We start from the raw sequence: 54859 nt of genomic DNA, 5'->3' as shown, positions 1-54859 counted from the left end.
CCACGAATTCTCGGGCGGCCAGCGCCAGCGGATCGGCATTGCTCGCGCGCTGGCGCTCCGGCCAAGGCTGATCGTGGCCGACGAGCCGGTCTCGGCGCTCGACGTTTCGATCCAGGCCCAGATCGTCAATCTGCTGGCCGATCTGCGCGAGGAGTTCAACCTGACCTATGTATTCATCGCCCATGATCTATCCGTGGTGCGCCAGATTTCGACGCGCGTGGCCGTCATGTATCTGGGATCGGTCGTGGAGAGCGGGCCGACCGATCTGGTCTTTGCGGCGCCCAGGCACCACTACACCACGGCACTCCGTTCCGCGGTGCCGATACCCAGTATCGATAGGGCACGACGCGAGCGGCTTGTCCTGAAGGGTGACTTGCCGAGCCCGATGAACCCACCCTCCGGCTGCCGGTTTCACACCCGCTGCCCGGCTGCCACTTCCATGTGCCGCAACGAACGTCCGCTGCTGCAGAGCACGGGCGACGGTCGCCTGGTTGCTTGCCATCATCCGGGCGGCGGGTAAGGCGCGGGATTCTCGTTGGGGGAGGGGACAGGTCGTTGCGTGTGGCGGCGAAGTCGAAGCACAACGGTCAGGATTGCTCCCGTCCGCTCAAGCGGGCGCGGCTGTGCCGAGAGCTGCGGCCAGGACATCAGCGAGGCCACGGCCGGCGCTGCCGTCCTCGTCGAGGCGCGGATTGTAGATGGTGACCTCGATCCCGACCGCCTTGCCGCTCGCCAGGATGATGCGGAGTGCCGCCGACAGTTCGTCCCAAGACAGCCCGCCCGGTATGCGGAAATCGACCGCCGGCATGATCGCATCGTCGAGACAATCGGCGTCGAGATGGATGAAGAAGCCGTCGAGTTCCGCCCGCGTCAGGTGGCCAACGGCGGCCCGGGCGGCGGCTTCGACGCCCAGGCGGCGGATGGCGTGCAGATCGTAAGCCATGAGCTCTGCTGGCAAAGGCTGGCTGCCGTATTCGGCCTGGTCCTCGTGGTCGCGATACGCGAAGACGACAGTGTCCTCGGAACGAACCAACGGGCGGCGGCCCTCTAGGTCGGTCAGCAGCGTCGGCCCGTAGCCGGTGACGAAGGCCAGCTCCATCGACGCGCCTTCGCTGTTGGGCTCCGCTTCCGGCTGGAAGAAATCGGCGTGGCCGTCGATGAAGAACAGGCCATAGCGGCCGCGCCGGCGCAGCGCGAGCATCGGACCCAGCAGGATCGTACAGTCGCCGCCCAGCACCACCGGGAATTCGCGGGCGTGCAGCACCTCCTCCACGGCGTCGGCGAGCTTGGGCGACCACGCCGCGATCGCCTTGGCATTCAGCGTCAGGGTGGCAGGGTCGGGCTTCGGGTCTTTCGGCGGGACCGCCAGCCGCCCGGCGCGGCGCGCATCGATACGATCGGCGAGGCCCAGTTCCAGCAGCCGACCGGGCAAGGCTTCAACGCCGTCGGTCGCCAGACCCAGCGAGGACGGCGCTTCAAGGATGGCATAGCGGCGGGTCGGCATCGGGTGCTCCAGCTATCGCGAGTGAGAGCCAGCGTAACGCCAGCGTAGCTTCAGTACGTGGGCGAGACCGAGGAAATTTCAAGCCGCCGCCCAGCCGATGCCGTCGGGCGCGGCAACCGCAGCATCTCCGCATTGCTGCTGCGAAAATTGCTGCCCACGGCCACTCGTACCTCGCCGATTTTGCCGGCAAGGCCTATCTTCTGGTGAGCGACCCGAACCACGAAGGAGATCGACGATGAATGCAAAAGCTGCAGCGGCCGAAGCGTTCGTGCGCGAGCCGGCGGCCGGCTCGACGCTCAACGTTTTGGGTATCACCCATATCTACAAGGCCACCGGCGCCGAGACCGCCGGGTCCTTCTCGCTCTGGGAGTCCATGGTTCCGCCGGGCGCGGCAACGCCACCGCACATCCATGCCCGAGAGGATGAAGGCTTCTATGTGCTGAGCGGCGAACTCGTCATCGAATTCGAGGGCGAGTCCGCGCCCCGTCGCGTTGCGCCCGGCGGTTTCTTCTTCGGCGCACGCGGCCGGCGCCACGCCATCCGCAATGACGCCGACAAGCCAGCTCGCGTGCTCGTCTTCTGCGCGCCGAGTTGCGGCCTTGATCAGATGTTCGCGCAAATGGACGCCGCGACCGCCGCCGGCACGCCAGAGATGGCAAAGGTCGTGGCCATCGCCGCCAAATACGGCGTCACCATCGAGGCGCCGGCTGATCCGCCGCGCTGAGGTCAAACGGTCGACTGTCAGGCGGGAAACAGAAATGCGGCGGCGGGATCGAAAAAAATCTGTCTGCTCGAGGCGATGCCTTCCTTTGGTTGCGCCATGTCGGATGTCGGCCTGACGTCGATCTCCTGGCCGGCGGCCGTGCGCGCGATGACGCGCCGCCGCTCGCCGAAGAAGGCGGTGTCGATGAATTCGACCGCAAGCCCGGCCGTGGCCGCGCCGGGTCTCAGCCGAAACGCTTCCGGCCGCACCATCAGCCGGGTTTTCTGGCCTTGGCTGAACTCCTGATCGATCCTCACGCCGGAGACGACCGAGCCATCGGCGAGGCGGATCGTGGCGGCGCCGTCGACGGTTTCAAGATGCTCGGCCGGCAGGAAATTGGAATTTCCGATAAAACTGGCTACAAATTCGCTCGCAGGTCTCAGATAGAGGTCCTCACCGGTGCCGATCTGCTCGATGCGCCCGTCCCGAAACAGGGCGATGCGATCCGAAAGATGCAGGGCCTCGTCCTGATCGTGGGTGACGTAAAGGATCGTTACGCCGGTTTCGCGATGGATGCGTCGTATCTCGGCCTGGATCTCCTCGCGCAGCTTCTTGTCGAGCGCCGAAAGCGGCTCGTCCATCAGGAGGATCGGCGGATCGTAGGCCAGCGCCCTGGCAAGCGCCACGCGCTGCTGCTGTCCGCCGGAAAGCGCGCCAGGATATCGGCCGCCGAAACTCTCGAGCCGTACCAGCGACAGCATCTCGGCGACTTTTCGGTTCACCTCTGCGTCCGGACGGCGGCGCACGCGCAACGGAAAGGCAACGTTCTCGGCGACGGTGAGATGCTGGAACAGCGTGTAGCGCTGGAACACCATACCGATATTGCGCTTGTGCGACGGCACCGACAGCAGCGACCTGCCTTCGAGAAGAACGTCGCCGGATGTCGGGTGCTGAAAGCCGGCGATCGCATAAAGCGTCGTCGATTTGCCAGAACCGGAAGGGCCGAGAAAGGTCAGGAACTCGCCCTTGGGTATGTCGATGGTGACATCGTGTACGGCGACGAAGCTGCCGAACGCCTTGCGCAGGTCGCGAATGGAGAGGAACGGTTCGGTCATTTCGACAATTTCCGCCGAATGAGTGCGGTTACGATCATCAGGCTCAGCGTCAGAAGAACGAGAAGGCTGGAGGCCGCAGCGATGACCGGGCTGAGATCCTGGCGCAGGCTGCCCCAGATCTTGACCGGCAAGGTCTGCAAGGTGGGGCTTGCCATGAAGATTGCGACCACCACCTCGTCCCATGAGGCGAGGAAGGCAAAGATCGCCGCCGAAAAAATCCCGATCTTGATCGCCGGCAAGGTGACCCGGAGTTTTGCCTCGAAGGGGCTCGCGCCGCAGACGATCGCCGCATCCTCGATGGATTTGTCGAAACCTTCGAGTGCCGCAGTGATCGGAATGATGGCGAAGGGCAGTGCCAGGACCGTATGGGCGATGACGAAGCCTACCGTGGTGCCGCCGAGCCCGATCCGCAGGAAGAATGCATAGATGGCGATGGCGAAGACGACAACCGGCAGCACCATTGGCGTCAGCAGCAGGCCGCGAAGCGTATTGCGCCCGCGAAACTGTCCCCTGACCAGCGCGAAAGAAGCCAGCAGCCCGATGACGACGGCAAGAATCGCGGCCATGGTGGCAATGCGCGCGCTGGTCAGCGCCGCTTCGAGCCAGGCCGGATCGGCGAAGAGCTCCTCATACCATTTCAGCGTCCAGCTTGGTGGCGGAAAAGCCAGCCACCGCGACGACCCGAACGACAGAAGCACGATGAAAACCACCGGCAGCAGTAGAAACGCCGCGACCAGGCCGGTGAAACCCAGAAGTGCTGCACGCAGCCAGCCGAGCCGGTCGTAGTCGAGCAGCATCTCAGATGCCTCGTGTCATGCGCTTGGCGCCGACGAGACGCAGTTGCAGCGCGTAGAGCGCCATGGTGACCAAAAGCAGGATGAAAGCCGCCGCACTTCCGAGCCCCCAGTTGAGCAAGGACTGGATCATCTGGGCAATCATTGCGGCGAGCATCATGTTGGAGGTGCCGCCGAGCAGCGTCGGTGTCACGAAATAGCCGAGCGACATGACGAAAACCATCAGGCCGCCTGCAGCGATTCCGGGAAGCGACAAGGGCAGCAGAATGCGGCGGAAGGCGTCGAAGGGGCTCGCACCGCACAGAGCGGCGGCGCGCAGCGTCATCGGATCGATGGCGCGCAGCGTTCCGACCAGTGGCAGTATCATGAAGGGCAGCATGATGTAGACCATGCCGATGGTGACGCCGGTCAGGTTGTTGATCAGCGGCAGCGGCTCGCTGATCAGGCCGATATCCATCAGCGTCCGATTGATGACGCCGGTGCGTTGGAGCAGCACCATCCAGGCATAGGTGCGGGTGAGCAGATTGGTCCACATCGACAGGATGATGATGCCGAAGACGATCGAGCCGAGGGCAGGCGGCATGATCGCCAGCATCCAGGCGACCGGAAACGCCACGACCACGGTTACGGCGGTGACGACGGTGGCGACCAGAAAGGTGTTGAAGAAGACCCGCGCATAGGTGCCGTCGCCAAACAGGGTGGCGTAGTTCTGGAGGCCCGGCACCGGTTCGGTCACGCTGCGCAACAGCAGCGCAACCACCGGCACCACGAAGAACAGGGTGATGAGGGTCAGCGCCGGCAAGGCGCCGCCGATACCGTCGGGCCTTCGGAGGATTGGCTGTCGATGAAGCAAATTGCCCGACATGGCGATGATCCCGGCAGCTCAGGCGGGACGCCTAGCGACGCCCCGCCGGTTCATGGGTGAGGTCGGCTTCTATTTGGCCTGCCAGGCGTACCAGCGCTCGGCGATCTTGTCGCGGTTTTCAGCCCAGTAGTTCATGTCGAGGTTGATCTGCCCGTCGACATAGGCGTCCGGCAGCGACTTGACGACATCGGCCGGCATTTCGGCCTTGGCTGCCGTGTTGATGGGGGCGTAGCCGCTTGCTTCAGCAAACATCGCCTGGCTTTTCGCGCTTGTCGCAGCGGCCAGGAATTTCATGGCGCTCGCCTTGTTCTTCGACCCCTTGGGGATGACGAGCACGTCGGCGGCAGTCATGTTCTGTTTCCAGGATACGCCGACGTCGGCGCCGTCCTGCTCGAGGGCGAAGACACGCCCGTTCCAGAGCTGCCCGAACGCTGCTTCACCGGAAGCGATCAGCTGTTGCGACTGCGCGCCGCTGTCCCACCAGACGATTTCCGATTTGATCGTGTCGAGTTTCTTGAACGCCCGGTCGAGGTCGAGCGGATAGAGCTTGTCCGCCGGCACGCCGTCGGCCAGCAGCGCGATTTCGATGACGCCCGGCGCCGACCATTTGTAAAAAGTGCGCTTGCCGGGAAATTTCGTCAGGTCGAACATGTCGGCCCAGCCCGCCGGTTCGCCCGGCACCGCGCCTTTGTTCCAGGCTAGAACGAAGGAGTAGTAGAAGCTGCCGACCGCATGCTCGGTGGTGAAGCGAGGATCGAGATCGGCCTTCGCCACGACGTTGAAATCGATCGGCTCGAGCAGGCCGTCCTTGGCCGCTTTGATGGCGAAATCCATTTCGACATCGACGACGTCCCAGGCGACGCTGCCGCCTTCCACCATGGCCTTCAGCTTGCCGTAGTCGGTCGGGCCATCCTGCAGGACCTTGATGCCGGAACTGGCTTCGAACGGAGCAGCCCAGGATTTGGTCTGCGCCTCCTGGGTGGTTCCGCCCCAGCTGGTGAACACCATTTCATCGGCGTGTGCGGCAGTGGCTGCCAGGAGTGCGGCCAAAATGCCGGTCAAAATCAGTTTCATCTCATTCTCCTCTGTTGGTTGCTTTCTTGTTTTTGTGAAATTGCGCGTTGACGCTGCCTCATCGCATGACGAACGGATCCGGGATCGGCTCGTCGGATACGCGTATCCACACCGACTTCGAGCGCGTGTAGTCGCGGATGGCGTCGAGCCCGCCCTCGCGGCCGAACCCCGACTGACCATAGCCGCCGAACGGCACGAGCGGCGAAACGGCGCGGTATGTGTTGACCCAGACGATGCCGGCATGGATGTCGCGCGCCATGCGGTGCGCCTTGGCGAGATTGGTGGTGAACACGCCCGAAGCGAGGCCGAACGGCGTATCGTTGGCAAGCGCCAGGGCTTCGGCTTCCGTGTCGAAGGTGAGAACGCTGAGCACCGGACCGAACAATTCCTCGCGCACGCAGGGCAGCGCTGAATCCTCGGCATCGATGATGGTCGGTGCGTAGTAGAAGCCGTGCGGATGATTGTCGGGCCTTTTTCCGCCGGTGACCAACGTCCCGCCATTGGCAAGGCTTTCGGCAACGATCGTCTCGATCCATTCCCGTTGGCGTGGCGTTGCCAATGGCCCCATTTCGGTGGCTGGATCCTGCGGATCACCAATTTTGATGGCCTCGGCCTTGTGCTTCAGCCTGTCCAGGAACTCGGCCTTTATCGAACGCTCGACAAGCAGCCGGGAGCCGGCGACGCAGCTTTGTCCAGACGCTGCGAAAATCCCGGCCACCACCGCGTTGGCCGCGCTGTCCAAGTCGGCGTCGGCGAAAACGACAACCGGACTTTTCCCGCCCAGCTCCAGCGTCGTATAGGCGAGATTTTCCGCCGTGTTGCGGACGATAGCGCGAGCGGTCGAAGGTCCGCCGGTGAAGGCGACGCGTGAAACCAGCGGATGACTTGTCAGGCGCCGGCCGCAATCGTGTCCGAACCCGGTCAGTATGTTGACGCTTCCGGCGGGAAATCCGGCCTCATGAACGAGTTCGGCGAAGGCCAGCAGCGGCGCTGGACCGTCCTCCGAGGCTTTCAGGACGACCGTGCAGCCGGCGGCCAGCGCCGGGCCGAGCTTGACGGCCGAAAGGAAGAGCTGCGAATTCCACGGCACGACGGCAGCGACGACGCCGATCGGCTCGCGTCGGATGGTGACGTCCATATCGGCCTTGTCGATCGGCACATGCGAGCCTTCATGCTTGTCGGCAAGCCCGCCATAGTAGCGATAATAGTCGCCGACATAGGCGATCTGGGCGCGGGTCTCGCGGATGATCTTGCCGGTGTCGCGCGTTTCCAGTTCGGCCAGGCGGCCGGCATTGGCGACGACCAGGTCGCCGAGGCGCACCAGCAGCTTGCCGCGCGCCGTCGCCGTCAGCGAGGCCCACGCGGCCGAGTGCAGCGTCCGGTGCGCCGCCTCGACGGCGCGGTCGACATCGGCCTCGGTTGCGGCGGGCATCGTCGCCCAGGGCGCTCCGGTTGATGGCTCGATGCTTTCGAAGGTGGCTGTCGGCGTATCGAACGCCCCATCTATGAAGTTGCTGAAGGCCACAAGGGTCATTGCGGCCTCCCATGCCCGAAGGCCGGCATCACCTTGTCGACGAACAGCTGCAGCGACTTCTTCTTGCGCGCGTGCGGCAGACCGCTGTCGATCCAGATCGAGTACTGGTCATAGCCGAGCGCCTCATATGCCTTAAGCCGGTTGATCACCTCTTCGGCTTCGCCGATGACCAGGTTCTGTCGGATTTTGTCCGGCGCATATTGCGGCATGGCTGCGATCTCGTCGTCGGAGAGCGCTTCCAATATGCCTTGGCGAACCGGCTTCTTGTTCTGGAACCACGCGCCGAACTGGCAGTAGAACAGCGACAGGTCCCTCGTCAGTTGCTCCGCATCGGCGGCGTCTTCGGCAACGAATGTGTGCATCAGCAGCATGATCTCGGGGCGGGCCATGTCGGGATGCGCCGCGCACGCCGCGTTGAAGCGCTCCATCAGGCTGGTTACTTCGTCGTCGCCGGAGGCGAGCGGCGTCACCTGGACGTTGCAGCCGTTGGAGACGGCGAAGTCGTGCGAGTTCGGATCGCGCGCCGCCACCCAGATCGGCGGGTGCGGCTTTTGCACCGGCTTGGGCGACGAGGTGGTCGAGGGAAACGACCAGAATTCGCCGGACATCTCGAAATCGCCTTCCCAGAGGCCCTTGATGGCCGGGATGATCTCGCGCATGCGCTGGCCCGCGCCCCAGGCGTCGAGCCCAGGGAACAGGCGTTGGTACTCGTAACTGTAGGCGCCGCGGGCGATGCCGATGTCGAGCCGGCCGCCGGTGACGACATCGGTCATGGCTGCCTCGCCGGCGAGCTTGATCGGATGCCAGAACGGCGCGATGACGGTTCCTGTGCCGAGCCGGATGCGCTTCGTCCTGGCGCCGAGATAGGCGATGTTGATGAACGGGTTTGGCGAGATGGTGAACTCCATGCCGTGGTGTTCGCCGATCCAGGCCGTCTCGAAGCCTGCCGCCTCGGCCATCACGACCAGTTCCTCAAGCTCACCGATGAGGTCGGCATGCGGCTTTGCCGGGTCCGAGCGTTCCATATGGACGAAGAGCGAGAACTTCATATCTGTTGACCCGGACTGGAAGTGTTGATTGCTACCGGCTTGGCGAGCGGACGGACTTCACCTTCGACCTCGTTGCCGACATAGACTCCAAACGCATCCTCCCGACATTCGCGAACATAGCGGGCGAGCATCGAGCGCACGGCAGCGTCGGCGATGTTCAGTCCGGCAATCCTGTCGATGTCGACGAGCCGGACCTGGCGATCGCTGGAGTGGGGCGCGGCTACCGTGCCGCGGTAGTAGACATGCGTTCGCGATGGGCTTGCGGCGTCGTCCCAGACCGCAAACAGGAATCCGAGATGAGCCTCGATGGCTTTCGCAGCGAGGCGTCCCTTAAGGCTTCGCGTGTCGCCGGGTGCCCCGAGCCCTCGGCCCGCCGGCAGTTCGAAAAAGCCGTCGGCGGTTTCGAGGAACAGCACGCGGCCTTCATCTTCGAGGATGGCGCCGACCTGCATGTCGGGCGGCGCGGCCGCCAGTGCTTCCTGGCTGAGGCCGGGCGAGACGTAGGCGCCACGGCAATAGCCGAGGGGCTGCGATGAATTGTGGGAGAATTCGCGAACGCGGCCGATGAGGATCGAATGGTCGCCGGCATCGACCAATTGCTCCATGTCACAGTCGAACGTCGCCACCGATCCAGCGAGCAGCGGGCTGCCGGTCGGGCCGAAGCGCCACTCGACAGCCGAGAACTTGTCCTGCGATTTCGAAGCGAAGACGCCGGACGCGGCTCGCTGTTCCTCCGAGAGCACGTTGACGGCAAAGCATTTCGAGGTCGAAAACACCGGATGACCCAGCGCTTTCTTGGCGATGCAGACCAGCACAAGCGGCGGATCGAGCGAAACGGATGTAAACGAATTGGCGGTGAAGCCTCGAGGCTCTCCTTCCGGCCCGATCGCGGTGACGATTGTAACGCCGGTCAGGAAGGAACCGAGCGCCCGCCTGAATTCGCCCGCGTCGAAGGCTGTGTCCATTGCCGGTCGCGCCGATGTGCTTGCGCCGTCGTTGCTCTCGAGAAAATCGACAATGCGCCGTGTGACCACGTCAGGCGAGGCTACGGCCATCATATGTCGTTCGCCCTCCAGAACGACGCAGCGACCGCGCGGCGCGAGGCGTGCCATCGCCGCCGACATCGCAGGCGAGGAATTCCTGTCCTGCGAGCCGGTCATGAACAGGGCCGGCATTGCGAGACCGGAAAGACGATCGCCATGCGCCGCATCGGCATGGGCGAAAAGTCGATAGGTGCGCGCATAGCCCTCGGAGTTGACGCTTTGCAGTGCCACGCGCGTCATCCTTGCCGCCTCGGCCAGGCTGTCGGGGACCGGGTTGCCGAACCAGCGCGCGATCGTTGCGTCCGTCCCCGACGGGTTTTCCGCGCCATTCAGTTCGGCGGCGCGCTCGCGCACTGCCTGCGAAAGCTCCGCCGGGCGGCGAAAAACCGCATTGAGCGAGACGAGGCTACGAACCCGTTCGGGTGCATTGAGAGCGATTTCCTGCCCGACCAGCGCCCCCATTGAATGGCCAACGATCGAGACGGCATCCAGGCCAAGGTGATCGAGAAGCCGAATTGCCTGTCCGGCATAATCGGCAAGGCTGGCGTCCTCGGGCGGCAACGGCGACTGGCCGTGTCCCAGGATGTCGAACGCGATCACATCCCATCTGTTTTTCATCAGCCCGATCTGGGGTGCCCAGATCGCCGCGTTCATGCCGACACCGTGGATGAGAAGGACCGGCGCGCCGGATCCGGCACGGATGAAACCGGTGCCGTCAGGCGCCGTTCCGCGATGCCAGCCACGGTCCGTCAGCTCAGCCATGCAGGTCGCCGACCTCCTTGAGATCCTGGTAGCGGTCGCCGATGCGATGATGCGGTCGTCCGCCGATCGAGGCGCCAAGCGCCACCACCAACTCGTCCGGCGCCGGCGCGTCGCCGATCTGGAAGTGCACCGTCAGGTAGTGCGAACGTCGGCCTTCATCGTTCTTGTCCATGAGCGGGATCGTGATCGGCGTGTTCGGCCCGCCGCGCAGGTTGGTGAAGGCAAGATAGGTCTTGGCGCCGACGGCACGCCGATAGTGGTTGCCGAAATGCAGCGTGTGGATGAGCGCCGAGGCATGCTCGATCTCGCCTGATGTGCCGCAGATTGCGGCCTTGCCGTAGCCTTCGATCGCTTCGCCGGATCCGGCAACTGCGAGGATTTCATGGGTCAGCATCTCCCCCAGAACCGGCGCATAGGCGCGGATCTCGGGCGAAAGGTCCTCGGTGAAACCGCGCCCGGCCCAGGGGTTGTCGAGCACCGCCGCCACGCCGATCAGGCGCAGCGGCCGGGGGGCCGCCTTGCCGCCTTCGATTAGCGTGTTCTCGACATGGGTGACGATCTTTCGAATGGCCGGCTTCATCGAGTCCTCGGTGTCGGTCGGCTGAGGCATCCGGAAAAGTTCCGCTTTTGCCTAGCTGTCTTATGGTATACCATACTATTGAAGACCAAATCCCTTGTCAACGGATCGTCGAATCTGTTTCTTGCGGATGCTGGGAGTATATGAATTGGCCGACGACACACTGAGGATCGAACGATCCGCCAAGACGCTGAGAACGCTGGCGCTGGAGCGCATGCGCGACGCGATCATGGGGTTTCACTTCCAGCCTGGCGAACGGTTGGTCGAGCGGCCGCTTTGCGACCAACTCGGCGTCAGCCGCTCGGTAGTGCGCGAAGTTCTGCGGCAGTTGGAGACTGAGGGCCTGGTCCAAATGATTCCAGGTCACGGACCCGCGGTGGCCAGGCCTGATCTCAGCCGCACCGACGAGATTTATGAATTGCGCGCTCTGATGGAGGGCATCGCGGCGCGCGCCTGCGCGCTGACGGCGACTGAGGGCCAGATCGCCGCGCTTGAGCGCGCGTTCGATGTGCTGCTCAAGGCGTGGGCATCAGCCAATCCGATCGAGGTGATGCGGGCGACCACAAAATTCTACGAGGTGCTTTTCGATGCCGCCGACAAGCGCATCGCCTGGGAGATCGTCCAGGGTCTGAACGTCCGCATCAACCAGCTGCGTTCCATGACCATCGCTTCGGAGAATCGCCGCGATGCCGCAATTGCCGAAATGACCGACATTATGAACGCGATCAAGTCGCGCAACGGCGATGCCGCCGAAGCCGCGGCCCGGCGGCATGTGGAGCAGGCCTGGCGAATTGCGCAACAGAGTCTTCGCGATAGCTGAAGCAGAAATTTCGCATTACGGAATCGTCCGTCGCCCTCGCAGAGGGCAGTGCTTTCGTCACAATTTCAGGGGCAATATTGTACGGCTTGGTCGTTCTGGGCGCTGTCATGGCGCTGCGCGAACGGCGGCTGCAATGAGAAGGGATACACGATGAGCAAAGGGGCGCCGACATCGGCGGATGATTTTCTGACCGGGCTGAACGGGCAGCGCGTGCTGGTGACGGCAGGCGCCGGCGGCATCGGCCTGGCCATTGCAGAAACGCTGTCGCGGCTCGGCGCGCGCATCGTCGTTTGCGACGTCTCCGACGAGGCGCTGTCTGCTGCTCCGGACAGGATCGCCCTGGTCGCCGCGGTCAAGGCCGATGTCTCGCGCGACGACGACGTCGACCGGCTGTTCGAGACGGTGAAGGAAAAGCTCGGCGGCCTCGACGCGCTGATCAACAATGCCGGCATCGCCGGGCCGACCGGCGGCGTCGACGAAATCGATCCGGCGGAGTGGCGGCGCTGCATCGACATCTGCCTGACCGGCCAGTTCCTCTGCGCCAGGCGTGCCGTGCCGCTGATCAAGGCGGCGGGCGGCGGCTCGATCGTCTCGATGTCGTCCGCCGCCGGCCGCCATGGCTACGCTTTCCGCACCCCCTATTCGGCGGCCAAGTTCGGCGTCATCGGTTTCACGCAAAGCCTTGCCAAGGAACTCGGACCGCACGGCATCAGGGTCAACGCCATCCTGCCCGGCATCATCGAGGGACCACGCATCGACAAGGTTATCGCCGACCGGGCCAGACAGCTCGGTGTGTCGAACGAGGAGATGACGGAGCGCTATCTCCACAACATCTCGCTGCGCCGCATGACCAGCCCCTATGACGTCGCCGCGATGGTCGCTTTCTTGTTGTCCGATGCGGCGATCAACATCTCCGGCCAGTCGCTCGGCGTCGACGGTAATGTCGAAACCCTTTGAGGAGCCCGACCATGGTGAAAGTAGCGATTGTAGGCAGCGGGTTCATCGGGCGGGCCTGGGCGATCAGTTTTGCCCGCGCCGGCCACGATGTGCGGATGTGGGACCAGTCGCCGGCCGCGACCGAAGGTGCGCACGATTACATCGCCGGCGTGCTCGGCGACCTCGCCGCGAATGATCTGCTGCGGGGGCAGGCAATCGACGTCGTGCTTGGTCGCATTGCCGTCGTTGCGGAGCTCGAAGAAGCGCTGGCCGATGCGGTCCATATCCAGGAGAACACGCCCGAAAACCTCGAGGTGAAGCGCGAGGTTTTCTCGCAGATCGATGCAATGGCCGCTCCGCAAGCGGTGATCGCCAGTTCCACCTCAGCGTTGCTGCCGTCGAAATTCACCGACCATCTGCAAGGGCGGCACCGCTGCCTGGTCGTGCATCCGATCAATCCGCCCTACCTCATCCCGGCCGCGGAAGTCGTGCCGGCGCCATGGACGTCTTCCGAAACGGTCGAAAGGACCCGCGCCTTCCTCGTCGATGCGGGCCACGCGCCGCTGGTGATGAAGCACGAGCTCGACGGCTTCATCATGAACCGCCTGCAGGGCGCGCTGCTGGAGGAGGCTTTTCGACTTGTCGCCGACGGCTATGCCAGCGTCGAGGATGTCGATATCGGCATTCGCGACGGGCTGGCGCTGCGCTGGTCGTTCATGGGTCCGTTCGAAACGATCGACCTTAATGCGCCGGGCGGTGTACGCGACTATGTCGAGCGCTATCAATCGATCTATGCCAACATTTTTCCGCAGATGCTGCGCCGCGTCGACTGGGCCGGCGAAGTCATCGAGACGGTGGAGGCCGACCGCCGCAAGCGGCTGCCGCGGGAAGAACTCGGCGAACGGCAGGTTTGGCGCGACCGCCGGCTGATGGCGCTGGCCACGCACAAGAAAAAATCGGATCAGGAGTTTGGAAGATGACGGAAACAAGCCGCAAGCCCGCCCAGCAGACCAAAGGCAAGGTGATCATCACCTGTGCGGTGACCGGGGCGATCCACACACCGACCATGTCGCCCTATCTGCCGATCACGCCGGACCAGATCGCGTCCGAGGCGATCGCGGCGGCTGAGGCAGGCGCGGCGATCCTGCACCTGCATGCCCGCGACCCCGAGACCGGCAAGCCCGACCAGACGCCGGCGGCCTTCGCCCGCTTCCTGCCGCGCATCAAGCAGGCCACCAATGCCGCCATCAATATCACCACTGGCGGCAGTCCCTACATGAAGGTCGAGGAACGCGTGCGCCCGGCCGCCGAGTTCAAGCCTGAGGTCGCCTCGCTCAACATGGGCTCGATCAATTTCGGGCTCTATCACCTCGTCGACAAATACGAGACTTTCAAGTTTGACTGGGAAAGGCCGCATCTGGAAGCGACGCGTGACCTGGTCTTCCGCAACTCGTTCAAGGACATCGAATACATCCTTGCGACCTGCTACGACAACGGCACGCGCTTCGAGTTCGAGTGCTACGACATCGCCCATCTCTACAATCTCTCGCACTTCGCCGATCGCGGGCTGGTCAAGCCGCCGTTCTTCGTGCAGTCGGTGTTCGGTCTGCTTGGCGGCATCGGCACCCATCCCGAAGATGTCGCCCATATGAAGCGTACGGCCGACCGGCTGTTCGGCGACCAGTTCCGCTGGTCGGTGCTCGGTGCCGGCGCCAGCCAGTTGCGCATCGCCGCGCAATCGGCAGCGCTTGGCGGCAACATCCGCGTCGGGCTCGAAGACAGTCTTTGGGCCGGCAAGGGCAAGCTAGCCAAATCGAACGCGGAGCAGGTGGTGCTTGCCCGCAAGATCATCGAGGGGCTTGGCATGGAAGTGGCGACGCCCGACGAGGCGCGCGAGATCCTGTCACTGAAGGGCGGCGACAAGGTCGCGTTCTGAGGCGGCTCGCCTGTCGCCGCACGGTGCCAACAGAGGAGGACGGCATGAAGATCGAAGTCGTGGTGGTCGTTACCGGGCCTCCCCGGCGATGGCGTCCTGCGCGGCAGCCTGTTCGCGATAACCGGCCTTGGCATCAAGGGCGTGGCGGAACCACGCTTCGCCAGATGACGGCAGCTGCAAAAGAGGATAGAGGCGAATAAGGAAAACGAGCGCGCGCTCGATTTCAGATATGGACCCGATGCTTTTCGGCGATCTCGTCCATCGATGGTGGCCACCTCGTTTCATCGCTGGGAGTTTGTCCATGAATTTCGACATTCCCGCCCGCACCGAAGATTACCGCGTCCGCATTGCCGATTTCGTCGAGCGTGAGATCCTGCCGCTCGAGGCCGACAAGACGTCCTATGACGCACATGGAAATATCGCCTTGCCGCTGCTGGAGACGCTTCGCGCCAAGGCGCGTATGGCGGGCCTGTGGTGCCTGCAGCTCAAGCTGGAAACCGGCGGCGCCGGTCTCGGCAAGATGGATATTGCGGTTTGCTATGAGGAGATGAACCGGTCGATCTTCGGACCCGTGGTGTTCAATTCGGCAGCGCCCGATGATGGCAACATGATGGTGCTCGAGGCGCTCGGCACGCCGGCGCAGAAGGAAAAATGGCTGCAGCCGATCATCGAGGGCAAGGTGCGCTCGGCCTTTGCCATGACCGAACCGCATCCCGGCGGCGGCTCGGACCCTGCGATGATCATGACGCGTGCTGAACGGCGCGGCGACAAATATGTGGTGACCGGCCGCAAATGGTTCATCACCGGCGCCGAGGAGGCCAGCCATTTCATTCTGATCGCGCGAACCTCGGACGATCCGCGCCATGGTCTGTCGGCTCTGATGTTCCACAAGGACCAGCCGGGCTGGCGCATCATGCGCCGAATCGAGATCATGGGCCCGGAGGAGCATGGCGGGCATTGCGAGCTGGAATTCGAGGGGCTCGAAATCCCTGTCGAAGACATGCTGGTTGGCGAGGGCAGGGGCATGAAGGTGACGCAGGTGCGGCTCGGCCCGGCGCGGCTTACCCACTGCATGCGCTGGCTTGGATTGTCCAAGCGCTGCGTTGAGATCGCGCGCGCCTATGCTGCCGAGCGCCATGGTTTCGGCCAGCGCCTCGCCGACCGCGAAAGCGTCCAGCTGAAGCTCGGCGACCTCGCCATGCGCATCGAGATCGGCCGCATCCTGGTGATGAAGGCTGCGTGGGAGCTGGACCGCGGCGGCTTTGCCCGCAAAGAAGTATCGATGGCCAAGGTCCAGGTCGCCAATGTGCTGCATGACGCGGCCGATGTGGCGATCCAGATCAATGGCGCGCGAGGCTATTCGAAGGACACGGTGCTCGAATGGATCTACCGCTATGCGCGCCAGGCGCGGTTGGTCGACGGCGCCGATGAGGTCCACAAGATGGTGCTGAACCGTTTCCTCAACGACGAGGAGAGGGGCTTCTGGCGCTGGACCGTCGAAGGCGAGGCATAGCGGACGCGGGGTGGCATCTCAGGAGGAAAAGATGCCGTTGAATGCGGATTTCGATCCTGCTGCATTGAAGGGCTTTCTCGCGAACCGCTTCGGCGATGCCGCAATGACGCTCGAGCGGATCGGCGGCGGGCAGTCCAACCCCACCTACTTCGTCGACTATGGTGCGCATCGCATGGTGCTGCGCAAGAAACCGGCCGGGCCGATCCTGCGCGGGGCGCATGCCGTCGACCGCGAGTTCCGCGTGCTTGAAGCGCTCGCAGCGACCAACGTGCCGGTGCCGCGGCCGGTGCTCTTTCACGCCGGCGCCGAGCCGCTCGGCACGTCGTTCTACCTGATGGAGCGGCTGGATGGTCGCGTCTTCCACGACTGTTCGCTGCCGGGCCTTTCACCCGCGGAGCGACGCGCCATCTATTACGGCATGGCCGAAGCGATGGCCAAACTGCATGCTGTCCGTCCCGACGAGGTCGGTCTCGGCGACTACGGCCGGCCCGGCGACTATTTCGAGCGCCAGATCGGCCGCTGGACCCGGCAGCTCAGGGAATCGCCGAGTGACAGAATTCCGGCACTCGAAGCGGTCGCCGACTGGTTGCCGCAGCATCTGCCCACGGATGATGGACGCGTGTCGATCGCCCATGGCGACTTCCGCCTCGGAAATCTGCTGTTCCATCCCGGCAAGCCGGAGGTGATGGGCATTCTCGATTGGGAGCTGTCGACGATCGGCCATCCGCTCGCCGATCTCGGCTTTTGCTCGATGACCTGGCATTCGAACCCGGACGAATATGGCGGCATCCTCGGTCTTGATCATGCTGCACTCGGCATTCCGAGCCAGCGCGAATTCCTCGACCATTATTTCGCGCATGCCGTACCCACTGCGCCCCTGGAACGCTTCCACCTGGTTTTTTCGCTGTTCCGTTTCGCGGTAATCTTCGTTGGCATCGCCGACCGGGCGCGGGCAGGCAGCGCGGCGTCGGCCGATGCGGCCGGCAAGTGGCCGCTCGCCGGTCGCTTTGCCGCGCGTGCTCAAGAGATCATCCAAGGAGCGAGACCGTGGAGTGGCTCCTCCTGAGGGGAGCGTTCGCGCCTGGTCCTTTCCCTACCCCGCAGCGTCAGCAATCCAGTCCGAGAGGCTTTGCGAAAAACTTCGCGGCACGATGAGTTCGCACGCGGTCTCGCCGGTGCGCAGGAACAGCACGGGCACATGGTGCAAGGATGTCAGCACGGCGCGGCCCGGGGCGGCCGCCGGCGCGCGCCAGTCGACAGTGATGCATCTGGAGAGGACCGGCGCAACGTCGGCCCCAGCCATTCTGAAACGCACGCGACCCTCGTCGAGAGAAACCGAACAGCCGAGATCCGGATCGACGGCAAGCGAAGGTGCTTGCGCGCCGTTGTCGAGAGCCAGCCAGAGACGGCGAGGTGCGACGCGGATGACGAGGAGACCCTTGTGGCGAACCGTCTCTCCGACCGAGGCGGGAAGTTTCGTGCCGAGCGACGCCGAGAGGCTCTTTTCGAATTGCCTCAGCGTCCCGTCCCAGCCCTCAACCTGGATGAGCGGACAATCGGCCACAGACAGGCTGAACTCCTGCGAAGACATAGTGCTAGCCATGCAGTCGTTCCCCCTGCGGATCGAGGAATACCGGCGAAACGATTCGGGCACGGACCGTTTCGGCTTTCATCGGATAGACGGCCACGACCTCGCTTCCTTCGCTGGCGACATCGCCGGCAAGCAAGGCCAGCCCGACATAGTGGCCGCGTTCGGGGCTGAAGGTGACGGAGGTGACGCGCCCGCGCCCGTGGCCGTAAGGCTTCTCGCCCGGCAGGAACAGGATGGCGCCGCCGCGCAGGCGTTTTCCGGCCTCGATGCATTCCAGCCCGACCAGGCGCTGGCGGTCGGGCGCCTGGAAGGCGGGGCGCCGTCTTAGCACGTCGCCGACGAAGCCGGTACGCTTGCCCGCCATGCGGCCGAGGCCAAGGTCGTCGAGCGTCGTGCGCCCATCGATTTCAGGTCCGGCGACATGGCCCTTTTCGACGCGCAGCGCGCCGAGCGCCTCGACGCCGTAAGGTTTCAGGTCGAGCGTCCTGCCTGCTTTGAGCAGGCGGCTCCAAAGCTGTTCACCGGCAGTTGCGCCGACATAGATTTCGTAGGCGCGCTCGCCGGAATAACTGAGGCGCAGGATGCGGAGCGCACGGCCCCGCCATTCGCTTTCGAGCAATCCCATATGCGCAAGTGCCGCGTCGGAAACATCGAGAGCGGGAAACGCGGCACTCAGAATTGCGCGGCTTTTCGGTCCGGCAACCGACATCGCCGCCCATTCATCACTCACCGAGGTCACGGCTACGCGCAAACCCGGCCAGGCCGTATCGAGCAGGAATTCAAGACGCGACAGCACGTCGGCGGCCTTGGCGGTCGAGGTGGTCATGAAGAACCGGTTCTCGGCCAGCCGCGTCGTGGTGCCGTCGTCGAAGACGATGCCGTCGTCGCGCAGCATGACGCCGTAGCGCGCACGGCCAACCGGCAGTTTGGCAAAGCCGTTGGCGTAGATGCGATCGAGGAAAATCGCGGCATCCGGGCCCTGGACGTCGATCTTGCCGAGGGTGGAAATGTCCATGAGGCCTGCGGCCTGGCGCACACTCCGCATTTCGGCGACATAGGCTTCGTTCACGTCGAGCCCGGATTGCCTGTAGAAATAGGGCCGCATCCAGAGCCCGACCTCCAGCATCTCGGCGCCGTTCGCCATATGCCAGTCGTGCATCGGCGTGCGGCGGATCGGCTTGAAATGATGGCCGATGGCGCGTCCGGCAAGCGCACCGATGGCGACCGGCGTATAGGGCGGTCGAAAGGTCGTGGCGCCGGTCTCGGGGATGGTTGTGTTGCGCAGGGCCGCCATCGCGGCAAGCGCCGAAAAATTGCTGGTCTTGCCCTGGTCGGTGCCCATGCCAAGCGTGGTGTAGCGCTTCAGGTGCTCGACCGATTGATAGCCCTCGCGATGGGCGAGCTCGATATCCCCGGTCGTCACGTCCATCTGGAAATCGACGAAGGCCTTTCCACGTCCAGCGGCCAGGGCCTCGCGAAGCGGGGCCGCGGCGGTCTCGCCGAGATCGAGTTTCGACGGAGCAGGCACCGGCGCCGACTTGCTGCAGAATGATGCTGCCGCGGTGCCGGCGCGATGACCGTCCTCGATGGCACCGGCGGTCGAATAAGTTCCCATCATCGAGCCGGCGCCGAACCGGTCCGCCGGAAACGCGCCCGGCACGAAACCGCCAATGTCGTCGCGATATTGAGGTTTGACGCCAAGGTGCGAGGTGAGATGCACGGTCGGCGACCAGCTGCCGGACACGCAGACCAGGTCGCAGGCGGCCTCGGACTGGCCGTCCGCTCCGCTCAGCGTTGCACGCCTGACGGCATGGCCGCCGTTAAGGTCGACGATGCGCGTTGCGGCCCGCACCACCACGCCGAGCCGTGCGGCTTCTGCGGCAAGTGCGGCGGGCGGAGTTGCACGCAGATCGGCAACCGTCACCTCTGCGCCGCCTGCGGCATAGTCGAAGGCGGCGCGCCAGGCGCTGTCATTGCTGGTGGCGACGACTATTTTCTTGCCGGGCAGGACGGCGAAACGGTTGAGGTAGGTCCGGGCGGCCGAGGCAAGCATGACGCCGGGCCGGTCGTTGTTGGAGAATATCATTGGCCGCTCGATGGCGCCGGTGGCGAAAACGATCGAGCGGGCGCGAAGCATGGTCAATGTCTGCAGCACTTCGCCGGCCAGCTGCGGATTGCTTGGGTCACGTTGCCCGATCAGTCCGATGACATTGCCGTCATAGATGCCGAAAGCGGTTGTCCGCTTCATCAGGGCGACGGTTTCGGAGCTCTCCAGCTCGGCCTCGGCCTGTCTCAGCCATGCGGCCGCAGCGCTGTCGGAAGCTTCCGCCAGAAGCTGGCCGCCGAGCAGGAAATCCTGTTCGATCAGCGCCACCTGCGCGCCGGCCGCTGCGGCAGCACGCGCCGCCGACAATCCTGCTGGGCCGCCGCCGATGATTGCGACATCGGCAAAGGCATGACTGATGTCGTAGCGATCGGGATCAGGGTCGGTGCCGGCTCTGCCAAGCCCGGCCGCCTTGCGGATGAAGTGCTCGTAGAACATCCAGGCGCGGCGCGTCGGGCCCATGAAGGTCTTGTAGTAGAAGCCGGCCGACAGGAACGGCGCCAACAGGCCGTTGACGCTTTGCACGTCAAAGGCAAGCGAAGGCCAGCGGTTCTGGCTCTCCGCGACTAGGCCGTCTTGGAGTTCCAGCGTCGTCGCCGGCAGGTTCGGCTGGCGCCTGCCTGCGGTTGCAAGCGTGACCAGTGCATTCGGCTCCTCGGCCCCGGCGGAAAAAATGCCGCGTGGACGATGATACTTGAAGCTGCGCCCGACCAGCGTGACGCCGTTGGCGAGCAGCGCGGAGGCAAGCGTGTCGCCGCGATATCCGATCAGGCTCCGGCCGTCGAAGGTAAACTCGACCGGCTGCTCGCGATCGATACGGCCGCCCATCGACAACCGCTTGTGGTTCGAACTCATGCCGGTGGTTTCCTGGCGGGTGATTTCCTGGCCGACAATTGCCTGGCGAGATCGACGGATGCGATGGCGTGGTTGCGCGTGTCGCGTTCGACCACCAGCCATTGGCGGCAGCCGGTCACGTGCTGCCAGAACTCGCGGTGCAGGCCAGCCGGATTTGTCCTGACATAGACGTAACGGTACCAGGCCTCGGGATCGGGATCGTCGTGCGCCGGACGCGTGACGGAAGCGTCGCCGCCGTAGCGGAACTCGTCATGGTCGCGCAGACCGCAGCAGGGGCATTCGATGCGCAGCATTGTCTTGCGCCTCCTATTGCAGCCAGGCTGAGGGGCCGGCGCCAGCCTCGTCGAGCGTGTGGCCGGTGCGGAAACGATCGAGCCCGTAGGCTGCGATCAACGGGTGCGGCTTGCCGGTGGCGATCGTGTGGGCGAAGCACCAGCCGGAAGCCGGCGTCGCCTTGAAGCCGCCATAGCACCAGCCGCCGTTGAGATAGAGCCCCTCGATCGGCGTCGGGCAGATGATCGGGCTGGCATCGGGCGTCATGTCCATGACGCCGCCCCAATGGCGCAGCAGTCGGATGCGCGAAATGCACGGCATCAGAGCGATCGCCGCCTCCGCCACTTCGCGCACGACGCCCAGATTGCCGCGCTGGGCGTAGGAATTGTAGCCGTCGAGATTGCCGCCGAAGACCAGCCCGCCCTTGTCCGACTGGCTGACGTAGAAATGATCGGCGCCATAGGCGACAACATGGTCCACCAACGGCTTCAGCGGTTCGGTGACAAAGGCCTGCAAGACGTGGCTTTCGATCGGCAGTTCCAGGCCGGCCTTGGCGCCGAGCACGGATGTATGACCGGCAACAGCGAGGCCGACCTTGCCGGCGCCGATCCGGCCTTTCGTCGTTTCGACGCCGACGATCCTGTCGCCGTCGCGGAGGAAGCCTGTCACCTCGCAGTTCTGGATAATGTCGACGCCATGGCCGTCGGCGGCGCGCGCATAGCCCCAGGCGACCGCGTCGTGGCGCGCCGTGCCCGCCCGGCCCTGGAAGATGGCGCCATGGATCGGAAAGCGGGCGGTGTCGGAAAAATCGAGATAGGACACGAGACGGCGCACCTCGTCGCGGTCGAGGATGTCGGCATCGATGCCGTTCAGCCGCATGATGTTGGCGCGGTGGCTGAAGCCGTCGAGCTGGTCGGCGGAATGCGCGGTGACGAGCTGGCCGCGCTGCGAGAACATGACGTTGAAATTCAGCGCCCGCGACATGTTCTCCCAGAGTTTCATCGAGAATTCGTAGAACTGGGTGTTGCCGTCGAGCAGGTAGTTGGAGCGGATGACGGTGGTGTTGCGGCCGACATTGCCGCCGCCGACATAGCCCTTTTCGAGCACCGCGACGTTGCGGATGCCGTGGTTCTCGGCGAGGTAGAAGGCGGTAGCGAGGCCGTGTCCACCGCCGCCGATGACGATCACGTCGTAGGACAGTTTTGGCTCCGCTGCCCGCCAGGCGCGCTGCCAGTTCTTCTGGCCAGACAGCGCGTTGCGGAAAATCGAAAATGCCGAGTAGCGCGCCATCCCTGCGGCCTATCGAACGATCGGGCCGGCCGGCGTGCGGGTAAGCACTTCGGCGCCCGCATCGGTCAGAAGCACGGTGTTGGAGACGAAGTCATCGCCGCGACCGGTGCCCATCAGCCACGACAGGATGTGGAAGCTCATCCCGGTCTCGATTTCGAGATCGGAATCGTGCCTCAAGCCGGTCACCGAATTGCCGCCAGTCCATGATGGCGGCTGTCCGGCGCCGACAAGGTAGCCGCAGTGATGGCGGCGATAATGGGAAAGACCGGCCTCGTCGGCGACGGTCTGCCAGGCGGCGTAGACGTCGCGCGCCCTGGCGCCGGGCCTGAGTGCCTCGACGACGGCATCGAACGCCCTGGCGGTCACCTCCACCATCGCGGCGTCTTCGTCGCTGATATGGCCGATGCGAACGAGCCGGCCGAGCGGCGCGTGATAACGCGAGATGCAGCCGGACAGTTCGACGAAGACCGGCTCGCCCTTGCGGTAGATCCCGTCGCCCCAGGTCGTATGCTCTTCGCCCAGGCGCGCGGCCGGGCGGATGAACGGGCCGAAGCCCGGAGCATGACCGCCGGCGCGGATCATCGCCGCAACGCACTGGGCTGCGACCTCCTGTTCGGAGGCACCGTCCGAGATCGCGGCGATCGCGGCGCCGGCGGCGGCGTCGGTCACTTGTGCCGCCTGACGCATCAGTGCCTGTTCCTCGGCGCTCTTCACTCGCCGCATCCTGTCGACCAGCCCGGAAACATCGCTCCATCTGGCATCGGCCTGCGTCTGGAGTGCGACGGCAAGCCCATGGCTGAGGCCGGCCGTCCAGTATTCGAGGCCGATCCGCTTGCCGGACAGGCTGAGCTCCACAAGCACCCGCGCGGCAAGGTCGGCCGCCGTTTCGCTGTCGGAATGGCCGCGGAATTCCGCTGCCGTCACCTGTTTCTCGATCGTCACCCTTTCCATCGAGCGGGTGACCAGGACAGGTTTCCCTTCGAGCGGGACGATCAGCAGGTGAGGGGCAAAATATCCCCAGTGATCGAGCCCGGTGAGGTAGAAGACGTTCTCCGGCGAAGCAAAGACCGCCGCGTCGAGCTCGCGCTCGGCCAGCGCCGTGCGGACCCTGACAAGGCGGCCGGCGATTTCGGCTTCGGAAAACGGATTACGGTCCATCAGGCGTCCTCGTGCTGGTTACCGGGTTCGTTGCCGGCATGATCTTTCGTCAGTGACCGGCTTCCAGTCCCATGCTCAGTCGATGACGATGAGTTCGCGCGCCACGTCGCAGAGGCGTTCGCCGCCGCGATCCGTGACGACGAAGGATTCCGAGATGGCGATGCCGAAATCGTCGAGCCAAACGCCGGCCATGAAATGGAAGCACATCCCGGACTGCATCCTGGTGGTGTCGCCGGGACGAAGACTTGCGGTGCGTTCGCCCCAATCGGGCGGGTAGGCGAGCCCGACCGGATAGCCGACGCGGCTCTCCTTCTTCAGCCCGTTCTTCCTCAACACTGCCTGCCAGGCGGCTTCCACCTCTTCGGCGGTGTAGCCGGGGCGGGCCTTCTCAAGGCCGGCGTCGACGCCCTCGACGATCGCCTTGGCCATGTCGACGAGGACTTGCGGCGGCTTGCCGAAATGCACGGTCCGCGTCAGCGCCGCATGATAGCGCCGCCGCACCCCGGCGATCTCCAGAATGGCGAGGCCGCTGTCCGGCAGCGGCGCGTCGGACCAGGTCAGATGCGGCGTGCTGGTGCCCTCGCCGACGGGCATCAGCGGACAGATCGCGGCATAGTCGCCGCCCGCTCCGGGCACGCCCGTGATCTGTGCGTGATAGATTTCCGCAATGACATGGTTCTGCGGCACGCCGGGCCGCATTTTTTCGATGCCGCGTTTCATGGCGTGCGTGCAGATCGCACTGGCCTCGCGGATCAGCGCCAGCTCGGCTTCGGATTTGACCAGCCGCGCCCAGTTGACGAGATCGTGGTTGTTGGCGAAGTGCGCGTCAGGCAGCCCGCTGACGAGATGGGCATGGCAGCGCGCGGTGTAATAATGCGCGTCCATCTCGACGCCGATGCGGGCGTTTCCCCAGCCACGCGACCGGATCAGCTGGGCGAGTTCGTCATAGGGGTGTTCGACGGGCTGCTGCACCAGCCGTTCCGAGAACGGCACGATGTTCTTCTCCGGCAGGCCGGTGGTCAGGCGTGCGCTCCTGGCGTCCTGCGCCCTGCCGAACCAGATCGGCCGGTCTTCCCTTAGATGGACGAGCACGCATTGCGGAACATAGAACGACCATCCGTCATAGCCGGTCAGCCAGCACATATTAGCTGGGTCCTGACAGATGATGAGGTCGAAGCCGGCCTTCTCCATGCGTGACTTCACGCCGGCCAGGCGCTGCGCATACTCCGCTTGCGTGAAAGTCCCGAAACCGCTCGCGCTCGCCACCGAAATCCCACCTGCCAGTACGCTGGTTTTTTCTTAAATTGTGCACAACTGGCAATAATGTGTGGTCTGATTACGAATTATTACCAGATTTCTGTAGTTTTTATATCTTAGCTTGCACAATGTCTAGGGTAGTTGTATACGTCTTGACAGGCAGGTGTCGACCTCGAAGAAGGCCGCGCCCGGGAATATCAGTCAGTTGTTCAATGGGAGAAAAGCATGTTCAAATCATCGATATCGCGCCGGATGGTCGTGAAAGCCGCCGCCTGCCTCGCGCTTGCCGCGACATCATTCACGGCGCTGCCCGCTTATGCGGAAACCACCCTCGAACAGGCCAAGAAGGACGGCTATATCCGCGTCGGCTTTGCCAACGAGGCGCCGTTCGGTTACGCCACGCCTGACGGCAAGCTGACCGGCGAAGCGCCGGAAGTTGCCAAGGCGGTACTCGCCAAGATGGGTATCGCGCAGGTTGACGGCGTGCTGACCGAGTTCGGCTCGCTTATCCCAGGTCTCAAGGCCGGCCGCTTCGATATCATCGCCGCCGGCATGTTCATCAATCCGAAGCGCTGCGCCGAGATCAATTTTTCCGAGCCGTCCTACGGCATCGGTCAGGCCATGCTGGTGGCAAAAGGCAATCCGAAGGGCGTGAAGGACTTTTCCAGCATCAAGGAAAACCCGGATCTCAAGCTCGCCGTGATGGCCGGCGCCGTCGAGGGCGGCTATGCCAAGGACGCTGGTGTCGCCGCCGGGCAGATCGTTGCCTTGCCCGACCAGTCCAGTCTGGTCGCCGCCGTCCAGTCGGGCCGTGCCGACGCTGCCGCGCTAACCGCTCTTTCGATCGCCGACATGGCCAAGAAGGCCGACGGCGTCGAATCGACCAAGCCGTTCGGCGAGGTTGCCGGCAAGTCGGTGAAAGGCCATGGCGGCTTCGGCTTCCGCAAGGAAGATACCGACCTGCAGGAGGCGTTCAACGCCGAGCTGAAGACGTTCCTCGGTTCGCCGGAGCACATCGCGCTGGTCGAGCCGCTCGGCTTCGGCAAGGACTACCTGCCCAACAAGACCACCGCGGAGCTTTGCGCGGGCAAATAGGTTCCCAACTGCTGGCGGCGCGAAAGCGCCGCCCCTTTTTCCTGGGGGAATCCGCATGGGAATCCGTACGCTCGTTGCCATGCTGGTCGTCGCGCTTGTCGTGATCGGTGCCTTGGCAACGCAGGAATCTTACAAAGTGTTTATGCCGGGGCTGCTGCAAGGCGCGGTCCTGACGATCGAGATCGCTATCCTCGGCAGCCTGCTGGCAATCGTCATGGGCGTGCTGGCGGCGCTGGCAAGGATGTATGGCCCGGCGCCGCTCAAATGGCTGGCCACGGTCTATGTCGAGATCTTCCGCGGCACCTCGGCGCTGGTGCAATTGTTTTGGCTGTTTTTCGTGCTGCCGCAATTCGGTGTCACGCTCAACGCATTTCTGGTTGCTGTCCTGGCGCTCGGCCTGAACGTTGGTGCTTACGGATCGGAAGTCGTGCGCGGCGCGATCCAGTCCGTCGCCCGCGGACAGTGGGAGGCGTCTACCGCATTGAACATGAGCCGCCCCCAGATGCTGCGCCGGATCATCCTGCCGCAGGCTTTCGTCGCCATGATCCCGCCTTGGGGCAATCTGTTCATCGAGCTTTTGAAATCGACAGCGCTGGTCTCACTGATCACGCTCTCGGACCTCGCCTTCAAGGCGCAGCAAATGAACCAGAACACGTTCAAGACCATTCCGATCTTCACCCTCGTCCTGCTGATGTACCTGGCAATGTCGCTGGTCGTGACCATCGGCATGCGGCTTCTCGAAAGGCGGGCTTCGCTCGGATTGGCGCGGGGGAAGGCAGCATGATCTGGGACTGGGCATTTGCTTTTGAAATCCTGCCGGTGCTCGCCAGCGCTGCCATCGTTTCCATCGAGGCGACGCTGATCGGGTTTGCGCTTGCCGCCTCGCTTGGCCTGGTGCTGGCGGTGGTCCGCATCGCCGTGCCGTGGACCGGCTGGACGATTTCGGTGCTGGTCGAACTGATCCGGTCGACCCCGTTGCTGATCCAGATATTCTTTCTCTATTTCGTCTTTCCGAAATTCGGTGTCGTGCTCGACGCCTTCACCGCCGGGGTGCTTGCCATCGGTATCCACTACGCTGCCTATTGTTCCGAGGTCTATCGCGCCGGTTTCGACAACATCCATCGCGGCCAGTGGGAAGCCTCGGTCGCCCTCAATCTGTCAGCCTGGACGACGTTCCGCGACATCATCATTCCGCAGGCGATCCCGCCGATCGTTCCGGCGCTCGGCAACTATCTGGTTGCCTTGTTCAAGGAGACGCCATTGCTTTCCGCAATCGCCGTGCTGGAGCTGATGCAGACCGCCAAGATCATCGGCTCCGAAACCTTCCGCTACACTGAGCCGATGACGCTGGTCGGCCTGTTCTTCCTTGCCATGAGCCTGGTTTCTGCCGCGCTCATTCGCTCCCTCGAAGGCTTGCTCAACCGGAGGACCATGCGATGACGGAACAACCGATGGTCCGCTTCGACAATGTTTCGAAACGCTACGGCGCGCTGACCGTTCTCGACGGGCTCAATCTGGACATAGCACGCGGCGAGAAGGTTTCCATCATCGGGCCGTCCGGCTCCGGCAAGACCACGGTGCTGCGCATGCTGATGACGCTGGAGACGATCAATGACGGCGTCATCTGGGTCGAAGGCGAGCCGCTCACCCACATGGAGAGGAACGGCAAGCTTGTTCCCGCCGATCTCGCGCACATCCGCAAGATCCGCGCCAAGATCGGCATGGTGTTCCAGTCGTTCAACCTGTTCCCGCACATGACGGCGATGCAGAACTGCATCGAGGCGCCGATAACCGTGCTCGGCATGAAGCGGGCCGATGCCGAGGCGCGTGCGGCCGAGCTGCTCGACATGGTCGGCCTGTCGGAGAAGAAGGACCACTATCCCTCGCAGCTTTCCGGCGGCCAGCAGCAGCGTGTCGCCATCGCCCGCGCTTGCGCCATGCGGCCCAAGATCATGCTGTTCGACGAGGTGACCTCGGCACTCGACCCCGAACTCGTCGGCGAGGTGCTTGAAGTCATCCGAAAACTCGGCAGGGAACATGACCTCACCATGCTGATGGTCACCCACCAGATGGGATTTGCCAAGGAATTCTCCGATCGCGTCTGCTTTTTCCATGCCGGCAAGATCTGCGAGCAGGGGCCGCCAAACGAGTTGTTCGGCGCCCCCAAGAACGAGCGGACGCGGCAGTTCCTGCACGCTGTCCTGGAGGCTGGATGACGCTTGAGACGGATGCCGCGCCCCTGGCCGCGACCGCCGCGCCGCCGCGCCCGCTCTCGGCGCGGGAGCGGTTCGAGCGTATCTACCGGATATTGCGCGACCGCATCTGCCTGCTCGACTATACGCCCGGCAGCCATCTCTCCGAGGAAGAGCTTGCCCAGGAATTCCAGATCAGCCGCACGCCGGTTCGCCGTGTCCTGGCGCGCCTCGAATCCGAGGGTCTGGTTCAATCCGTCCATGGCGTCGGCACGATCGTCACCGACGTCGACATCGAGGAATTGCAGCAGGTCTATCACTTGCGCCTGGAGCTGGCGCTCCTCGTCGGCAAGCTTTCGCCGATCCCGCGCACGGCGGACGACCTCGACCGGATAAGGGCACTCATCGCGCGCTGCGATTCCGATGTGCTCAATCCCGACCAGCGCGCTTTCCTGCGCCTCAACATGGATTTTTTCTACGAGCTCACCGCGATGACCGGCAACCAGCCGCTGCGCGAGATCAGCGAGCGCCTGTATTTTCAGGTCGCGCGCGTCGTCCTGAAGATGATGCCGCAGTTGGGCTTGGTCGAGGAGTTCACTGCGTTCCGCCGCGAAATGGAAGAGGTGCTTGCCGCCGCCGAGATCGGCGACTGGGAGTCGATCGGGCACATCAGGCGAGCCCATATCTCGATGAGCTTTCGCCGCATGATGCGTCATGCAGGCGAGGTCAACCTATCCGGCGGAACTCTGTAATTCTCGTTTGACCTGGCGCACGCCCGGGTCACGACCGGTGGGCACCGCTTCGTCGGCCGGCGACCAGCTTCGCCAGGGCGCAAAATGGAAGGCGCTCATCAGCAGGTACATCATCGCCATTTCGTTCAGCGGCGACGCATCTTGCGCCGCGCAGATCATGTCGGCATCACCGGTAACGGCCGTCAGCAGCGCCATGATTGCGAAGGTGGGCGCGGCCGCCAGCGATAGCCAGTCGGCCGCGCCACGGGCGGCGACTTCGTCGCTTGGGAAATCGGCAGATCCGCTGCCTTCGGGCGGCATCTTCTGGTCGGGGTGGAGTGTCATCGAGACGTCATCCCTTTTCGACACGGCGCGCTGGTTGTTGGTGCTGAGATAGATTAGGACCGGACATCGAAAGGTGAGAGTGACAAGTGTGACGGGATTCCGATGGACTCGCTGATCACCGCTGCGGCGCGCGCCCTTGCGACGGGTGATCCCCTTGGCGCTTTGAAGCGGGTCGCCCTGCGTGAGGATGCGCCTGCGCTTGCGCTGCGCGGCATTGCAATGGCGCAGCTCGGCGATCTCGCCCGAGCAAAGGCTCTCCTCAAAAGTGCTGCGCGCGCCTTCGGTCCGAAAGAGGCAGTGGCCCGCGCGAGGTGCGTCGTCGCCGAAGCCGAAATCGCGCTCGTCTCGCGCGACCTCGGCTGGCCGGCGAAGGCACTCGACGCCGCGCGGTCGACGCTTGAGAAGCACGGCGACCACGTCAATGCCGCGCATGCGCGCAATCTCGAAGCGCGGCGCCTGCTCCTGATCGGACGCCTCGATGAGGCCGAGAGCAGGCTCGCCGGCTTCGACCCGACGACGCTCCCACCCGCGTCGAGGGCCGCCCACGAGCTGGTGATTGCGGGGGTCGCGCTACGCCGCCTCCGCACCAAGGCGGCGCGCGCTGCGCTCGGGCGGGCCGCGCACGCGGCGGGCCAGGCGGACATTCCAGCGCTGACGGCCGAGGTTGAAGGCGCATCCCTGGTGATGAACACGCCCGCGGCGCGGCTGATCGCGCGCGGGGTGGAGCGCCCGCTCCTGCTCGAGGAGGTCGAAGCGCTGCTGGCGTCGGGGGCGCTCGTCGTCGACGCCTGCCGCAATGTCGTGCGGGACGCCGGCACGATCGTCTCGCTCGCGACGCGCCCGGTCCTGTTCGCGCTTGCGCGTGCGCTGGGCGAAGCCTGGCCCGCAGACGTGCCGCGGAGCACGCTCGTCGCACGCGCCTTCGGCGGCAAGCACGCCGATGAATCGCATCGCGCCCGGTTGCGGGTCGAAGTCGGTCGGCTTCGGGTGGAGTTGCGGTCACTGGCGGATGTGAGCGCGACCAAGCGAGGCTTTGCGCTTAAGCCGCGCCGCCCACGCGATGTCGTGGTGCTGGCGCCGCCCGCCGACGAGCCGCATGCAGCGGTGCTCGCCTTCCTCGCCGACGGCGAGTCGTGGTCGAGCTCGGCGCTCGCAATTGCGCTCGGAGCCAGCTCGCGCACCGTGCAGCGCTCGCTCGAGCAGCTTGCGGCAGCAGGCAAGGTGCAGTCCTTCGGCCGCGGGCGAGCGCGCCGTTGGATGACCCCGCCGGTGCCGGGATTCCCGACAATCTTGTTACTCCCCGGCTCACTGTCGGGTTACTAGTGTCATGGACAATTCAACAGATCTGAGCCTGGAGCAGAAGCATGAAACGATCTGCAGCTGAAGTCCTCCGCGAATATGGACCCTTTCCGGGTGTCGACCAGGTGGCTGGGGTTACATTCGACGGTCAGCAGGTCTGGTTTGCGTCAGGAGACAGGCTGAACGCCTTGGATCCTGCGAGCGGCAATGTGGTGCGCGCGATCGATGTCGCCGCGCACGCAGGAACGGCCTTCGACAGCCAGCACCTGTTCCAGATCGCCGAAGATCGCATTCAGAAGATCGATCCCAACACTGGCCGCGTGCTCGCCACGATTCCGGCGCCAGGTGGCGGCGGCGACTCCGGACTCGCCTGGGCCGAAGGCTCACTTTGGGTGGGGCAGAATCGCGGTCGCAAAATCCATCAGATAGACCCCCAGACAGGGGCAGTTCTTCGCACAATCGATTCCAACCGTATCGTCACAGGGGTCACCTGGATCGACGGCGAACTCTGGCACGGCACCTGGGAAGGTGACGAGAGCGACGTCAGGCGGATAGATCCTGAAACCGGAAAGGTCCTGGAGAAGCTTGAGATGCCGCCTGGAACAGGCGTGTCGGGGCTCGAGTCCGATGGTGGCGATCAGTTCTTCTGCGGCGGTGGAAACAGCGGCAAGGTGAGAGCCATCCGCCGACCCAGGCGAGGCTCCACGAGCAGTTAACCGAAGCGGCTCGCGGGCCCGCTTTCCGCTTTGACGAACCGTCCGCCGGAGCGGCCATCAACGTGGCGGACCGGATCGTTGGAGCCCTTAAGCGCTGCTGGGCTTGGCGCGGCGTTCGACGATGTAGATGTGGTCGGCCACCAGGACCACATCGCCATGCTGGTTGATCACCTCGCAGCGCTCGATGACGCGACCCGACTCCGGCCGCTTTGGGTCGTCTTGCTTGGCCGAGATGGTGGTGCGAGTCTTGATCGTATCGCCGATGAACACCGGCTTGATGAAGCGCAACCTGTCATAGCCATAGGAGAACGCGACCGGGTTGATGGCGCTTGCCGTCAGTCCGACGCCGACCGAGAAGACCAGCGTGCCATGGGCGATGCGCTGGCCGAACGGCGTCGTCTTCATGAACTCGGCGTCCATGTGGTGAGGGAAGAAATCGCCGGTATGGCCGGCATGCACGACGAAGTCGGTCTCGGTGATAGTGCGCCCGCTGGTCATGCGCGACGAGCCGATCTGGTAGTCCTCGAAATAGACAGTCTGCTCCATGTCAGGGCCTCGCCGCGATCGGTGTTGCCGGCGCCGCGCTCGATTGGTACGCGGCCTCGACCAGCGCCATGGTGCTCCAGGCGTCCTCGACGGAACTGACAAGCTCGGCGTCTTCGCCTGATGCGTAGCGTTGGACATTGGCCATGCGGCCGACGAATGCGTCCGGAAACCATTCGCCGACGAGCGGCACCGTGACCCAGTCTGAGCCGCCCCTGGGACAAATTTCAAGGACATCGGGCGCGCCGCGCGGATAGTCGAGGTTGAGCCCGAGCTTGAGATAGGCGGCGCCCTCGGTTCCGCAGATGCGGAACTCGCAGGCCTGGTGTTTTCGGCCAAATTTATGATCATGATTGATCGACAGCGCACAGCGAACTGTGTCGCCATAGTCGAGGATCGCGCTGGTGCGCGTTTGAGCAACCTTATGGCCGGGATGACCGAGCGTCTTGGCGTGAATCCCCCTGGGATCGCCGAGCAATTGCCGGATCAGGTCGAGATAATGAATCGAATGCATGGCGATCTCGACGCGCGGCGCCTTCAGCAGGAATTCCCACAGCTGCCAGGGTGTCGCCAGCGCCAGCCAGGCGTCGAAGTCGACGACGTCGCCCAGCCAGCCCCTGGCGATCGCATCCTTCAGCGCCAGCATCATCGGCGCGAAGCGAAGCTGGAAATTCACCGCCGCTTTCAGATTTTTGGCGCGGCAGATTTCGAGGATCTCGGTGGCCTCGCTGAGGTCGCTGCCCATCGGCTTCTGGATCAGCGCTACGGCGCCGTCGGGCAGCGCCCTGAGCACACCGGCATGATGAGCCGGCGGCGTCGCCAGGTCGAAGATGACGCCGTCGATTGACGCAGCCTCCTCGATCGACCGGTAAGCGGTGACGCCCCAGTTGGCCGCGAGTTTTTCCGCCTTGGCGTGGTCTGGATCGAAAAGCCCGGCGACCGGAAAGCCGGCTTTCCGATAGGCCGGGAAATGCGCGTCGCCGACGATCGAGCCGGCGCCGAAAATCACGATCGGCCGCGGCTTCGATGGCTTCGCCCAGGACTGGGAGAGCGAGGCTGGGTCGAAAACGCCATCAGTCATGATGGAAGACTTCGTCCATCGATGCCCACCATTCGCCCTCCTTGCGGGTCGGCAGCGGCTCCTGGCAAGGCATGCACAGCGCCCACCATTCCTGCGTCTTGGGCTCGGCGGCCATCTTCGCCATGTCGGCGGCATAGTCGGTGCCGTGGTACTCGAATGTGCTGAACAAGAGGTGCTCCGGCTCCTTGAGATAGATCGAATAGTTCCTGATGTTGCAGGCGGAAATCATCGCCAGCACTTCGGGCCAGACGGCTGCGTGAAGCCGCACATATTCGGTGACCTTTTCCGGCTTGAGGCCGAGCACCATTGCCATCCGCTGCATGTCCGGCTCCTGTTTCACTATCGTCGTTATGAATGCCGCGATGCGTTGCGTTGCACCGGCGGTGATCTGCCCACTATTTACATACAAACAAATAATTTACACAATCACCAAGCCGATGGTCCTTCGGATGCTGACCACGGGGAGTGACTATGGCGGAGGACGAGGACGATGACCGCTATCGCGCGCCGGCGCTCGACAAGGGTCTCGACATCCTTGAGCTTCTGGCCTGCGTCGATGGCGGCCTGACCCAGGCGGAAATCGCCAAGAAGCTCGACCGCAGCCCGAACGAGTTCTACCGCATGTTGGACCGGCTGGTGCGGCGCGGCTACGTCACGCGGCCGGATGGCGACCGTTACTCGCTGACGCTCAAGCTGTTTGGCCTGGCGCATCTGCACGCGCCGGTGCGGCGGCTGGTTTCCTATGCGACGCCGCTGATGCGCGAACTTGCCGAGACCTCGCAGCAGTCAAACCAGCTTGTCGTCTTCGACCGCGGTTCTGCCGTGGTGATCGCCCAGCAGGAGGCGCCGGACTATTGGGGCATCTCGATTCGCGTCGGCGCGCATGTCAGCCTGTTCGACACCGGCTCCGGACATGTGCTGCTGGCGTTCCGCTCGCCGGAAGAGCGGCGGATGATGATCTCCGAACATCTGCGCAGCGCCCACAAGCCGCCTCAATCGCTGGACTTCTTTGCCCGTCTCGACCAGATCCGACAACGCGGCTATGAAATGATGGCATCGATGCAGACCGCCGGTGTGTTCAACCTGTCGGCACCCGTGCTTGGCTCGGACGGTAGGGCGATCGCCGCGCTGTCGATCCCCTACATAACCCTGATCAACGCACCCAGGGCGCCCGACATTACGAGGACCATAGAACTGTTGCTGGCAGCGGCCGAAAAGCTGTCGCAACTGGCGGGAGCCGCTGCCAAGCAGGCGACTGATTGAACAATTTCTGCGTGAGATGATTTTGAAACGGCGAAGGAGGAGCGCGCAATCATGATCTTCGATACCCATCTGCATCTGATCGACCAGTCGGCGTTGCGCTATCCTTGGCTCTCCGGCGTGCCGGCGCTGAACCGCGATTTCCCCTACGACGAATATGCAGTCCAGGCTCGCCGCGCCGGCATAGAGGGCGCGTTGCACATGGAGGTCGATGTCGATCCAGCCGATATCGAGGCTGAGACCAGTCACGTAAAGGCGCTGTCACACCAGAAGGACAGCTTGCTGCGCGGGGCAATAGCCTCCTGCCGTCCGGAAGAGCCGGGCTTTGCCGCCTATCTCGAGCGCCAGCGCGCCGATCCTTTCGTCAGGGGTTTTCGCCGTGTGCTCCACGTCGTGCCGGACGAGCTTTCGGAAGGCGCGCTGTTTCGCGAAAACATCAAGCGGCTTGCCGGCACCAAACTGACCTTCGACCTCGTCGTCCTGCCGCATCAGATCCGCAAGGCGATTGCGCTTGCCGACCTCGCGCCGGACGTGCAGTTCGTGCTCGACCATTGCGGCGTGCCCGACATCAAGGGCAGCAGTGAGCATCCCTGGCGCGAGCATATGGCGGAGATCGCGCGGCGCCCGAACGTCGTCGGCAAAATTTCCGGTGTGGTCGCCTATGCGGACGCTGGATCCTGGACTGTCGAAACGCTGCGTTCCTATGTCGAGCACACCATCCAATGCTTTGGCTGGGACCGGGTCGTGTGGGGCAGCGACTGGCCGGTCTGCACGCTTGGCGGCGGACTAGCCACCTGGATTGCGGCGACGCATGCGCTGCTTGCCGGAGCAAGCGTCGATGAACGGCAAAAGCTGCTCTCCGCCAATGCGAAGCGGCTCTGGAATTTGTAGAGAAGTTAGCGAACTCTGCCTCATCTCAGCGCCGGGTGCCGGAGACTCTTCACAAACAGGCGATTGAGATCGGCGACGACGCGGCCGGCATCGTGCCTTTCGGTCAGGCCGAGATTGATACGATCGGAGGCCGCCTGCTGGAAGGCCATGTAGCCATCCTGGCGTGGCCTGACCCAGGCCCTCTCGAGCGTGGCGCGGGTGTCCTTGTAGAAATTGCCGGCGGCTGCGTTGACGGCGGCATCGTCCCAGGCTGCGGCATGGCCGGGCTGGCCGCCGGCCGACGCATAGGGGCCGCGCTGCACCTCGCCGCTGGCGATCCAATAGGCAAAGTCGATGGCCTCTTGCGTGGCCTTCGAAAAGGCCGACACGGCAATGCCGGTTCCGCCGAGCGCCGACCCGACTACACCGGCGTCGCCGGCAGGCGGAATGTCGGCGAAGGCAAGGCGGCTGCTGTGGAATCCGGCGATGGCATAGGAAACGTAGCCGTAGATCAGCGGCGCGCAGGCGATCCGCGTGCCGGAGCTGGCCATCTCCTCCAGGACGCCGATCGGGTCCATGCCAAGGCAGGTCGGATCGACGAGAGCCGCGATCTCGCGCATCATCTCGAAAACGCGGCCGCCGATGTCAGGGTTTATGTGGTCGCCAGGCTCTTCGACGGCGGGCCTGCCGAGATTGCCGGCAAGCGTGTAGAACACCATCAGCGAATGCGGCGGCCTGAGCGGCAGCAACGCGCGGCCTTGCCGCGCCAGGTCGAGCACCTCGGACCAGTTCGCCGGCGCGGCGGAAAGCATGTCCGGCCGCCACGCCTGCACCTGGCTGGCCGTGTCGATCGGAAACGCCCACTGCCGGCCTTGCCAGTTGTAGCTAGGATAGGACTGGCCGACGCTGCCTGCCGCCAGTGCCGCGCGTTCCTCTTCACGCCCCACAATGTCGAGCGGCGCCAGACAAGTCTCGGCGGTGATCTGGCCGACATGCGGATGATCGATGACGATCAAATCGTAGGCACGGGCCAGGTCCTCGACCGGAAACGATTCGAAATCCTGCAGCGAGCGCTTGTCCCATTCGATGGTGACGCCGGTCTGCTGCTTCCACAGTCCCGAACAGGCGACCATCGGATCGTAGCCGCGCGGATGGCTCCAGGTCATGCCTTTGAGCGTCACGTCGCTCACAGCCCGAATTCTTCGCGGATCTTTGCGCTGTGCTCGCCGATGCGCGGCGCCGCCCGCTCGACCTTGGCGCGGACGCCATCGACCCGCAGCGGCGAACGCGTGGTGAGGATCGAGACGTGATCCTCGCGCGTCACGGTCTGCAGCATGTCGAGCACCTGAAAACCTTCGCTGGCCATCATTTCCGGCCAGGTCAGCACCTTGGCGCACCAGATGTCGGCGGGCTCGAGGATGGCAAGCCAATCGTCAACGGTTTTCGTCGCGATTTTTTGCGCAATGATCGCCTTGATCTCGTCGCGGGCGGTGAACCAGGTCGACGGCTGATCGCGATAGGGCGCAAGCTGTTCGAGTGCCAAAAGGTCGGCCAGCTTCGGGATCGGCGTCATGGCAATCGCCAGATAGCCGTCCTTGGCCGGATAGACGCCGTAAGGCGCCGACAGATAGGCATGGGCGCTGCGGAACGCCGATCGCCGTGGCAGGCGGCGTCCGTCATTGAGATGCGTGGTCAGCACCTCGAACTGGAAGTCGACCAGCGCTTCGAGCAGGCTGGTCTCGACATGACTGCCGGTGCCGGTCAGGCCGCGCCGCACCAGTGCGGCAAGGATGCCTTGCGCGGCGGCGGCGCCTGCCAGCATGTCGGCAATCGCCAGGCCGAAGGGCACCGGACCCTGGTCCTCGTCGCCGTTCAGCCACATCACGCCGGAACGCGCCTGCGCCAGCAGATCCTGCCCGGGGCGCTTGACCCAGGGGCCTTCTTCGCCATAGCCGCTGATCGAGGCATAGACCAGGCGTGGATTGATCTTGCGCACCGCCTCGTAGTCAAGGCCAAGGCGCTCGATGACGCCGGGCCGGAAGTTCTGGATCAGCACGTCGGCCTTGGCCAGCAGGCCGCGCAGCGCCGCCAGATCGGCCGCTTCCTTGAGGTCGATGGCAAAGCTTTCCTTGGCCCGGTTGATGGCGTGGAAGATGGTGGAATCGCCGCCGATCTCGGTGTCGCTGAGATAGAGTCGGCGCGACAGGTCACCGCCATCGGGGCGCTCGATCTTGATGACGCGGGCGCCGAGGTCGAGCAGCCGCAGCGAACAGTAGGGCCCGGACAGGAACTGGCTCATGTCGACGACGACGAGCCCGGTCAGCGGCAATTCGGCAATGGCAGCCATCGCCTATGTCTCCGTCTTGCCGGCGAAATCGGCCGGATTCCGGCACTTCACCGTCTGCAGGAGCTGGCAATAAAGCACGAGCTCTCCTTCACTCTTGAAGACCTCATAGCTGGCGCGGATCAGCCCATCTCCTTGTATTGAGGTTTTGTGTCGAGATTGGATTGCACGATCGGTCCGCGTCGATCTTCTCTAGTGAATAGTATTTTCACATATGGGATTGTGTTTCAAGCGTGAACAGGCGAAATTTGCCGCGATCCGCTGCGGCTGGGTGCCGGCGGAAAAAGGGATTTCGATGCAGGACGCCTGTCTGGTCTTCGTCGGCAGCCTCAACCGCGAGGCGCCTTATTTTCAGGGCGCGCGCGGCGTTGGGCTCGGTGTCTACAGTTTCGACGAAGAAACGCTGGAGACGAGGAAACTGGCCGAGACGGGTGACGTCGACAATCCGACCTTCCTGTCGGTGACGCCGGACGGGTCACATGTCTATGCCAACTCCGAAGTGTTCACCTGGCGCGAAGGCGTGGTCTCGGCCTACCATTTCGACAGGCAAACCGCCGCGCTCTCCTACATCAACAAGCAGCCGACGCTTGGCAGCATCACGGCGCACAACACCGTCACGCGCGACGGGACGAAGCTCCTGGTCGCCAATTACGGCATGGGCGAAGGCGGCCCCGATCGCTCGCTCGTCGTCTACGGATTGCGCGACGATGGCGGCTTGACCGCGCCGTTGTCGAGCGTCGCCCATAGCGGAACTGGTCCCGACGCAGTTCGTCAGGAACGTCCCCATGCCCACAGCGTCACCGAGACGATTGCCGGTGGCGTGGCGATCGTCGCCGATCTCGGCATCGATCGGCTTGTCTCGTACCGCATCGGGCACGACGGCGGCCTGACCAGACTGGCGGAGTCGGCGCTTGCGCCCGGCGCTGGGCCACGTCACGTGGCGCTGCATCCGGACGGGCGCTTCGTGTTCGTTATGAACGAACTGGATTCGACGGTCGTCTCGCTTGCGCTGGACGAAGCGTCAGGCAGGCTCACCGAGATCGACACGAAGCCGGCTGTGCCGGCTGGGGCGCGCGACGGCAATCATTGCGCCGACATCCAGATATCGCCCGACGGCCGCTTCCTCTATGGCTCCAACCGCGGTCATGACAGTGTCGTGGTGTTTTCCGTCGACCAGCAGACGGGCACGCTTGCGCTGGTCGACCATGCGCCGTGCGGGGGCGCTACGCCGCGCAATCTGGCACTGACGCCCTCAGGTCGCCATCTCTTCTCGGCCAACCAGAACGCCGACCGCATCTCGATTCTTGCACGCGATGCGGCCACGGGTCGGCTGGCCGACACCGGGCGGTTTATCGATATCGGCACGCCGATGTGCGTGAAGATCGTGCGTTGAAAGCCTTGGTCTCCTTCCAGCAGCGAGGGCGTGCACAGTCCTGTGATTTCGGCTGAGCCATCAGCGTGGTAGCTTGCAGTCGTTCCGCTGCGGAGTCGCCATGCGTACCAAGCTCCTAGAAATCACCCTTGCTATGCTGCTGCTGGTTGGCGGCCTTCCAAACGGCCATGCGCAAGTGGCCGAGCGGCCGTCGCCTTCGGGCGGCGTTCTGTCGCTGCTCCCGCCGCCCCAGGTCTCAGATCATTCGATCGTGATCGCGGGACGCACGCTCAACTATCAGGCAAGGGCCGGCACGCTGTCGTTGCTATCCGGCAAGGGCGACGTCACCGCGGAAATCTTTCATGTCGCCTACACGCTGCGTCCCGAGCCAAGCCGGGAACCTGATCCCCGCCGCCCGATCACTTTCGTATTCAACGGTGGTCCCGGAGCGGCTTCCGCCTATCTGCATCTTGGCGCGCTTGGTCCACGCGTGATGGCGACAGCGGCCGATGGAAGTTTTCTCCCACCGCCGCAGCGGCTTTTGGACAACTCGAACACCTGGCTCGACATGACCGACCTGGTCTTTGTCGATCCCGTCGGAACCGGTTACAGCCGCGAAGCACCCGGCACCGAGGCACGCAGCTTCTGGGGCGTCAACCAGGACGCCGCCGCGATGGGCGCATTCATCCGGCTCTATCTGGCCCAAGCGGGCCGCACAGCGTCGCCGGTGTTTCTTGCCGGCGAAAGCTATGGCGGGTTTCGGGCGGCACTGCTTGCCAAGACGCTCCAGGATGATATCGGCATCAGCCCTCGCGGCATCGTGCTCATCTCGCCGGCGCTCGAATTCACGCTGGTGCGGCCCGACGAGTTCCAGCCGCTTCACTGGGCGCTTGAGCTGCCGTCGCTGGCGGCGGTGCGCCTGCGCAGCGAAAGCGTCACCGGTTCCGAGTTGCAGGAGCGGTTGGCCGATGTCGAACGCTATGCGCTTGGCGACTATCTCGTCGCGCTTGCCAGCGGGCTCGAACAGGGCGGGCGTCTGGCGAGCCCGCGCGTTGCCGAAATCACCGGCCTGCCGCTCGAACTCGTGAAACGAAACTTTGCACGCATTCCCACCTCGCTCTTCGCCAAGGAGTTTGCGCGGGCAAGGGGCAATGTTCTCAGCGTCTATGACGGCTCGATCGAAACGGCAGACGTTGCCCCGGAAAGTCCAAGGCCCAGCGGTCCTGATCCGGTGCTCGACCGAAGCGTGCCGGCGCTGACTTCCGCCTTTGTCAGCTATATCAGGGAGGAATTGAAATTCCGCACCGATCTAAGCTATCGGCTTCTCAACCGTGAAATCAGCGGAAATTGGGATTACGGGACGAGCCCGACGCGTCAGGGCTATACCGGCGTGATGGATGACCTTCAGCAGGCGCGCGCGCTAAATCCCAGCCTCGGCGTTTTGATCGTCAACGGCTACACCGACCTGGTGACGCCCTATCTGGCGTCACGCTACCTTGTCGGCCAGGTTCCCTCGCTTCCTGGCGCAAAGCCCATCCGCCTCGAGCTGCTGGAAGGCGGCCACATGATGTATTTCAGGCCGGAGAGCCGGCGCGCGCTGAGAGAGGCCGCGTCCGAGCTTTACCAAGCGCCGAAATGAGCGCGTAAAAGAGACAAATCCGCCTCGTCGCATGAGAGGCGGATGACGCAACACGAACCGGCGAGGCGAACAAATCGATGACATCTCAGCCTGCGGAACTGACCTGGCTCAACCCGCCACCGCATCATGCCTTCGGCGACAGCACCGTGCATGTGCGAACCGGCAAGGAGACCGATTTCTGGCGCGAGACTTTTTATGACTTCTGGCGTGACAATGGCCACTTCCTCTACCGGCAGGTCGAGGGCGATTTCAGCGCCGAGGTCACCGTCAAGGGCGACTACAAGGTGCTCTATGATCAGGCCGGTCTGATGGTCCGGCTGAGCGAGACGCATTGGGTCAAGGCCGGCATCGAGTTCACCGACGGGCTCGCCTATTTTTCCGTCGTCGTCACCAATGATGCTTCCGACTGGTCGTTGGTCAGCATCCCGGCCGGTCCGGACGGAGTCAGGATCCGGCTGACCCGCCATGCCGAGACAATCCGCGTTCAGTATCTCGATGCCTCCGACCATCGCTGGAAGCCGGTGCGGCTCGCCTACTTCCCGCCCTCGAAAACAGTCGATGTCGGCATGATGTGCTGTTCACCGCAACGTGAAGGTTTCGAAGTCACATTCAGCGATTTTTCAGTCGCCCCGGCGATCTCGAGGGAACTCCACGACTGACGCGTCCTGTCAGCGGATCGGGGCGCCGCTTTCACAGCAGTATCGTTCCGACAGCCGAATTGCGCGGTCGAAGAAGCTACCGGGCATTCGCCTCGTCCCGGTCGAACTTGAAATCGGCGGGAAGGCGGCCGCGGAAGGCGCGAAGCTGCTTCAGCAATTCCTCGCGCGCGGGTTTGCGCGCGCGACGCCGAGTTCTCGGGCATCGGCGACTTGGATCTCAATCTCATCGCCTTCCCTGAGTTCGAGGGCCTCGACCACAACGGCGGGAAGACGGATGGCGAGGCTGTTGCCCCACCTGGCGACCTTCATCACACTCTCCTATGCATGCATATGCGCCATGGTTGGGCGCTGCCCGGGCGGCCGACCTTCTGGCCGGCCGATCCAGTAGCATCCGTCAGCCCGGATGCTTGAAGGTTTCGCCAAACCAGTTCCGCCACTTGGGCTCGCCCTCGGCGGCGCGCTGTTCGGCGTCGTCGCCATAAAGATACAATGCCATGCTGGCGTTTGCGCTGCCATCGATATCATAGGTTCCGATCAGGGCAATGCCGGGAGCAGGTGCAGTCAGGCGCAGCGCGATGAAGCGCTGCTTGTCGTCCTGCCGCACGCGTTCGACTATGCCGGATAGTCTCTCCGGCTGCAGCGGTCCATTCCGCCGCTCGCCGACATTTGCGCCGGCCAGTCCGAGCGTCTCGGTAAGTTGCCTCCAAATCGAGAGTTGGTCGGCCTTCGTGCGGGCCATGACGCTGAAGCTGGCGGCGTTTTCGCCGGCGAAATGCGAAAGGTAAATGCGCAGCACCTCGAAAAAGCCGGGCCAGCCGCTCTCGAACCCTTCCAGCTGGTCATCCCAATCGTCGGTCGAGGCAAACAGCGAATGGACCATGCGGACAACGCAACGATCACCCGACCGGCTGGTCACGGTGATCTCCGTTGCGACAGGCGGGGCGCCTTCGCTCCAGTCGCGTTCGACATAGCCGAAACGGAACGGCGGCTCCCAAATCGTCACTTCGCCGGTGGACGCGCCATTGGGACCGAAGTCGAAATGAAGCCTGCCGCCGACATGTTCGTCGATCGTGGTTTTTGTGAACCAGGCAGTGTTGCCGGGACCCGTCGCAATGGCCCGCCACACCTGCTCGGGTGTGCCGGGCGTGATGAACTCCATTTCGACCCAACGCTTTCCGGTTTCATCTTTCTTGATCGGCATGGGAACTCCTTTCAGGGTTTGGCGTCCTCACGGTCGGGGCCGGGTGCGGTACGACGGCACTACGAGCCGATACGGCCGCCCGCCAAAGCTCAAGCATACTCATTTTCGTCTTGACAAAATATTTTGTCAAGACGCGCGCTGATGGCCGAAAGCGGCTATGGCGCGTCGTCGCCGTGTCGTGTGATCTGAGCGTTCGCAATCGAGCCGAATTCATGAAGAGAGGGCGAACCTGAGACCGCAGAACTTTTAATGCAATGACATTGCAGCGCCTTGGCGTGAGTGCGCCATGGAACAGCCGTTCGGACGTTATTTGCCTGCCGGCCGCCAAACGCGGCGCTGACTTTCCGCCAATGGCATCGAGATTGGATCGAGCGTTGCTTTGATCGCAACAACCTGCGTGTCACCGTAAAAGCCTGATCCAAGCCTGAGGCAGGAGGAGGTTGACCATGGCCAGGATTGTACCCGTGCTCGATCTCAGCCGTCTCGAACAGGGCGCGTCGGAGCGTCGGACCTTTCTGTTCGATCTGCGCACGGCGGCCCGCGATGTCGGCTTCTTCTATCTCAGCGGCCATGGAATTTCGGCTGTGGAGATCGACGAGGTGCTCGACGCCTCGCGCCGGTTCTTTGCCTTGCCGGAAGCCGACAAGCTGGCCATCGAAATGGTCAAGTCCCCGCAATTCCGCGGCTACACGCGCACCGGTGGCGAACTGACCAGGGGCAAGGCCGATTGGCGCGAACAGCTCGACATCGGCGTCGAGCGTCGACCCACACCAAAGGGGCCGGGCATTCCTGCCTGGACGCGGCTGCAAGGGCCGAACCAATGGCCTTCGGCCCTGCCGCAACTCAAGCCGGCACTGCTGGCATGGCAGACCAGGGCGACGGCGGTGGCAGTCCGCCTGCTGAAGGCCTTCGCGCTGTCGCTCGACCAGGCCGAGGATGCTTTCGATCCGATCTATAGCGGTGAGCCCAACCATCGCATGAAGATCGTGCGCTATCCCGGGCGCGACACAACCGGCGGCGACCAGGGTGTCGGCGCACACAAGGACGGCGGTTTCCTGACGCTCCTGCTTCAGGACGACAACAAGGGGCTGCAGGTCGAATATGACGGAAGCTGGGTGAATGTGGATCCGATCCCCGGAACGCTGGTGGTCAACATCGGCGAACTCCTCGAACTGGCATCGAACGGCTATCTCAGGGCAACGGTTCACCGTGTCGTGACGCCGCCGGCCGGTGTCGAGCGGATTTCCGTTCCGTTTTTCTTCAGCGCCCGGCTCGACGCGACGATCCCGCTGCTGACCCTGCCTGAAGAACTGGCTGCCGAGGCGCGCGGACCGGCGAGCGATCCGGACAATCCGCTGTTTCGCGACGTCGGCACGAACGTGCTGAAAAGTCGCCTGCGCTCGCATCCCGACGTGGCGCGCCGGCACTATGCCGATCTCCTTGAGACAAGGGCATCACCCGGCTGAAGACGTCAGAGCAAATAGAACAGGAATTTTCGCTATCCCGCCGGCTTTTGGAATTTTGTTCGTCGCCAACCCGCCCAAACAGGCTCAAACAGGCGACACCGTTCGACGGTTTCCTCCCATCCGCTGAACGGTGTTCCCCTCTGAAGGTTGTAACCTTCTTTTGGCCGGGCCGTATTCGAGCCCGGCCATTTTTTTCCGCGCTCCCTTGGCGAAGGCGCCAGAGCCGATTCTTCAAAAAAGCGCGTCATAAGGAATTCACGCGACGCGCTTTAAGTTCTTTGTTTTTATGCATGTCGTCATCCCAAAACCGCTGCGCACTTTTGGGCGAAATGCGTTAGCTTCCCGCCAACGACAATCCACGGGCGCGTTCGCACAGCAGGGCAAGCAATTCGCTGCGCCGCGCTTCCGGTGTGTCGACCGGCAACACGAAGCAAAGAGTCTTGTTGATGGCGCCGTAGCTATCGCGGATGGGCGCGGCCATGCACCACGTGAAGCGGTCGGCGAGGGCGACGGTCTCGCTGAAACCTTGCCGGCGGGCCAGGGCGACGTCGCTGAAGAATTCGGCTGGCGCAATGACGCGGCCGTCGGGCAGCTTGTAGTCGCCAGGCGGGATGAAGTCCTTCACTTCTTGCTCGCTCATATGGCCGAGCAGGAGCCGCCCGGACGCCGTCCACGGGATCGGCACCTCGACCCCGACATCGCTTGAAATCCGGAACGGGCCGGATGAGTCCCGGCAATCGAGAACGATATATTTGTTTCCGCGCAGGCCGCACAGTTGCACGGTCTCGCCGGTCTCCGCCGCCATCTTGTCCAGCGTCTCGATAATGCGCCGGTAGTGGGCGTTGTGATGCGAGTAGGCCCAGCCGAACAGATGCATAGCCCGACCGAAATAGACGTAGCCTTCCGTCCCGACGTTTTCGAGCATTTCGGCTTCGAGCAGGCTGTTGACGATTTCGTAAGTGGTCGAACGCGGTGCGCCGATCATCTTGGCGATGTCGCCGACGCGCATCGGCGCGCGGTGCCGCAAAAGCGCTTCCAGCAGCATGATGACGCGGTCGATGCCGCGGCGGCGTTCGCCATTGCGCGGCTCGGCGCCGGCTTCCGTTTCGATCAGACCAGTAGCTCCATCGCTCATGTCGGCCGCATCCGCGTAAAAATCAATTCGGCCCTCGTCTCAAGACGCTTGAAAGATGTCAAGGCTCAGTCTAGCATCCCATTTGTCTGATATACAGACCAATTGTCTGAAATATCAGACAATAACGAGCCAGGCGCAGAACGTTCTGACGAGAAAAACAGGCGGTTTCCGGATGCGGCAACCGGCGGGTTTTCTCGTCCGGACCCCGCACGTCCAGGCATAACCTCAGAAGGGAACAATCATGACGAAATCATCGTTTTTCGCATCCGCCAGCGCCCTTTGCCTCGGTCTCCTACTAAGCCTCGGCGCCGGTTCGCAGGCCAATGCGGCCGCCAAATGCATCAAGGGCGACCGCAAGGCGCCGTACACGATCGGCTGGGCCAACATTTATTCAGTGCCGACCTGGATGAAGCAGACACAGGGCACGATCGAAGCCGAGGTCGAGACCCTGAAGAAGCAGGGGCTGGTCGACAAGCTTGTCGTAACCGACGCCCAGGGCGACGCAAACGTCCAGATCCAGCAGATCCAGTCGATGATCGATTCCGACGTTGACGCCATCATCCTGATTGCCGGCTCGTCGACCGCGCCGGCGCGTGTGCTGGCGGACGCCTGCGCCAAGGGCATCGCCATCATCAACTTCGACAGCCTCGTCGACACCGACCAGGTGACCGCCAAGGTCAACACCGATTCCGCCCAGTGGGGCGACCAGGCGGCCAAGTTCCTGATCGACGCGATCGGCGGCAAGGGCAAGATCCTCATCCTCAACGGCCCGGCCGGCGTTTCGGTCAGCGACGATCGGCGCAAAGGCGCTGACGCGGCGCTCAAGGCCCATCCTGACGTGACGGTCCTTGCCGAGACCAATACACCCTACAATGTCGCGCCTGCACAGGAAGCCGTCACCAGCCTGCTGTTCGCCAATCCCGAGATCGACGGGATACTGTCGCTCGGCGGCGCCTTGTCGGCGGGCGCGGTGCTCGCCCTCGACAAGCAGGGCCGCGAACAAGTGCCGATCACCGGCGAGAATGCCCGCCAATTCCTCGAACTCTGGAAGGAAAAGGGCCTCAAGAGCTGGGCAACCATGCAGCCGAACTGGCTCGGCGCTTTCGCCACCTACACCGCCGTCCAGGCGCTGGAAGGCAAGGATGTGCCGGCTTTTGTCAAGATCCCGCTGCCGGTGATCAACAATTCCAATATCGATCAGTACCTCGCACGGGCGGCCGACTTTCCGGCCGACGGCTATATCTATTCGCCCTACGACGAGGAGTTGTTCAAGAAACTTCTGGCTGAGCAATAAGCCTGAAAGGTCGCAGAAAGTGCTGGCCACGGCTCCGCTTCTTGCCGCGCGGGGGGTGTCGAAGTCCTTCTTCGGCAATCCCGTCCTGCGCGATGTTTCCATCGCTCTCCAGCCGGGCCGCGTGCATGCGCTGCTCGGCGAGAACGGCGCCGGAAAGTCGACGCTGATCAACCTTTTGTCCGGTGCCTTGCGCCCGGACGGCGGGGCGATCGAGGTCGATGGGCGCCCGGTGTCGCGCATGAGCCCTGCCTATGCGCAACAGGCAGGGATTGCCGTCGTCCAGCAGGAACTCAGCCTGACGGCCAGCCTCTCCATCGCCGAGAACATCGGCCTTGGCGCCTATCCGCGCCGGTTCGGTTTGCTCGACTATCCCGAACTCGCAGTGCGGGCCAGGGCAGCATGCGATCTTGTCGGACTTCACGAACCGCTCTCGATGCCGGTCGGACAATTGTCGCTTGGCCGCCGGCAGATGGTGGAGATCGCTAAGGCGCTTTACCGCCGGCCGCGCGTGCTCATTCTCGACGAACCCACTTCGTCGCTTTCGGCAACCGAAACGAAAGTCCTGACGGACCTGTTGGAGAGGCTGCGCGGCGAGGGCATCGCCATTCTCTACATTTCGCACCGGCTGAACGAAGTCATGGCGCTGTGCCAGCACGTCACCGTCCTGAAGGACGGCACCTGCACGGCGGACCGCACCCTGGAAGGAACCGACGCCAGAGGACTGGTACGGCTGATGGTCGGGCGCGACCCCGGCGACCTCTTTCCGCATTGGCAGCCTTCGGCATCGGCTGCCAACGCCATTTCGGTTCGCAATTTTTCGGCCGGCCTGATGCGCGACGTCGATCTCGACATCAGGACGGGTGAGGTGCTTGGCATCGGAGGCCTGGTCGGGCAAGGGCAGGAAGATTTGCTGCTCGGCCTCTACGGTGCCATTCCGGCCAGGACGGCATCCGCGATCGTTAAGGGGGCTTCGGGTTTGCCCAGCGGTGTGCCGAAAGCCAACGCGCTTGGCCTCGCCTATGTCCCGGCCGACCGCAAGCGCGAGGGCCTGCACCTGATCCATTCCATCATCACCAACATGATGCTGCCCGCTTTCGCAAGACTGCCGGCGCTGAAGCTGCGCAGCCGCCGTGCCGAGCGCGAGACGGCAAGAGGTCTCGCTGCCCAGCTTGGTATCAAGGGCGACCTCGACCGGCCGGCGCAGGCCCTCTCGGGCGGCAACCAGCAGAAGGTCGCGCTGGCGAAATGGATGCCGCACGACCCGCTTGTGCTTCTCCTCAATGACCCGACGCGCGGCGTCGATGTCGAGACCAAGCGCGAAATCTACATGATGCTTCGCAACTTCGCCGCCGCCGGCAAGGCGGTCGTGCTGCTCAGTTCCGACACACCCGAACTGGTGCACCTTTGCGACCGCGTCGCGGTGGTCCGGGAGGGTCACATCGTTGCCATGCTCGAGCGCGGCGCGCTGAGCGAGGAAGCGATCGTTTCCGCCGCGATGGGCGCCGAACAGCGAAAGGTGGCGGCGTGAATACGGTGGCTCCCTCAGGACAAGCCGGCGCTCTCTACTGGCCGGTTCAACTGCGCCGCAATGTCGGCGTGCGCAGCCTGTTCGCCGTGGTTATGGCGTTCCTCGTCGCCTATGGCTTCCTCTTTCCTGGCCTCTTGACCGCTTCCGGCTTCGCCAAATTCACCCAGAGCTGGTTTCCGCTGGCGCTGGTCGCCATGGCCCAGGCGATCCTCATGCTCACTGGTGGCATCAGCCTGGCGATCGGCGCAATGGTCAGCCTGGGCGCGGTGATCGCCGCGACGACGATGACCGGGCCGCTGGGCGTAGCCGGCGGTGCCGCTGCGGTGGCGCTGACCGGTGTCGGCATCGGTGCCGCAACCGGGTTCATTGTCGTGAAACTTCGGTTGCCGGCGATCGTGGTGACGCTCGCCGGCTCCTTCATCATCGGCGGTGCTGCGCTGCTCATCCTGCCGAGACCCGGCGGCGCCATTCCGGAATGGCTGTCGGACCTGCTTGCCGGCAACACGCCCGCAGCCTTCGTGCTGCTGATGCTCATCGTCCTTCTGTGGAAACTCTATCTCGCCACGCCGCTTGGTTTGAGCCTCTATGCTGCCGGCGAGAATCCCGTCGGCGCCTATCGCTCCGGCGTGCCGGTCGATGGCGCACGGATAGCGGCTTACGCGATCAGTGGCCTGCTTTGCACAGGCGCCGGTCTGTTCGTTGCCGCGCAAACGGGTTCGGGTGATCCGGTCATCGGCACGGCCTTCACGCTGAATTCCATCGCCGCCGCCGTGCTCGGCGGCATCGGCTTCCTCGGCGGTCAAGGCACGATGCGCGGCGCTCTTGCCGGCAGCCTGCTGCTCAGCCTGATGATCAGTGTGATGTTCTTCCTCGGCTTCACGCCGGTCGCCCAGTATGTCGCACAAGGCCTCATCATCATCGGGGCGGTCGCCACCCCGCAATTCCGCAAGGTGCAGCAATGACAGCATGGAAAGAGAGCGCAGGCGGCAGGCGCGCCCTGACAATCCTGCGCAGCCGGCCTTTTCTCACCGTTGCCATCGTTGCCGCGGTGTGGATCGTCGCGAGCTTCGTTTCGCGTGGCTTCGGCGCCTATGGCCATTTGCGCTATCTGGTCGAACTGGCCGCGGTAATTGGCCTGGTTGCGGCGGGCCAGACCTTCGTGGTGATTGCCGGTGGCATCGACCTTTCCGTCGCGGCTATCGTCACAGTGAGCGCCGTCAGCCTGCCGCTGCTGTCGTGGCAGGGGGATCCGACCGGGCTCACCGCCGTCCTTGCCGTCCTTGCGTTGACGACGACAATCGGTCTGGTGAACGGGCTGGGCGTGGCGCTGTTGCGCGTCCATCCGATGATCATGACCCTGGCCATGGCGACATTCCTGCAGGGTCTGCTGATCATCATCGCCGGCGGCAGCGCCGTGACCGCCGAAAACCCGCTGGTCCGCTGGCTCGGCAATGCGCGGCCGGCCGGTATTCCCGCAGGTGTGCTCTTGTGGGTGGCCGTCTCCGTGATCGTTCTGGCCGCAATGCATGCCACATCCTTTGGCGCACGGCTCTTCGCCATGGGCGCCAATCCGCTCGCCGCGGCACTGTCGGGGGTTCCAGTAACCTCGACGACGCTGGCGGTCTACGGCATCAGCGGCTTCAATTCAGGGCTTGCGGGCGTGCTGGTGCTCGGCATGAACGGGCAAGGCTATGTCGGGATCGGCGATCCCTATCTGCTCGCCTCGATTGCGGCCGTGGTGCTCGGCGGCACCTCGATCCTCGGCGGGCTCGGCACCTATGCCGGCACCATCCCCGGCGCCATCCTGCTGGTCACGATTACGGCTCTCATAACCGTCGTCAACGCATCGCCGGGCTGGCGCAGCATCCTGTTCGGTTCGCTGATCCTGGGGCTGCTGCTTCTCTCAGGCAGGGAGCAGGCCCGCCGATGACATATCGTCAAGCCGGTAGATGCGCCTTGCGTTGCCGAAGAACAGCGCCGTCTGCTCATCTGCGGAAAGCTCCCCGGCAATGGCCTTGAAGCTGTCATATACTGCATCGAACGACGCGTGCAGACCGGCCACCGGGAAGTCACTGCCGAACATCGCTCGCCGCGTGCCGAAACAGTCGATGCAATGCATGACAACCGGCTTCAGGCTGTCGAGCGTCCAGTCATGATCGTAGGCGACCAGATCCGATATCTTGATGGCGACGTTGTCACACTGGGACAAACGCCGAACCCCTTCGCGCCACGCCCGCATTCCGTCGGCGTCGCGATCGATCGGGCTGCCGCAGTGGTTGAGAACGAACTGCTGGTTCGGATAGGCCGCTGCAAGGCGCGCTGCACCGGCGAGCTGGCGCGGAAACACCATCAGGTCGAAAACCAGCCGGTGGCCGGCAAGCAGCGCCAGGCCGGCGCGCCAGGCCGGATCGTTCATGATGCCGTCACGGGCAGCGAAACGGCGGGCGGGATCGGGATCCCAGCTCAGTATGTCGCGCACGCCGACGACACGGTCGAATGCCGCCTGCGCCTCGACCAGCGCCGGCGCTTGGCGGTTCGCCAGCGGGACGTGAACGACGTAGCGGGCGGCCACGCCCCGCAACTTGTCGAGCGTTTCAAGCCATCGCGTTTCGCCGACGCAGTCATCCCCGGCCCAACCGGCCTCGACATGGACGGCGGCGACGACATTGTGCCGGCTGGCGTCGCGCAAATAGTCCTCAGGAAGATAGTTTCGCCGCAAGGGGCCCAGCTCGCCCAGGCCGCCGCGTTCGCCAGCCGTTGTGGCGAGCCAGGGATGGCGGCCGAGGCCGAGATCCCAAAGATGATGGTGGGCATCGATGATCGGTCCGGAGTAAGGCTTTGGCACGCATCTCTCTCATGCTGTGGCCGGCATCGGAAATCGAACCGGACTTCATCCTGCGAAGGCGAAAGGACTAGCATCGGATGACCGAAAACTCACCCGTACTGTCGCTCGCGACCCCTGAAAATTTCCTGCTCGACGATCGCATCCGCGGCGTGCCGCCCGGCACCTTCGGGCTGGACAGCAGCCTTGTCGCATCTGAGCGCTGGCATCCGGCTGACGGGCGCATGTCGTTGCCGGTGTTGACCCTCGACGAGGAGGCCTTCATCGCCAATAGTGATCTGTTTCTGCGCTACGCGCGCGAACAGGGCGCGATGATCGCGCCGCATGCCAAAACCCCGATGGCGCCAGACCTTGCTCGATCGTTGGTAGAAGCCGGAGCATGGAGCACGACCGTCGCGGATATTAGGCAGGCCGCAGTGATGCTCAGGGCCGGCCTCACACGGCTGATCATCGCCAACGAGGTTGGTGGATCAGGCGGTGCGAACCGGCTCGCGGCGCTGGTTGGCGCCTGGCCAGGCGTCGAGCTCTTCGTCTTCGCCGACTCGATCGCCGCCGTGAATGCGCTTGCCGAAGCCTGGCGGGCCAATGCGACGCTGCCGCCGTTGCGCGTGATCGTCGAGCTCGGTGCGGGGAGGGCAGGCGCGCGGACCACGACGCAAGCCGAGGCGATCGCCGATGCAGTTGATGCGGCCGGCGGACGGCTGCTGATCGCCGGCGTCGCAGCCTACGAAGGTGCCGCGGCGCAACCCGATCCTGGCCGCACTGATGCGGCGATCTCGGCTCTGCTGGCGATGACCGCCGACATGTTCCTGCGGCTGCGCGCCCGCGTCGGCGGCGACGTGCCGCTGGTCGTCACGGCCGGCGGCTCTGTGTTCTTCGACAAAGTGGTCGCAGCACTTTCGCCCACCGTTTCCAGGGACAGCAATGCGACGCTGGTGTTGCGCAGCGGCGCCATCTTCTTCCACGACCATGGCATCTATGACCGCTCGCTTGTTGCACTCGATGCCCGCAAGGGTTTTGCGGTCGGCGGCGTCGGTGCTTCCGCACGAAATTCGTTTCGTCCGGCTTTGCGCCTGTGGGCCGAGGTGCTGTCGCGGCCGGAGGCCGGCCTTGCGATATGCGGCATGGGCATGCGCGACGTGTCGTTCGATCAGGGCTTTCCGATGGTGCTCGCGGTCTTCCGGGCCGGGAAGCCGCTGCCGATACCACGCGCCGAGGTCTTCAAGCTCAACGACCAGCACGCCTTCCTGACAATCGCGCCGGGCGACGACATTGCCGTTGGCGACGTCGTTGAATTCGGCATCTCCCATCCCTGCACCTGCCTCGATCGCTATCGCGTGATCTTCGGCGTCGACGCGGCCGGGCATGTCCGCCACGCCTTTCCCACCTATTTCGGCTGACCGGAGCTTGCGGCGGCCCCAAAGAAACCTCGAAAGGATCCGATATGATCAAGTATTTCCAGTCCGGCTCCCGCATGTCGCAGGCGGTCGTCTATGGCGGCCTCGTCCACATCGCAGGCCAGGTAGCCGACAATCGCAAGGCCGGCATCGAAGACCAGACCAGCGATGTGCTCTCAAAGATCGAGGCGCTTTTGGTCGAGGCCGGCAGCAGCAAGTCAAAGCTTGTGGCGGTCAACGTCTTCCTGCCGCAGATCGGCGACTTCGACGCCATGAACAGCGTCTACGATGCCTGGGTGGATCCTCAACGCCTGCCGGCGCGGGCCTGCGTCGAGGCGCGTCTCGCCGATCCCGACCTCCGCATCGAGGTCACCGCGATCGCCGCCGCCTGAGTTGCCGCCATGCACACCGGCCTCACCCATACGCTCGACTTCGACCGGGACGGCAAGACATCAGGTTATCTCAGCATTCCGTTCTCGATAGACCGTTCGCCCTATTTCCAGGTCAAGGTCCCGATCTGCCTCATACGCAACGGTGAAGGCCCGTCGCTGCTTCTGATGGCCGGCAATCACGGTGACGAATATGAGGGCGAGCTGTCGCTGGCAAAGCTGATCCGCCGGCTCGATCCCAAGCGGCTCAAGGGCCGCGTCACCGTCCTGCCGATGGCGAACGCATCGGCGGTCATGGCCGCCAAACGCTGTTCGCCGCTCGATGGCGGCAATCTCAACCGCGCCTTTCCCGGCGATCCGTCGGGCGCGCCGACAAGCCGGCTTGCCAATTTCCTGGAGACGGAACTGTTTCCCCGCCACGACGTCATCTTCGATATTCATTCGGGCGGCACCTCGATGGAGCATCTTCCCACGGCGCTCATCGAGCGCAATACCGATCCCGACAGGCATGGGCGCGGGGTGGAGCTGATGCGGGCGCTCGGCATGCCGTACGGGTTCCTGGCCAACAATGGTCAGGCCTCGCCAACCTCGATGGGCGCAGCCCGCCGAGCCGGTGCCATCGGCGTCAGCGGCGAGTTCGGCGGCGGCGGCACTGCCACAGTCGATACGATGGCGATTACCGCTCGCGCGATCGACAGTCTGATGGTCGCCACCGGCGTGGTCGAGGCGCCGGTTCTCGCGCCGGAGTCGAAGCCTTCGGCGCCGACGCGATTGCTCTCGCTTTCCCGGCACAGTCAGGGCCTCTACGCCACCCGCCGCGGCTGGTTCGAACCCGCCGTCAGGCTCGGCGACGGCGTGAGCGCCGGACAATTGGCCGGCTGGTATCACGACCTCGAGCGGCTCGATCTGGCCGAGGAGGCCCTGCATTTCGCCGAAAGCGGTATCGTACTTTCGCGCCGGCTGCACACGATGTGCGAGGCAGGAGATTGCCTTTTGCAGATCGCCGAACCGGTGGAAGGCTGACAGGGAAACCAACCGGCGTTTGCTCACGGCGCCATTGCAGAAAACTGAGGATATTTCATGCAGCTTTCGATGTGGACCTACCCCTGGGATGTCCAGGATCTGGGCTTGGAGACAGTCGAACGCGATCTCGTCGAGCGCGCCAGGCTCAACATGATCAGTCTCGCGACCTCCTATCATGCCGGTCGCTTCCTGCAGCCGCGCAGCCCACGCCGCAAAGCCTATTTCCCGGAGGACGGCACGATCTACTTCAAGCCAACCGCCGCCCGATGGGCCGATCTCGTGATCCAGCCGAAGGTGGCCGAAATGATCACGGAAGGTGGCGACGTTCTGGCCGAACTTATCCAACGGCGCGAGGCAGGCGGCCTCCAGGTGTCGTGCTGGACGGTCTGCCTGCACAATACCCGCCTCGGCATGCTTTATCCGCAGGCCGTCACCCGCAACGCCTTTGGCGATCCCAATTATTACAATCTGTGCCCGTCGCATCCGGATGCGCGCGCTTATGTCCGCGCGCTCGTCGCCGACGTTACGCACACTTATAAGCCGGACAGAATCGAACTTGAAAGCCCGTCCTTCATGGGCTTTGCCCATGAATACCATCATGAGAAGGATGGTGTCGGGCTGACGCCGGAAGACGACTTTCTTCTGTCGCTGTGCTTCTGTCCGTCCTGCCTCGCCCGCGCCGCTTGTGCCGGCATCGAAGGCCAGGCGGCGCGTGACCTCGTCAAGCAGTGGATTGCCGAGGCGTGCGAGCGCGCGGTGCCTGAACGGCGCTTTCCAGAATTTCCCGCAAGTGGCCTCGACACCTTTTTGCCTTGGCCGCATCTCCACGCCTATCTGTTGTGGCGGTTCGAGCCGGTGACCAGTCTTGTCGCCGAACTGCGCGAGGTTGCCGATCCGGGGACCCGTGTCCTCGTCATCGACCTGCGAGATGGCTGGCTCGGCGGCTGCGATCTGGCAGCGCTCGGCAAGGTTTGCGACGGGGCGATCCTTTGTGCCTACGACATGCAGGCCGGCGACGTGACGGGCCTTATGGCGGCTGGCCGCACCGCGCTCGGGGCAGAGAAATTCCTCGGCGCCGGCTACCGGCTCTTTTATCCGGAAATGGCAGGCCCTGAAATTCTCGCCGCCAAGGTGAAGCCGGCGCTGGCGCCGGACGTCGACGGTATCAATTTTTACAATTACGGCCTTGTCCCCGCCGCACGACTCGATTGGGTGCGTGCAGCACGACCTGGCTGAACAAAACGATCCGTGTGCCGCAGTCGAAAGCGCGTCGCGGCTGAATGGATTCATGCGAGGCGCTTTAAGTCATTGTTATGCATGACAGCGCTGTCCTGCCTCGCGACCTGTCATTTCCCTCGGCTCCATCACCTCGTGCTATCCAGGCCGGGCTGACGCGCAGCGAGAGGATGGACGCGATCGCTGGCCTCGTTCTGAACCTGGCAGCCCTTAGCAAACACCCTGCTCGGAAATTGAGGGGGCTGCCAGACCGACGATAGCCCGGTGTTTCGCCAAGCAGCGCATGACACGGCGCTTCAGCGCGTGTGCCGCACAAGATAGGGTTCGACCAAGGCGCGTATTTCCGCAGCGGGTTCCGCTTCGCCGGCGGCGCGCAGCGCCCGTTCGTAGCGTGCATAGTCGTCGACCGCGCCTTCGAAATCACCGCGCGACAGCCGCTCCCTGATCAG

55 protein-coding genes and 1 pseudogene (1 of these 56 cut by a window edge) are annotated in these 54859 nt (G+C 63.9%); 29 read left to right on the top strand and 27 right to left on the bottom strand.

Annotation, left to right across the window (positions count from 1 at the left end; all coding sequences use genetic code 11):
- Positions 1 to 520 carry the 3' portion of an ABC transporter ATP-binding protein gene (locus tag AC0L2A_RS20480; protein ID WP_473610352.1) on the top strand. Its footprint begins 473 nt before the window's first position, so 520 of the gene's 993 nt are visible here — the last part of the coding sequence; the start codon falls outside the window, past its left edge; the stop codon is at positions 518 to 520.
- Positions 521 to 607: 87 nt separating this feature from the next.
- Here the strand turns inward: AC0L2A_RS20480 and AC0L2A_RS20475 are convergent, their stop codons facing one another.
- Positions 608 to 1504: an arginase family protein gene (locus AC0L2A_RS20475; protein WP_473610350.1), complete on the bottom strand. Its 897-nt coding sequence runs from the start codon at positions 1502 to 1504 to the stop codon at positions 608 to 610.
- 235 nt (positions 1505 to 1739) lie between these two features.
- Here AC0L2A_RS20475 and AC0L2A_RS20470 point away from each other — a divergent pair, with 235 nt between their 5' ends.
- Entirely contained in the window at positions 1740 to 2228 is a 489-nt protein-coding gene (locus tag AC0L2A_RS20470) for a cupin domain-containing protein (protein WP_473610349.1), read from the top strand.
- A gap of 17 nt (positions 2229 to 2245) precedes the next feature.
- Here AC0L2A_RS20470 and AC0L2A_RS20465 read toward each other — a convergent pair whose 3' ends face one another.
- From AC0L2A_RS20465 to AC0L2A_RS20430, 8 genes are all read right to left on the bottom strand, one after another.
- On the bottom strand, positions 2246 to 3322 hold the full coding sequence (locus AC0L2A_RS20465) for an ABC transporter ATP-binding protein (protein ID WP_473610348.1): 1077 nt from the start codon (positions 3320 to 3322) through the stop codon (positions 2246 to 2248).
- Complete coding sequence (locus AC0L2A_RS20460) at positions 3319 to 4119, bottom strand: ABC transporter permease (protein WP_023800442.1); 801 nt, start codon at positions 4117 to 4119, stop codon at positions 3319 to 3321. The genes AC0L2A_RS20465 and AC0L2A_RS20460 overlap by 4 nt, the downstream gene beginning before the upstream one ends.
- 1 nt (position 4120) lies before the next feature.
- Positions 4121 to 4981 (bottom strand): ABC transporter permease, encoded by an 861-nt coding sequence (locus AC0L2A_RS20455; RefSeq protein WP_473610346.1) that lies wholly within the window; start codon positions 4979 to 4981, stop codon positions 4121 to 4123.
- A 69-nt stretch (positions 4982 to 5050) separates the two neighbouring features.
- Complete coding sequence (locus tag AC0L2A_RS20450) at positions 5051 to 6055, bottom strand: ABC transporter substrate-binding protein (RefSeq protein WP_473610345.1); 1005 nt, start codon at positions 6053 to 6055, stop codon at positions 5051 to 5053.
- A gap of 58 nt (positions 6056 to 6113) precedes the next feature.
- Positions 6114 to 7589 carry an aldehyde dehydrogenase gene (locus AC0L2A_RS20445; RefSeq protein ID WP_473610344.1) on the bottom strand — a complete coding sequence of 492 codons (1476 nt, stop codon included), beginning with the start codon at positions 7587 to 7589 and terminating at the stop codon, positions 6114 to 6116.
- Positions 7586 to 8638, bottom strand: coding sequence for an LLM class flavin-dependent oxidoreductase (locus tag AC0L2A_RS20440; RefSeq protein ID WP_473610342.1), 1053 nt, complete (start codon positions 8636 to 8638; stop codon positions 7586 to 7588). The genes AC0L2A_RS20445 and AC0L2A_RS20440 overlap by 4 nt, the downstream gene beginning before the upstream one ends.
- Positions 8635 to 10443, bottom strand: a complete 1809-nt coding sequence (locus tag AC0L2A_RS20435) for an alpha/beta fold hydrolase (protein WP_473610341.1) — start codon at positions 10441 to 10443, stop codon at positions 8635 to 8637. The genes AC0L2A_RS20440 and AC0L2A_RS20435 overlap by 4 nt, the downstream gene beginning before the upstream one ends.
- Positions 10436 to 11023: an amino acid synthesis family protein gene (locus AC0L2A_RS20430; protein ID WP_473610378.1), complete on the bottom strand. Its 588-nt coding sequence runs from the start codon at positions 11021 to 11023 to the stop codon at positions 10436 to 10438. The genes AC0L2A_RS20435 and AC0L2A_RS20430 overlap by 8 nt, the downstream gene beginning before the upstream one ends.
- A 145-nt stretch (positions 11024 to 11168) precedes the next feature.
- Here AC0L2A_RS20430 and AC0L2A_RS20425 point away from each other — a divergent pair, with 145 nt between their 5' ends.
- The 4 genes from AC0L2A_RS20425 to kce all read left to right on the top strand — a co-directional run bounded on the left by AC0L2A_RS20425 (position 11169) and on the right by kce (position 14712).
- Positions 11169 to 11840, top strand: a complete 672-nt coding sequence (locus tag AC0L2A_RS20425; RefSeq protein WP_473610339.1) for a GntR family transcriptional regulator — start codon at positions 11169 to 11171, stop codon at positions 11838 to 11840.
- Between the two features lie 150 nt (positions 11841 to 11990).
- On the top strand, positions 11991 to 12797 hold the full coding sequence (locus AC0L2A_RS20420) for an SDR family oxidoreductase (protein ID WP_473610338.1): 807 nt from the start codon (positions 11991 to 11993) through the stop codon (positions 12795 to 12797).
- An 11-nt stretch (positions 12798 to 12808) separates the two neighbouring features.
- A complete protein-coding gene (locus AC0L2A_RS20415) occupies positions 12809 to 13756 on the top strand; it encodes a 3-hydroxyacyl-CoA dehydrogenase (RefSeq protein ID WP_473610337.1) in 948 nt (315 codons plus the stop codon).
- Positions 13753 to 14712, top strand: a complete 960-nt coding sequence (gene kce, locus AC0L2A_RS20410; protein WP_473610335.1) for a 3,5-dioxohexanoate:acetyl-CoA acetone transferase — start codon at positions 13753 to 13755, stop codon at positions 14710 to 14712. The genes AC0L2A_RS20415 and kce overlap by 4 nt, the downstream gene beginning before the upstream one ends.
- Positions 14713 to 14781: 69 nt before the next feature.
- Here the strand turns inward: kce and AC0L2A_RS20405 are convergent, their stop codons facing one another.
- On the bottom strand, positions 14782 to 15027 hold the full coding sequence (locus AC0L2A_RS20405; protein ID WP_198032841.1) for a hypothetical protein: 246 nt from the start codon (positions 15025 to 15027) through the stop codon (positions 14782 to 14784).
- Between AC0L2A_RS20405 and AC0L2A_RS20400 the strand changes: the two genes are divergently transcribed.
- Together AC0L2A_RS20400 and AC0L2A_RS20395 are read left to right on the top strand one after the other, a co-directional pair.
- Positions 15014 to 16225, top strand: coding sequence for an acyl-CoA dehydrogenase family protein (locus AC0L2A_RS20400; RefSeq protein WP_473610334.1), 1212 nt, complete (start codon positions 15014 to 15016; stop codon positions 16223 to 16225). The genes AC0L2A_RS20405 and AC0L2A_RS20400 overlap by 14 nt on opposite strands.
- Positions 16226 to 16256: 31 nt before the next feature.
- Positions 16257 to 17291 carry a phosphotransferase family protein gene (locus AC0L2A_RS20395; protein ID WP_473610333.1) on the top strand — a complete coding sequence of 345 codons (1035 nt, stop codon included), beginning with the start codon at positions 16257 to 16259 and terminating at the stop codon, positions 17289 to 17291.
- Between the two features lie 27 nt (positions 17292 to 17318).
- On the opposite strand, the gene AC0L2A_RS20390 is transcribed toward AC0L2A_RS20395, so the two are convergent.
- The 6 genes from AC0L2A_RS20390 to AC0L2A_RS20365 form a co-directional block, all read right to left on the bottom strand.
- Entirely contained in the window at positions 17319 to 17828 is a 510-nt protein-coding gene (locus AC0L2A_RS20390; protein ID WP_473610331.1) for a sarcosine oxidase subunit gamma family protein, read from the bottom strand.
- A complete protein-coding gene (locus tag AC0L2A_RS20385; RefSeq protein WP_473610330.1) occupies positions 17821 to 20775 on the bottom strand; it encodes a sarcosine oxidase subunit alpha family protein in 2955 nt (984 codons plus the stop codon). The genes AC0L2A_RS20390 and AC0L2A_RS20385 overlap by 8 nt, the downstream gene beginning before the upstream one ends.
- On the bottom strand, positions 20772 to 21068 hold the full coding sequence (locus tag AC0L2A_RS20380) for a sarcosine oxidase subunit delta (protein ID WP_419696075.1): 297 nt from the start codon (positions 21066 to 21068) through the stop codon (positions 20772 to 20774). Before AC0L2A_RS20380 ends, AC0L2A_RS20385 begins: the two co-directional genes overlap by 4 nt.
- Before the next feature lie 13 nt (positions 21069 to 21081).
- Positions 21082 to 22338: a sarcosine oxidase subunit beta family protein gene (locus tag AC0L2A_RS20375; protein WP_473610328.1), complete on the bottom strand. Its 1257-nt coding sequence runs from the start codon at positions 22336 to 22338 to the stop codon at positions 21082 to 21084.
- 9 nt (positions 22339 to 22347) lie between these two features.
- Positions 22348 to 23496 (bottom strand): M24 family metallopeptidase, encoded by a 1149-nt coding sequence (locus tag AC0L2A_RS20370; protein ID WP_473610327.1) that lies wholly within the window; start codon positions 23494 to 23496, stop codon positions 22348 to 22350.
- A gap of 75 nt (positions 23497 to 23571) precedes the next feature.
- Positions 23572 to 24762, bottom strand: coding sequence for a M24 family metallopeptidase (locus tag AC0L2A_RS20365; protein WP_473610326.1), 1191 nt, complete (start codon positions 24760 to 24762; stop codon positions 23572 to 23574).
- Between the two features lie 216 nt (positions 24763 to 24978).
- Here AC0L2A_RS20365 and ehuB point away from each other — a divergent pair, with 216 nt between their 5' ends.
- The 5 genes from ehuB to AC0L2A_RS20340 are packed head-to-tail and all read left to right on the top strand — an operon-like array spanning position 24979 to position 28792.
- Entirely contained in the window at positions 24979 to 25848 is an 870-nt protein-coding gene (gene ehuB, locus AC0L2A_RS20360; protein WP_023800462.1) for an ectoine/hydroxyectoine ABC transporter substrate-binding protein EhuB, read from the top strand.
- Positions 25849 to 25903: 55 nt separating this feature from the next.
- Positions 25904 to 26632 (top strand): ectoine/hydroxyectoine ABC transporter permease subunit EhuC, encoded by a 729-nt coding sequence (gene ehuC / locus AC0L2A_RS20355; RefSeq protein WP_091597301.1) that lies wholly within the window; start codon positions 25904 to 25906, stop codon positions 26630 to 26632.
- Positions 26629 to 27288, top strand: coding sequence for an ectoine/hydroxyectoine ABC transporter permease subunit EhuD (gene ehuD, locus AC0L2A_RS20350; RefSeq protein WP_023800464.1), 660 nt, complete (start codon positions 26629 to 26631; stop codon positions 27286 to 27288). The genes ehuC and ehuD overlap by 4 nt, the downstream gene beginning before the upstream one ends.
- The gene (ehuA, locus tag AC0L2A_RS20345; RefSeq protein ID WP_027152502.1) at positions 27285 to 28064 is read left to right on the top strand and encodes an ectoine/hydroxyectoine ABC transporter ATP-binding protein EhuA; all 780 of its coding nucleotides are present in this window, start codon (positions 27285 to 27287) and stop codon (positions 28062 to 28064) included. The genes ehuD and ehuA overlap by 4 nt, the downstream gene beginning before the upstream one ends.
- Entirely contained in the window at positions 28061 to 28792 is a 732-nt protein-coding gene (locus tag AC0L2A_RS20340; RefSeq protein WP_473610324.1) for a GntR family transcriptional regulator, read from the top strand. The genes ehuA and AC0L2A_RS20340 overlap by 4 nt, the downstream gene beginning before the upstream one ends.
- Here AC0L2A_RS20340 and AC0L2A_RS20335 read toward each other — a convergent pair.
- Complete coding sequence (locus AC0L2A_RS20335) at positions 28772 to 29092, bottom strand: hypothetical protein (RefSeq protein ID WP_473610323.1); 321 nt, start codon at positions 29090 to 29092, stop codon at positions 28772 to 28774. The two genes, AC0L2A_RS20340 and AC0L2A_RS20335, sit on opposite strands and share 21 nt — an antisense overlap.
- A gap of 126 nt (positions 29093 to 29218) precedes the next feature.
- Here AC0L2A_RS20335 and AC0L2A_RS20330 point away from each other — a divergent pair, with 126 nt between their 5' ends.
- Both AC0L2A_RS20330 and AC0L2A_RS20325 read left to right on the top strand, forming a co-directional pair.
- On the top strand, positions 29219 to 30439 hold the full coding sequence (locus AC0L2A_RS20330) for a helix-turn-helix domain-containing protein (protein ID WP_473610321.1): 1221 nt from the start codon (positions 29219 to 29221) through the stop codon (positions 30437 to 30439).
- A 41-nt stretch (positions 30440 to 30480) separates the two neighbouring features.
- Positions 30481 to 31131, top strand: coding sequence for a Vgb family protein (locus AC0L2A_RS20325; protein WP_473610320.1), 651 nt, complete (start codon positions 30481 to 30483; stop codon positions 31129 to 31131).
- An 87-nt stretch (positions 31132 to 31218) separates the two neighbouring features.
- On the opposite strand, the gene AC0L2A_RS20320 is transcribed toward AC0L2A_RS20325, so the two are convergent.
- Genes AC0L2A_RS20320 through AC0L2A_RS20310 form a run of 3 tightly spaced genes read right to left on the bottom strand, consistent with a single transcriptional unit; the run spans position 31219 to position 33077 of the window.
- Positions 31219 to 31677 carry a MaoC/PaaZ C-terminal domain-containing protein gene (locus tag AC0L2A_RS20320; protein ID WP_473610319.1) on the bottom strand — a complete coding sequence of 153 codons (459 nt, stop codon included), beginning with the start codon at positions 31675 to 31677 and terminating at the stop codon, positions 31219 to 31221.
- A gap of 1 nt (position 31678) precedes the next feature.
- On the bottom strand, positions 31679 to 32755 hold the full coding sequence (locus tag AC0L2A_RS20315; RefSeq protein ID WP_473610317.1) for a Gfo/Idh/MocA family protein: 1077 nt from the start codon (positions 32753 to 32755) through the stop codon (positions 31679 to 31681).
- Positions 32748 to 33077 carry an L-rhamnose mutarotase gene (locus tag AC0L2A_RS20310; protein ID WP_473610316.1) on the bottom strand — a complete coding sequence of 110 codons (330 nt, stop codon included), beginning with the start codon at positions 33075 to 33077 and terminating at the stop codon, positions 32748 to 32750. The genes AC0L2A_RS20315 and AC0L2A_RS20310 overlap by 8 nt, the downstream gene beginning before the upstream one ends.
- A 149-nt stretch (positions 33078 to 33226) precedes the next feature.
- On the opposite strand from AC0L2A_RS20310, the gene AC0L2A_RS20305 reads away from it, so the two are divergent.
- Together AC0L2A_RS20305 and AC0L2A_RS20300 are read left to right on the top strand one after the other, a co-directional pair.
- Positions 33227 to 34018, top strand: coding sequence for an IclR family transcriptional regulator (locus tag AC0L2A_RS20305; RefSeq protein ID WP_473610314.1), 792 nt, complete (start codon positions 33227 to 33229; stop codon positions 34016 to 34018).
- A gap of 51 nt (positions 34019 to 34069) precedes the next feature.
- Positions 34070 to 34906 carry an amidohydrolase family protein gene (locus AC0L2A_RS20300; protein ID WP_473610313.1) on the top strand — a complete coding sequence of 279 codons (837 nt, stop codon included), beginning with the start codon at positions 34070 to 34072 and terminating at the stop codon, positions 34904 to 34906.
- Positions 34907 to 34926: 20 nt separating this feature from the next.
- On the opposite strand, the gene AC0L2A_RS20295 is transcribed toward AC0L2A_RS20300, so the two are convergent.
- The 3 genes and pseudogenes from AC0L2A_RS20295 to AC0L2A_RS20285 form a co-directional block, all read right to left on the bottom strand.
- Positions 34927 to 36075: an extracellular solute-binding protein gene (locus AC0L2A_RS20295; RefSeq protein WP_473610312.1), complete on the bottom strand. Its 1149-nt coding sequence runs from the start codon at positions 36073 to 36075 to the stop codon at positions 34927 to 34929.
- Complete coding sequence (locus tag AC0L2A_RS20290) at positions 36072 to 37232, bottom strand: CaiB/BaiF CoA transferase family protein (RefSeq protein WP_473610310.1); 1161 nt, start codon at positions 37230 to 37232, stop codon at positions 36072 to 36074. The genes AC0L2A_RS20295 and AC0L2A_RS20290 overlap by 4 nt, the downstream gene beginning before the upstream one ends.
- 3 nt (positions 37233 to 37235) lie before the next feature.
- A pseudogene (locus AC0L2A_RS20285) lies at positions 37236 to 37375 on the bottom strand (amine oxidase); the annotation flags it as partial.
- A gap of 149 nt (positions 37376 to 37524) precedes the next feature.
- Between AC0L2A_RS20285 and AC0L2A_RS20280 the strand changes: the two are divergent.
- From AC0L2A_RS20280 to AC0L2A_RS20270, 3 genes are all read left to right on the top strand, one after another.
- Complete coding sequence (locus AC0L2A_RS20280) at positions 37525 to 38622, top strand: lactonase family protein (RefSeq protein WP_473610309.1); 1098 nt, start codon at positions 37525 to 37527, stop codon at positions 38620 to 38622.
- Positions 38623 to 38722: 100 nt separating this feature from the next.
- The gene (locus AC0L2A_RS20275) at positions 38723 to 40240 is read left to right on the top strand and encodes a S10 family peptidase (RefSeq protein ID WP_473610308.1); all 1518 of its coding nucleotides are present in this window, start codon (positions 38723 to 38725) and stop codon (positions 40238 to 40240) included.
- Positions 40241 to 40317: 77 nt separating this feature from the next.
- The gene (locus AC0L2A_RS20270; protein ID WP_473610306.1) at positions 40318 to 40899 is read left to right on the top strand and encodes a DUF1349 domain-containing protein; all 582 of its coding nucleotides are present in this window, start codon (positions 40318 to 40320) and stop codon (positions 40897 to 40899) included.
- Between the two features lie 150 nt (positions 40900 to 41049).
- On the opposite strand, the gene AC0L2A_RS20265 is transcribed toward AC0L2A_RS20270, so the two are convergent.
- Positions 41050 to 41208: an AbrB/MazE/SpoVT family DNA-binding domain-containing protein gene (locus AC0L2A_RS20265; RefSeq protein ID WP_473610305.1), complete on the bottom strand. Its 159-nt coding sequence runs from the start codon at positions 41206 to 41208 to the stop codon at positions 41050 to 41052.
- An 85-nt stretch (positions 41209 to 41293) separates the two neighbouring features.
- Entirely contained in the window at positions 41294 to 42100 is an 807-nt protein-coding gene (locus AC0L2A_RS20260) for an SRPBCC family protein (RefSeq protein WP_091597276.1), read from the bottom strand.
- A gap of 446 nt (positions 42101 to 42546) precedes the next feature.
- On the opposite strand from AC0L2A_RS20260, the gene AC0L2A_RS20255 reads away from it, so the two are divergent.
- A complete protein-coding gene (locus AC0L2A_RS20255) occupies positions 42547 to 43566 on the top strand; it encodes an isopenicillin N synthase family dioxygenase (RefSeq protein WP_473610304.1) in 1020 nt (339 codons plus the stop codon).
- Positions 43567 to 43900: 334 nt separating this feature from the next.
- On the opposite strand, the gene AC0L2A_RS20250 is transcribed toward AC0L2A_RS20255, so the two are convergent.
- Complete coding sequence (locus tag AC0L2A_RS20250; RefSeq protein ID WP_287218083.1) at positions 43901 to 44701, bottom strand: IclR family transcriptional regulator; 801 nt, start codon at positions 44699 to 44701, stop codon at positions 43901 to 43903.
- 241 nt (positions 44702 to 44942) lie between these two features.
- Here AC0L2A_RS20250 and AC0L2A_RS20245 point away from each other — a divergent pair, with 241 nt between their 5' ends.
- Genes AC0L2A_RS20245 through AC0L2A_RS20230 form a run of 4 tightly spaced genes read left to right on the top strand, consistent with a single transcriptional unit; the run spans position 44943 to position 49453 of the window.
- Positions 44943 to 45995, top strand: coding sequence for an ABC transporter substrate-binding protein (locus AC0L2A_RS20245; RefSeq protein ID WP_287218082.1), 1053 nt, complete (start codon positions 44943 to 44945; stop codon positions 45993 to 45995).
- A 19-nt stretch (positions 45996 to 46014) separates the two neighbouring features.
- The gene (locus AC0L2A_RS20240; protein WP_473512545.1) at positions 46015 to 47523 is read left to right on the top strand and encodes a sugar ABC transporter ATP-binding protein; all 1509 of its coding nucleotides are present in this window, start codon (positions 46015 to 46017) and stop codon (positions 47521 to 47523) included.
- A gap of 5 nt (positions 47524 to 47528) precedes the next feature.
- Positions 47529 to 48485, top strand: coding sequence for an ABC transporter permease (locus AC0L2A_RS20235; RefSeq protein ID WP_473493159.1), 957 nt, complete (start codon positions 47529 to 47531; stop codon positions 48483 to 48485).
- Positions 48482 to 49453, top strand: a complete 972-nt coding sequence (locus AC0L2A_RS20230; protein ID WP_208602530.1) for an ABC transporter permease — start codon at positions 48482 to 48484, stop codon at positions 49451 to 49453. Before AC0L2A_RS20235 ends, AC0L2A_RS20230 begins: the two co-directional genes overlap by 4 nt.
- Here the strand turns inward: AC0L2A_RS20230 and AC0L2A_RS20225 are convergent.
- Positions 49427 to 50368: an amidohydrolase family protein gene (locus AC0L2A_RS20225; protein WP_473610303.1), complete on the bottom strand. Its 942-nt coding sequence runs from the start codon at positions 50366 to 50368 to the stop codon at positions 49427 to 49429. The genes AC0L2A_RS20230 and AC0L2A_RS20225 overlap by 27 nt on opposite strands.
- Before the next feature lie 77 nt (positions 50369 to 50445).
- Between AC0L2A_RS20225 and AC0L2A_RS20220 the strand changes: the two genes are divergently transcribed.
- From AC0L2A_RS20220 to AC0L2A_RS20205, 4 genes are read left to right on the top strand one after another with little or no spacing between them, the layout of a single operon-like run.
- Positions 50446 to 51765: an alanine racemase gene (locus AC0L2A_RS20220; protein WP_473610302.1), complete on the top strand. Its 1320-nt coding sequence runs from the start codon at positions 50446 to 50448 to the stop codon at positions 51763 to 51765.
- Positions 51766 to 51809: 44 nt separating this feature from the next.
- Positions 51810 to 52154, top strand: a complete 345-nt coding sequence (locus AC0L2A_RS20215) for a RidA family protein (protein ID WP_473493134.1) — start codon at positions 51810 to 51812, stop codon at positions 52152 to 52154.
- Between the two features lie 9 nt (positions 52155 to 52163).
- Positions 52164 to 53174: a succinylglutamate desuccinylase/aspartoacylase family protein gene (locus AC0L2A_RS20210; RefSeq protein ID WP_473610301.1), complete on the top strand. Its 1011-nt coding sequence runs from the start codon at positions 52164 to 52166 to the stop codon at positions 53172 to 53174.
- A gap of 57 nt (positions 53175 to 53231) precedes the next feature.
- A complete protein-coding gene (locus tag AC0L2A_RS20205) occupies positions 53232 to 54410 on the top strand; it encodes a hypothetical protein (RefSeq protein ID WP_473512552.1) in 1179 nt (392 codons plus the stop codon).
- Positions 54411 to 54859: the final 449 nt, after the last annotated feature.

The organism is Mesorhizobium sp. WSM4844 (assembly GCF_055811775.1).
Note: the sequence above shows the minus strand (reverse complement) of the source record. Positions and strands in the feature narration are given on the sequence as shown.

Excerpts from the sequence above, each read along its gene's own strand:
- AC0L2A_RS20475 (WP_473610350.1), bottom strand. The coding sequence starts at position 1,504 with ATGCCGACCCGCCGCTATGCCATCCTTGAAGCGCCGTCCTCGCTGGGT.
- AC0L2A_RS20470 (WP_473610349.1), top strand. The coding sequence starts at position 1,740 with ATGAATGCAAAAGCTGCAGCGGCCGAAGCGTTCGTGCGCGAGCCGGCG.
- AC0L2A_RS20465 (WP_473610348.1), bottom strand. The coding sequence starts at position 3,322 with ATGACCGAACCGTTCCTCTCCATTCGCGACCTGCGCAAGGCGTTCGGC.
- AC0L2A_RS20460 (WP_023800442.1), bottom strand. The coding sequence starts at position 4,119 with ATGCTGCTCGACTACGACCGGCTCGGCTGGCTGCGTGCAGCACTTCTG.
- AC0L2A_RS20455 (WP_473610346.1), bottom strand. The coding sequence starts at position 4,981 with ATGTCGGGCAATTTGCTTCATCGACAGCCAATCCTCCGAAGGCCCGAC.
- AC0L2A_RS20450 (WP_473610345.1), bottom strand. The coding sequence starts at position 6,055 with ATGAAACTGATTTTGACCGGCATTTTGGCCGCACTCCTGGCAGCCACT.
- AC0L2A_RS20445 (WP_473610344.1), bottom strand. The coding sequence starts at position 7,589 with ATGACCCTTGTGGCCTTCAGCAACTTCATAGATGGGGCGTTCGATACG.
- AC0L2A_RS20440 (WP_473610342.1), bottom strand. The coding sequence starts at position 8,638 with ATGAAGTTCTCGCTCTTCGTCCATATGGAACGCTCGGACCCGGCAAAG.
- AC0L2A_RS20435 (WP_473610341.1), bottom strand. The coding sequence starts at position 10,443 with ATGGCTGAGCTGACGGACCGTGGCTGGCATCGCGGAACGGCGCCTGAC.
- AC0L2A_RS20430 (WP_473610378.1), bottom strand. The coding sequence starts at position 11,023 with ATGAAGCCGGCCATTCGAAAGATCGTCACCCATGTCGAGAACACGCTA.
- AC0L2A_RS20420 (WP_473610338.1), top strand. The coding sequence starts at position 11,991 with ATGAGCAAAGGGGCGCCGACATCGGCGGATGATTTTCTGACCGGGCTG.
- AC0L2A_RS20415 (WP_473610337.1), top strand. The coding sequence starts at position 12,809 with ATGGTGAAAGTAGCGATTGTAGGCAGCGGGTTCATCGGGCGGGCCTGG.
- kce (WP_473610335.1), top strand. The coding sequence starts at position 13,753 with ATGACGGAAACAAGCCGCAAGCCCGCCCAGCAGACCAAAGGCAAGGTG.
- AC0L2A_RS20400 (WP_473610334.1), top strand. The coding sequence starts at position 15,014 with ATGAATTTCGACATTCCCGCCCGCACCGAAGATTACCGCGTCCGCATT.
- AC0L2A_RS20405 (WP_198032841.1), bottom strand. The coding sequence starts at position 15,027 with ATGTCGAAATTCATGGACAAACTCCCAGCGATGAAACGAGGTGGCCAC.
- AC0L2A_RS20395 (WP_473610333.1), top strand. The coding sequence starts at position 16,257 with ATGCCGTTGAATGCGGATTTCGATCCTGCTGCATTGAAGGGCTTTCTC.
- AC0L2A_RS20390 (WP_473610331.1), bottom strand. The coding sequence starts at position 17,828 with ATGGCTAGCACTATGTCTTCGCAGGAGTTCAGCCTGTCTGTGGCCGAT.
- AC0L2A_RS20385 (WP_473610330.1), bottom strand. The coding sequence starts at position 20,775 with ATGAGTTCGAACCACAAGCGGTTGTCGATGGGCGGCCGTATCGATCGC.
- AC0L2A_RS20380 (WP_419696075.1), bottom strand. The coding sequence starts at position 21,068 with ATGCTGCGCATCGAATGCCCCTGCTGCGGTCTGCGCGACCATGACGAG.
- AC0L2A_RS20375 (WP_473610328.1), bottom strand. The coding sequence starts at position 22,338 with ATGGCGCGCTACTCGGCATTTTCGATTTTCCGCAACGCGCTGTCTGGC.
- AC0L2A_RS20370 (WP_473610327.1), bottom strand. The coding sequence starts at position 23,496 with ATGGACCGTAATCCGTTTTCCGAAGCCGAAATCGCCGGCCGCCTTGTC.
- ehuB (WP_023800462.1), top strand. The coding sequence starts at position 24,979 with ATGTTCAAATCATCGATATCGCGCCGGATGGTCGTGAAAGCCGCCGCC.
- ehuC (WP_091597301.1), top strand. The coding sequence starts at position 25,904 with ATGGGAATCCGTACGCTCGTTGCCATGCTGGTCGTCGCGCTTGTCGTG.
- ehuD (WP_023800464.1), top strand. The coding sequence starts at position 26,629 with ATGATCTGGGACTGGGCATTTGCTTTTGAAATCCTGCCGGTGCTCGCC.
- ehuA (WP_027152502.1), top strand. The coding sequence starts at position 27,285 with ATGACGGAACAACCGATGGTCCGCTTCGACAATGTTTCGAAACGCTAC.
- AC0L2A_RS20340 (WP_473610324.1), top strand. The coding sequence starts at position 28,061 with ATGACGCTTGAGACGGATGCCGCGCCCCTGGCCGCGACCGCCGCGCCG.
- AC0L2A_RS20335 (WP_473610323.1), bottom strand. The coding sequence starts at position 29,092 with ATGCCGCCCGAAGGCAGCGGATCTGCCGATTTCCCAAGCGACGAAGTC.
- AC0L2A_RS20330 (WP_473610321.1), top strand. The coding sequence starts at position 29,219 with ATGGACTCGCTGATCACCGCTGCGGCGCGCGCCCTTGCGACGGGTGAT.
- AC0L2A_RS20325 (WP_473610320.1), top strand. The coding sequence starts at position 30,481 with ATGAAACGATCTGCAGCTGAAGTCCTCCGCGAATATGGACCCTTTCCG.
- AC0L2A_RS20320 (WP_473610319.1), bottom strand. The coding sequence starts at position 31,677 with ATGGAGCAGACTGTCTATTTCGAGGACTACCAGATCGGCTCGTCGCGC.
- AC0L2A_RS20315 (WP_473610317.1), bottom strand. The coding sequence starts at position 32,755 with ATGACTGATGGCGTTTTCGACCCAGCCTCGCTCTCCCAGTCCTGGGCG.
- AC0L2A_RS20310 (WP_473610316.1), bottom strand. The coding sequence starts at position 33,077 with ATGCAGCGGATGGCAATGGTGCTCGGCCTCAAGCCGGAAAAGGTCACC.
- AC0L2A_RS20305 (WP_473610314.1), top strand. The coding sequence starts at position 33,227 with ATGGCGGAGGACGAGGACGATGACCGCTATCGCGCGCCGGCGCTCGAC.
- AC0L2A_RS20300 (WP_473610313.1), top strand. The coding sequence starts at position 34,070 with ATGATCTTCGATACCCATCTGCATCTGATCGACCAGTCGGCGTTGCGC.
- AC0L2A_RS20290 (WP_473610310.1), bottom strand. The coding sequence starts at position 37,232 with ATGGCTGCCATTGCCGAATTGCCGCTGACCGGGCTCGTCGTCGTCGAC.
- AC0L2A_RS20280 (WP_473610309.1), top strand. The coding sequence starts at position 37,525 with ATGCAGGACGCCTGTCTGGTCTTCGTCGGCAGCCTCAACCGCGAGGCG.
- AC0L2A_RS20275 (WP_473610308.1), top strand. The coding sequence starts at position 38,723 with ATGCGTACCAAGCTCCTAGAAATCACCCTTGCTATGCTGCTGCTGGTT.
- AC0L2A_RS20270 (WP_473610306.1), top strand. The coding sequence starts at position 40,318 with ATGACATCTCAGCCTGCGGAACTGACCTGGCTCAACCCGCCACCGCAT.
- AC0L2A_RS20265 (WP_473610305.1), bottom strand. The coding sequence starts at position 41,208 with ATGAAGGTCGCCAGGTGGGGCAACAGCCTCGCCATCCGTCTTCCCGCC.
- AC0L2A_RS20260 (WP_091597276.1), bottom strand. The coding sequence starts at position 42,100 with ATGCCGATCAAGAAAGATGAAACCGGAAAGCGTTGGGTCGAAATGGAG.
- AC0L2A_RS20255 (WP_473610304.1), top strand. The coding sequence starts at position 42,547 with ATGGCCAGGATTGTACCCGTGCTCGATCTCAGCCGTCTCGAACAGGGC.
- AC0L2A_RS20250 (WP_287218083.1), bottom strand. The coding sequence starts at position 44,701 with ATGAGCGATGGAGCTACTGGTCTGATCGAAACGGAAGCCGGCGCCGAG.
- AC0L2A_RS20245 (WP_287218082.1), top strand. The coding sequence starts at position 44,943 with ATGACGAAATCATCGTTTTTCGCATCCGCCAGCGCCCTTTGCCTCGGT.
- AC0L2A_RS20230 (WP_208602530.1), top strand. The coding sequence starts at position 48,482 with ATGACAGCATGGAAAGAGAGCGCAGGCGGCAGGCGCGCCCTGACAATC.
- AC0L2A_RS20220 (WP_473610302.1), top strand. The coding sequence starts at position 50,446 with ATGACCGAAAACTCACCCGTACTGTCGCTCGCGACCCCTGAAAATTTC.
- AC0L2A_RS20215 (WP_473493134.1), top strand. The coding sequence starts at position 51,810 with ATGATCAAGTATTTCCAGTCCGGCTCCCGCATGTCGCAGGCGGTCGTC.
- AC0L2A_RS20210 (WP_473610301.1), top strand. The coding sequence starts at position 52,164 with ATGCACACCGGCCTCACCCATACGCTCGACTTCGACCGGGACGGCAAG.
- AC0L2A_RS20205 (WP_473512552.1), top strand. The coding sequence starts at position 53,232 with ATGCAGCTTTCGATGTGGACCTACCCCTGGGATGTCCAGGATCTGGGC.